Annotated in this window: 47 protein-coding genes, 2 tRNA genes, 1 rRNA gene, 1 pseudogene and 2 riboswitches; of the genes and pseudogenes, 6 read left to right on the top strand and 45 right to left on the bottom strand. The window is 39.3% G+C overall.

All coding sequences use genetic code 11. From position 1 onward, the window contains the following. Nucleotides 1-357 precede the first annotated feature (357 nt). The 12 genes from ptsG to ACWM35_RS23955 form a co-directional block, all read right to left on the bottom strand. The gene (gene ptsG / locus ACWM35_RS24010) at nucleotides 358-2,427 is read right to left on the bottom strand and encodes a glucose-specific PTS transporter subunit IIBC (protein ID WP_454821416.1); all 2,070 of its coding nucleotides are present in this window, start codon (nucleotides 2,425-2,427) and stop codon (nucleotides 358-360) included. 184 nt (nucleotides 2,428-2,611) lie between these two features. Next, nucleotides 2,612-3,454 (bottom strand): glucose PTS transporter transcription antiterminator GlcT, encoded by an 843-nt coding sequence (gene glcT, locus ACWM35_RS24005; protein WP_454821415.1) that lies wholly within the window; start codon nucleotides 3,452-3,454, stop codon nucleotides 2,612-2,614. Between the two features lie 104 nt (nucleotides 3,455-3,558). Continuing rightward, nucleotides 3,559-4,692 (bottom strand): ABC transporter permease, encoded by a 1,134-nt coding sequence (locus ACWM35_RS24000; protein ID WP_454821414.1) that lies wholly within the window; start codon nucleotides 4,690-4,692, stop codon nucleotides 3,559-3,561. Next, nucleotides 4,685-5,863 carry an ABC transporter permease gene (locus ACWM35_RS23995; protein ID WP_454821413.1) on the bottom strand — a complete coding sequence of 393 codons (1,179 nt, stop codon included), beginning with the start codon at nucleotides 5,861-5,863 and terminating at the stop codon, nucleotides 4,685-4,687. The genes ACWM35_RS24000 and ACWM35_RS23995 overlap by 8 nt, the downstream gene beginning before the upstream one ends. A gap of 11 nt (nucleotides 5,864-5,874) precedes the next feature. After that, on the bottom strand, nucleotides 5,875-6,810 hold the full coding sequence (locus ACWM35_RS23990; protein WP_454821412.1) for an ABC transporter ATP-binding protein: 936 nt from the start codon (nucleotides 6,808-6,810) through the stop codon (nucleotides 5,875-5,877). Between the two features lie 151 nt (nucleotides 6,811-6,961). Continuing rightward, entirely contained in the window at nucleotides 6,962-8,290 is a 1,329-nt protein-coding gene (locus ACWM35_RS23985; RefSeq protein ID WP_454821411.1) for an NCS2 family permease, read from the bottom strand. A 95-nt stretch (nucleotides 8,291-8,385) separates the two neighbouring features. Next, nucleotides 8,386-8,487, bottom strand: a riboswitch (purine riboswitch). Nucleotides 8,488-8,587: 100 nt separating this feature from the next. Beyond that, on the bottom strand, nucleotides 8,588-10,108 hold the full coding sequence (gene guaA / locus ACWM35_RS23980) for a glutamine-hydrolyzing GMP synthase (protein WP_454821419.1): 1,521 nt from the start codon (nucleotides 10,106-10,108) through the stop codon (nucleotides 8,588-8,590). Between the two features lie 135 nt (nucleotides 10,109-10,243). Continuing rightward, a riboswitch (purine riboswitch) is annotated at nucleotides 10,244-10,345 on the bottom strand. A gap of 35 nt (nucleotides 10,346-10,380) precedes the next feature. Further along, entirely contained in the window at nucleotides 10,381-12,582 is a 2,202-nt protein-coding gene (locus ACWM35_RS23975; protein ID WP_454821410.1) for a DUF4129 domain-containing transglutaminase family protein, read from the bottom strand. Then, nucleotides 12,579-13,793 (bottom strand): DUF58 domain-containing protein, encoded by a 1,215-nt coding sequence (locus tag ACWM35_RS23970; RefSeq protein ID WP_454821409.1) that lies wholly within the window; start codon nucleotides 13,791-13,793, stop codon nucleotides 12,579-12,581. The genes ACWM35_RS23975 and ACWM35_RS23970 overlap by 4 nt, the downstream gene beginning before the upstream one ends. A gap of 1 nt (nucleotide 13,794) precedes the next feature. Further along, on the bottom strand, nucleotides 13,795-14,751 hold the full coding sequence (locus ACWM35_RS23965) for an AAA family ATPase (RefSeq protein WP_454821408.1): 957 nt from the start codon (nucleotides 14,749-14,751) through the stop codon (nucleotides 13,795-13,797). A 454-nt stretch (nucleotides 14,752-15,205) separates the two neighbouring features. Continuing rightward, nucleotides 15,206-15,931, bottom strand: a complete 726-nt coding sequence (locus ACWM35_RS23960) for a 3-ketoacyl-ACP reductase (protein ID WP_454821407.1) — start codon at nucleotides 15,929-15,931, stop codon at nucleotides 15,206-15,208. Nucleotides 15,932-16,144: 213 nt separating this feature from the next. Then, complete coding sequence (locus ACWM35_RS23955) at nucleotides 16,145-17,596, bottom strand: DHA2 family efflux MFS transporter permease subunit (RefSeq protein ID WP_454821406.1); 1,452 nt, start codon at nucleotides 17,594-17,596, stop codon at nucleotides 16,145-16,147. 169 nt (nucleotides 17,597-17,765) lie between these two features. On the opposite strand from ACWM35_RS23955, the gene ACWM35_RS23950 reads away from it, so the two are divergent. Next, complete coding sequence (locus ACWM35_RS23950) at nucleotides 17,766-18,311, top strand: TetR-like C-terminal domain-containing protein (protein WP_454821405.1); 546 nt, start codon at nucleotides 17,766-17,768, stop codon at nucleotides 18,309-18,311. Nucleotides 18,312-18,378: 67 nt separating this feature from the next. Here the strand turns inward: ACWM35_RS23950 and ACWM35_RS23945 are convergent, their stop codons facing one another. From ACWM35_RS23945 to ACWM35_RS23905, 9 genes are all read right to left on the bottom strand, one after another. Further along, nucleotides 18,379-19,680 carry a D-arabinono-1,4-lactone oxidase gene (locus ACWM35_RS23945; protein WP_454821404.1) on the bottom strand — a complete coding sequence of 434 codons (1,302 nt, stop codon included), beginning with the start codon at nucleotides 19,678-19,680 and terminating at the stop codon, nucleotides 18,379-18,381. Beyond that, nucleotides 19,668-20,840, bottom strand: a complete 1,173-nt coding sequence (locus ACWM35_RS23940) for an amino acid deaminase/aldolase (protein ID WP_454821403.1) — start codon at nucleotides 20,838-20,840, stop codon at nucleotides 19,668-19,670. Before ACWM35_RS23940 ends, ACWM35_RS23945 begins: the two co-directional genes overlap by 13 nt. Nucleotides 20,841-21,126: 286 nt before the next feature. Next, a complete protein-coding gene (locus ACWM35_RS23935) occupies nucleotides 21,127-22,143 on the bottom strand; it encodes an oxidoreductase (protein WP_454821402.1) in 1,017 nt (338 codons plus the stop codon). A gap of 83 nt (nucleotides 22,144-22,226) precedes the next feature. Continuing rightward, on the bottom strand, nucleotides 22,227-23,138 hold the full coding sequence (locus ACWM35_RS23930; protein ID WP_454821401.1) for a PTS system mannose/fructose/sorbose family transporter subunit IID: 912 nt from the start codon (nucleotides 23,136-23,138) through the stop codon (nucleotides 22,227-22,229). An 18-nt stretch (nucleotides 23,139-23,156) separates the two neighbouring features. Continuing rightward, nucleotides 23,157-23,960, bottom strand: coding sequence for a PTS mannose/fructose/sorbose transporter subunit IIC (locus ACWM35_RS23925; RefSeq protein WP_454821418.1), 804 nt, complete (start codon nucleotides 23,958-23,960; stop codon nucleotides 23,157-23,159). A 34-nt stretch (nucleotides 23,961-23,994) separates the two neighbouring features. Beyond that, a complete protein-coding gene (locus tag ACWM35_RS23920) occupies nucleotides 23,995-24,969 on the bottom strand; it encodes a mannose/fructose/sorbose PTS transporter subunit IIA (protein WP_454821400.1) in 975 nt (324 codons plus the stop codon). A 403-nt stretch (nucleotides 24,970-25,372) separates the two neighbouring features. Then, nucleotides 25,373-25,747 carry a DUF956 family protein gene (locus ACWM35_RS23915; protein WP_454821399.1) on the bottom strand — a complete coding sequence of 125 codons (375 nt, stop codon included), beginning with the start codon at nucleotides 25,745-25,747 and terminating at the stop codon, nucleotides 25,373-25,375. A 259-nt stretch (nucleotides 25,748-26,006) separates the two neighbouring features. Then, complete coding sequence (locus ACWM35_RS23910) at nucleotides 26,007-27,812, bottom strand: sensor histidine kinase (RefSeq protein ID WP_454821398.1); 1,806 nt, start codon at nucleotides 27,810-27,812, stop codon at nucleotides 26,007-26,009. Then, nucleotides 27,809-28,522, bottom strand: a complete 714-nt coding sequence (locus ACWM35_RS23905) for a response regulator transcription factor (RefSeq protein ID WP_454821397.1) — start codon at nucleotides 28,520-28,522, stop codon at nucleotides 27,809-27,811. Before ACWM35_RS23905 ends, ACWM35_RS23910 begins: the two co-directional genes overlap by 4 nt. A 154-nt stretch (nucleotides 28,523-28,676) precedes the next feature. Here ACWM35_RS23905 and ACWM35_RS23900 point away from each other — a divergent pair, with 154 nt between their 5' ends. Beyond that, complete coding sequence (locus ACWM35_RS23900; RefSeq protein ID WP_454821396.1) at nucleotides 28,677-29,876, top strand: DUF418 domain-containing protein; 1,200 nt, start codon at nucleotides 28,677-28,679, stop codon at nucleotides 29,874-29,876. A gap of 403 nt (nucleotides 29,877-30,279) precedes the next feature. On the opposite strand, the gene ACWM35_RS23895 is transcribed toward ACWM35_RS23900, so the two are convergent. Further along, entirely contained in the window at nucleotides 30,280-30,744 is a 465-nt protein-coding gene (locus tag ACWM35_RS23895; RefSeq protein WP_454821417.1) for a VOC family protein, read from the bottom strand. A gap of 89 nt (nucleotides 30,745-30,833) precedes the next feature. Between ACWM35_RS23895 and ACWM35_RS23890 the strand changes: the two genes are divergently transcribed. Further along, nucleotides 30,834-31,739 (top strand): helix-turn-helix transcriptional regulator, encoded by a 906-nt coding sequence (locus ACWM35_RS23890; protein ID WP_454821395.1) that lies wholly within the window; start codon nucleotides 30,834-30,836, stop codon nucleotides 31,737-31,739. A gap of 214 nt (nucleotides 31,740-31,953) precedes the next feature. Here the strand turns inward: ACWM35_RS23890 and ACWM35_RS23885 are convergent, their stop codons facing one another. From ACWM35_RS23885 to groES, 10 genes and pseudogenes are all read right to left on the bottom strand, one after another. After that, the gene (locus ACWM35_RS23885) at nucleotides 31,954-32,523 is read right to left on the bottom strand and encodes an SF0329 family protein (protein WP_454821394.1); all 570 of its coding nucleotides are present in this window, start codon (nucleotides 32,521-32,523) and stop codon (nucleotides 31,954-31,956) included. A 360-nt stretch (nucleotides 32,524-32,883) separates the two neighbouring features. Then, a complete protein-coding gene (locus ACWM35_RS23880; RefSeq protein WP_454821393.1) occupies nucleotides 32,884-33,381 on the bottom strand; it encodes an Rrf2 family transcriptional regulator in 498 nt (165 codons plus the stop codon). Nucleotides 33,382-33,400: 19 nt separating this feature from the next. Further along, on the bottom strand, nucleotides 33,401-34,012 hold the full coding sequence (locus ACWM35_RS23875) for a succinate dehydrogenase cytochrome b558 subunit (protein ID WP_454821392.1): 612 nt from the start codon (nucleotides 34,010-34,012) through the stop codon (nucleotides 33,401-33,403). Between the two features lie 493 nt (nucleotides 34,013-34,505). Next, nucleotides 34,506-35,570: a GTP pyrophosphokinase gene (locus ACWM35_RS23870; RefSeq protein ID WP_454821391.1), complete on the bottom strand. Its 1,065-nt coding sequence runs from the start codon at nucleotides 35,568-35,570 to the stop codon at nucleotides 34,506-34,508. A 21-nt stretch (nucleotides 35,571-35,591) separates the two neighbouring features. After that, a pseudogene (locus ACWM35_RS23865) lies at nucleotides 35,592-35,654 on the bottom strand (XtrA/YqaO family protein); the annotation flags it as partial. A gap of 195 nt (nucleotides 35,655-35,849) precedes the next feature. Continuing rightward, a complete protein-coding gene (locus ACWM35_RS23860; RefSeq protein WP_454821390.1) occupies nucleotides 35,850-36,737 on the bottom strand; it encodes a glycerol kinase in 888 nt (295 codons plus the stop codon). A gap of 52 nt (nucleotides 36,738-36,789) precedes the next feature. After that, nucleotides 36,790-37,068 (bottom strand): hypothetical protein, encoded by a 279-nt coding sequence (locus tag ACWM35_RS23855; protein WP_454821389.1) that lies wholly within the window; start codon nucleotides 37,066-37,068, stop codon nucleotides 36,790-36,792. 36 nt (nucleotides 37,069-37,104) lie between these two features. Continuing rightward, entirely contained in the window at nucleotides 37,105-37,656 is a 552-nt protein-coding gene (locus ACWM35_RS23850) for a hypothetical protein (RefSeq protein ID WP_454821388.1), read from the bottom strand. A 353-nt stretch (nucleotides 37,657-38,009) separates the two neighbouring features. After that, nucleotides 38,010-39,647 (bottom strand): chaperonin GroEL, encoded by a 1,638-nt coding sequence (groL, locus tag ACWM35_RS23845; RefSeq protein WP_454821387.1) that lies wholly within the window; start codon nucleotides 39,645-39,647, stop codon nucleotides 38,010-38,012. 53 nt (nucleotides 39,648-39,700) lie between these two features. Continuing rightward, a complete protein-coding gene (groES, locus tag ACWM35_RS23840; RefSeq protein ID WP_454821386.1) occupies nucleotides 39,701-39,985 on the bottom strand; it encodes a co-chaperone GroES in 285 nt (94 codons plus the stop codon). A 258-nt stretch (nucleotides 39,986-40,243) separates the two neighbouring features. Here groES and ACWM35_RS23835 point away from each other — a divergent pair, with 258 nt between their 5' ends. After that, a complete protein-coding gene (locus ACWM35_RS23835; protein WP_454821385.1) occupies nucleotides 40,244-40,966 on the top strand; it encodes a CPBP family intramembrane glutamic endopeptidase in 723 nt (240 codons plus the stop codon). After that, nucleotides 40,963-41,166, top strand: a complete 204-nt coding sequence (locus tag ACWM35_RS23830; RefSeq protein WP_454821384.1) for a YdiK family protein — start codon at nucleotides 40,963-40,965, stop codon at nucleotides 41,164-41,166. Before ACWM35_RS23835 ends, ACWM35_RS23830 begins: the two co-directional genes overlap by 4 nt. 42 nt (nucleotides 41,167-41,208) lie before the next feature. Here ACWM35_RS23830 and ACWM35_RS23825 read toward each other — a convergent pair whose 3' ends face one another. The 6 genes from ACWM35_RS23825 to moaC all read right to left on the bottom strand — a co-directional run bounded on the left by ACWM35_RS23825 (nucleotide 41,209) and on the right by moaC (nucleotide 46,122). Beyond that, nucleotides 41,209-42,708 (bottom strand): MDR family MFS transporter, encoded by a 1,500-nt coding sequence (locus ACWM35_RS23825; protein ID WP_454821383.1) that lies wholly within the window; start codon nucleotides 42,706-42,708, stop codon nucleotides 41,209-41,211. A gap of 10 nt (nucleotides 42,709-42,718) precedes the next feature. Further along, nucleotides 42,719-43,426: a cytoplasmic protein gene (locus ACWM35_RS23820; RefSeq protein ID WP_454821382.1), complete on the bottom strand. Its 708-nt coding sequence runs from the start codon at nucleotides 43,424-43,426 to the stop codon at nucleotides 42,719-42,721. A 12-nt stretch (nucleotides 43,427-43,438) separates the two neighbouring features. Then, nucleotides 43,439-44,155, bottom strand: coding sequence for a cytoplasmic protein (locus ACWM35_RS23815; protein WP_454821381.1), 717 nt, complete (start codon nucleotides 44,153-44,155; stop codon nucleotides 43,439-43,441). Nucleotides 44,156-44,167: 12 nt separating this feature from the next. Then, nucleotides 44,168-44,791, bottom strand: a complete 624-nt coding sequence (locus ACWM35_RS23810; protein WP_454821380.1) for a YhbD family protein — start codon at nucleotides 44,789-44,791, stop codon at nucleotides 44,168-44,170. Nucleotides 44,792-44,949: 158 nt separating this feature from the next. After that, nucleotides 44,950-45,603: a redox-sensing transcriptional repressor Rex gene (locus ACWM35_RS23805; protein WP_454821379.1), complete on the bottom strand. Its 654-nt coding sequence runs from the start codon at nucleotides 45,601-45,603 to the stop codon at nucleotides 44,950-44,952. Nucleotides 45,604-45,624: 21 nt separating this feature from the next. Beyond that, entirely contained in the window at nucleotides 45,625-46,122 is a 498-nt protein-coding gene (gene moaC, locus ACWM35_RS23800; RefSeq protein WP_454821378.1) for a cyclic pyranopterin monophosphate synthase MoaC, read from the bottom strand. A 178-nt stretch (nucleotides 46,123-46,300) separates the two neighbouring features. Here moaC and ACWM35_RS23795 point away from each other — a divergent pair, with 178 nt between their 5' ends. Beyond that, a complete protein-coding gene (locus ACWM35_RS23795) occupies nucleotides 46,301-48,217 on the top strand; it encodes an ABC-F family ATP-binding cassette domain-containing protein (RefSeq protein WP_454821377.1) in 1,917 nt (638 codons plus the stop codon). Between the two features lie 542 nt (nucleotides 48,218-48,759). Here the strand turns inward: ACWM35_RS23795 and tsaD are convergent. The 7 genes from tsaD to rrf form a co-directional block, all read right to left on the bottom strand. Further along, nucleotides 48,760-49,785 carry a tRNA (adenosine(37)-N6)-threonylcarbamoyltransferase complex transferase subunit TsaD gene (gene tsaD / locus ACWM35_RS23790; protein WP_454821376.1) on the bottom strand — a complete coding sequence of 342 codons (1,026 nt, stop codon included), beginning with the start codon at nucleotides 49,783-49,785 and terminating at the stop codon, nucleotides 48,760-48,762. Then, nucleotides 49,782-50,231 carry a ribosomal protein S18-alanine N-acetyltransferase gene (rimI, locus tag ACWM35_RS23785; protein ID WP_454821375.1) on the bottom strand — a complete coding sequence of 150 codons (450 nt, stop codon included), beginning with the start codon at nucleotides 50,229-50,231 and terminating at the stop codon, nucleotides 49,782-49,784. The genes tsaD and rimI overlap by 4 nt, the downstream gene beginning before the upstream one ends. Nucleotides 50,232-50,243: 12 nt before the next feature. Continuing rightward, a complete protein-coding gene (gene tsaB, locus ACWM35_RS23780) occupies nucleotides 50,244-50,951 on the bottom strand; it encodes a tRNA (adenosine(37)-N6)-threonylcarbamoyltransferase complex dimerization subunit type 1 TsaB (RefSeq protein ID WP_454821374.1) in 708 nt (235 codons plus the stop codon). Further along, complete coding sequence (tsaE, locus tag ACWM35_RS23775) at nucleotides 50,932-51,405, bottom strand: tRNA (adenosine(37)-N6)-threonylcarbamoyltransferase complex ATPase subunit type 1 TsaE (RefSeq protein ID WP_454821373.1); 474 nt, start codon at nucleotides 51,403-51,405, stop codon at nucleotides 50,932-50,934. The genes tsaB and tsaE overlap by 20 nt, the downstream gene beginning before the upstream one ends. A 185-nt stretch (nucleotides 51,406-51,590) precedes the next feature. Beyond that, nucleotides 51,591-51,666 (bottom strand) — tRNA-Asp (locus ACWM35_RS23770). A gap of 22 nt (nucleotides 51,667-51,688) precedes the next feature. Continuing rightward, nucleotides 51,689-51,762: transfer RNA gene (locus ACWM35_RS23765), tRNA-Met, on the bottom strand. A 213-nt stretch (nucleotides 51,763-51,975) separates the two neighbouring features. Next, nucleotides 51,976-52,091, bottom strand: a 5S ribosomal RNA gene (rrf, locus tag ACWM35_RS23760). Nucleotides 52,092-52,101 lie beyond the last annotated feature (10 nt).

Genomic DNA, 52,101 nt, shown 5'->3' with positions numbered 1-52,101 from the left:
TCCTGAGCCAGGATCAAACTCTCCAAGAAAGTTGATATAGCTCATAAAGTTACGTTGGCTTAGTTTCTATAGTAGAAACTAAAATATTATTGTTTGTTGACGTTTTTGTTTGTTTAGTTTTCAAAGAACAATTTACTTCGTGAGTACTTCGCTCAGAAGCAACTCTATTAATATATCAGATCGTCGATTTCGTGTCAACATTTTTTTAAAATGTTTTTTAACATCTTCATGTTGTTAACTCGTCATTAACGACTGCTTTAATATAATAGCACCCTCTACGAACTCCGTCAACAAAAAATCAAAATTTATTTTTAATGCATAATAAAGCCGACCCTTCAGCGGATCGGCTTCATTATATTACTTCGAAATCTTAATGATTCCTTCTTGCTGCAAATTAACATGTCCTTGCTTTTCGATGACCACCTTCTCACCTTCGGCTAAGTTCGTGAAGACAATCGGAGAAATCGTAGATGTTGCGTGTTCTTTAATGTACTCTAAATCAACTTTCAATAACGGTTGACCTTGTTCTACAATTTCATTTTCAGAAACTAACGTATCGAAACCTTTGCCTTTTAAGTTAACTGTGTCAATTCCTACGTGGATAAGAATTTCACGACCAGTATCAGAAAGAATACCAATAGCATGTTTTGTTGGGAATAGGTTTACGATTTTCCCATTCACTGGAGATACAATGGTGCCTTCAGATGGGACAATGGCAAAGCCGTCACCCATCATTTTTCCTGCAAATACTTGGTCTGGCACCTCAGTAATGGACTTTAATTCACCTTTAATTGGTGCGACAAAACCTTCATCTTTCGTTGCACGAGTAGTTCGAAGTGCTTCTGGATTCACTTCTTCAATTTGCTGCTCCACACCTTTTTCAGGCGCCTTAACAGTTGTACGAGGTTTTTTACCTGCCATGATATCCTTCATTTGACCTTTGATTGTTTCTGAACGCGGGCCGAAAATCGCTTGAATATTGTTACCTACTTCCATCACACCCGCTGCTCCTAATTTTTTCAATTGATCCTTATCAACATAATCAATGTCATTAACAGAAACGCGAAGACGAGTAATACATGCATCTAAATGAGTAATATTATCTTTACCACCCATCGCCTCAAGGATGTCAGAAGCTAAGTCACCAGATCCAGCTCTACCGGTTGGTGCTTGGTTTTCTTCTTCCTCTAATTCACGTCCAGGAGTTTTTAAGTTAAATTTACGAATAGCAAAACGGAAACCGAAGTAGTAAACAACGGCAAACACAAGACCTACCGGAATAACAATCCAAGCATTGGTTTGCGGGTTAATTAATCCAAATAGGATATAGTCAATTAACCCACCGGAGAATGTCATCCCGATTTTCACATCTAAAATATGCATAATCATAAACGAGAATCCAGCAAAGATTGCGTGGATTCCGAAAAGAACAGGTGCTACGAAAAGGAATGAGAATTCGATTGGTTCAGTAATACCCGTTAAGAAAGAAGTTAGGGCTGCAGATGCCATTAATCCCCCAACAAATACTTTCTTTTCAGGTTTTGCTTCGTGATAAATCGCTAACGCTGCTGCTGGTAAACCAAACATCATGAATGGGAATTTACCTGTCATAAATGTTCCCGCTGTTAGATTTTGTACACCATCTTTAATTTGTTCCATGAAGATACGCTGATCACCACGAACAACATCACCAACAGCATTTGTGTAACTACCAAATTCATACCAGAATGGAGAATAGAAGATGTGATGCAATCCAAAAGGAATCAATGAACGTTCAATGATACCGAAAATGAGAGCGGAAATAGTTAAGTTTGCATGGACCATGTTTTGTGAGAATGCATTTAATCCATTCTGAATCGGCGGCCAAATAAAAAGCATCAATAGACCTAATAATAAAGCTGTTCCTGCTGTAATAATTGGTACAAACCGTTTACCAGCAAAGAATCCTAAATAGGACGGAAGTTCGATTTCATAGAACTTGTTATACAATGCTGCTGCGATAATTCCAACGATAATACCACCGAAAACCCCAGTTTGTAATGTTGGAATCCCTAACACATTCGCATAGTTCAAACCATTTACATCTTTAGCTTCAATTCCAAGGACCGTACCCATAGTTACATTCATGATTAAGTAACCGATAATCGCAGCGAGACCTGCTGTTCCTTCACCGCCAGCCAATCCGACTGCAACCCCTACTGCAAATAAGAGCGGAAGATTAGCAAAGACGATATCCCCTGCTTTTTGCATAACAGCTGCAATCATATCCACAGTGCTGTTATCTAGGAATGGTGCTAATTCTATCAGAGCAGGGTTTCGTAGCGCGGCTCCTAATGCAAGCAAAATACCTGCCGCCGGTAAAAGGGCAACCGGAAGCATTAGCGCCTTACCAACTTTTTGCAAGACACCAAAAGCTTTTTTAAACATATTATTTACCTCCAATATTTTTCAACTCATTAAGCGTTTTTATTTACTGTAAAAAGGCAAAAAAAAGGCATGAGTAAAAGTTCAATTGATCGGAAGTCTTGGGTATAGATTGTCCCAACAGCTTCAATTCAATTAATTTCACTCATGCCTGATAGAATCAGTAACACGTAAAAATTTATAAAGGCTATTTAAATTTCTTTTGAATTCGCTGTAAATGCATCGTTAAATAGACAGCCTCTGCATCGAAGACCTTCATTTTTAATGTTTGCTGCATCACTTTAATGAGTTTCCAGGAGAGATTATAGCAAAGAGGATACTCCTCTTTCAATAGAGAAGAGATTTTATCTGGTTCTTCTACTTTCTCCCCTTTGATGACTCTCTCAATGGTGAAGCGAAGGTGACGGACAAGCCTCATATAATCGATGCCTTCTTTGTCAATTTGGATTTCAAACTGTTTTTCTACCATTTCAACCAGCCTGCTAACCAATTGAGAATGCTGGTTCACATCAGAAAGATTTTTATTCGTAATGGAAGAATGTATGTGCAGAGCAATAAAACCAATTTCTCCAATCGGAAGGGCAAATCCTGTTTTCTGCTTAATCAGTTCAACAACATCTGACGCGATCTCATATTCATGTCGGTAAAGAGTTTTTGTCTCGACAAGAAATGGATTTTTCATTTCCAACCCCTGGGAAGCTCTTGTAATCGCAAACATTAAATGGTCGGTCAAAGCAACATGAATATGTTCGTTCAGCATAGAATGTGTTCTTTGTTTGATCAGGTCAATGGCTGAAATAATGACTTCAAGTAAATCGTTATCAATAAAGGGAAGTAACTTGATATAGCTTGCTTGCTCTTTTTCATTTTTTAAAACAAATAATTTATCGACAGAATCTGTGTCGATATACTCACCGTGTTTTCGGTTAAAGCCAATCCCTTTTCCAATTAACACAACTTCTTTGTAAGAAGGGTGCTCCGCGATTAAAACATTATTATTAAGAACCTTATCGATTAATAAATTTGCCATTTGCCGATTTCTCCATTTCGCCTAACCTACCAATAGTATCTTCAATGTTATAAGAGACAAAACAGGAAGTCAACGACAAAAACTGACACAATTTTATGACATTTTTATTTATAGGTAATTCCACGCAAACCAATGAAAAAGAACGCCACCGTAAATCCCGAAAGTGCCAATGTATCATAAAGAAGTGTTTTAACATGGAGACTTCCACTAATTATTTCTTTAAACCCGGACATCGCCCAGCTCTGAGGAACAGCTAAAGCTATTTTCTGCATCACTTCTGGAACAAATTCGATCGACCAATATACCCCGCCAAGCATACAGGTACTGACAATTAATACCGCACCAATAGCGCCAGCCTGTTGTTTTGTTTTCACTAGCCCGGCAATCATAAGACCAAATCCGACAACACATAAGATCACCAAAGAGGCAAACGGAATGAGATAGATTACATTTCCCCAATTCGTATCGTAAATGAACTTCATTGAAATCATTAATACTGCAAACTGAATCCAACCCATCAAAAAATAAGCAAACATGTAACCTAAGCTAATCTGCCACTTACTAGCCGGTGTTGTCATCAGTCTTCCCCACGTACCGCCAATCCGCTCATCAAGAATTGTAGAGGCGGCACCAGAAAGCCCAAACATCATGAACATAATCGCGAAACCAACAATCATTAAATTCATTTCCACAGGGCTTGTGTCTTTATCATCTTTTTGAACAATCCGCTTCTCTACCTTCACATTTTTACTTGCTGCTACCGCTTCGATTACGTCAGGAAAGGCATCAGAATTAACCTCTTTCGTCACCTGATAAGAGCGGATAATTAAATTAGCTGTCCCCTCTAAATGTGGAACTAAAGCAAGATAGTCATCCGTTTTGTTACGAAGAATTATTTCAAACAAGGGCTCGTGATTAACAATACGTTCATAGGAATTACTAGGAATCACCACAGCTGCAGCTGTTTTTTGTTTTGATACATTCTCATTGGCCTGTTGTTTATTTACTCTTTTCCATTCAAATTGATCATTCCGTGCCAAAAGATCGAAAACTTCCTGACTGATTTTCCCGTCCTGAACAACAACATTGACTACCGGCTTATTCTGTTCCGTTCCAACAGCAATACCACCGAAAATCAAACTAAATAGTAAAGGTAAGACTAACATTAAGGCTAATGCACCAGGAGATTTAAAAAACTCTTTCAAGTGTAGCGATGAAATGTTCCAAACTTTACGCATACTTCCTCCTCCTTTCAAGCGAAAGGCGAAATAACCCGATACAAATAAATAATAAACCTGATAGAATCGAAGTAACGATCTCTGGAATGACATCGGTAAATGTGGCACCTGACATTAGGTCTAAATATGTTTGCAAGGCAAGGCCATTTGGCAAAAACTTAGACGCGGTAACAGCCCAATCAGGGAATATATACAACGGCGCCATACTTCCCCCTAACGCTGCAAAAATTTGTGTTCCTAACATCCCTGCTACATTAAAGGATTTCTCTGACTTAATAAACGAAACTGCAACCATTCCCAAACCACATGCATTCACAACAAAAGCAAACGTCATTATGATAACGCCTAAGACAGAAGCTCCCCACTCCACTCCAAAAAGAAGCTTTGTGCCAATAATAATGATATACGCTTGGGCTAGGCAAATAAGCAGTAAACCAAGCATCTTTCCAAATAAATAGTGCGTGTAGGTTAAATTTGATAGCAGCAGCCGCTTGTAAACCTCTTGTTCTTTTTCTAGTATCATTGTTGCCGCCCCCTGAACGACCGTCATGAGTAAAAACATGACACCCATTCCAGCAGCATAATACTGAAAAGAAGTAACCGGTTTTGTTTTTGCATTGACAGTAGTTTCATGGAGGAGAGTCTGGTTGATTGGCTGTATGGAGGAGAGTTCTTGCCCTGTACCTGCTTGAACAGACTGTACTGCCATTGATTCAATTGGAATTGATTGGGCAAATTGCTCAATTACACTTGTAACAATGATTCCCTTAATCCCTGGGTCTGGTACAGATAGAAGCTGGACTTTTGTTTCATCGCCGGACATTAACGAAGTGGAGAAATCTTCACCGATAATAATTCCCACATCCAATTTATGATCTTTAATTCTCTTATTTAATGCTTGTTCTTGATAAAATTCTACCTTTATTTTATCGGCCAATTCTTGTTTAAATATCGTCTCAGATAAAATTTTTCCAAACTGACCATCATCTAAATTTACAATACCCAGGGTGAATTTCTCGACTTTGACATCTCCACCTTCCTTCAGCATATCGCCAAAGGCGGAGCCTAAAATGGCAATTAATAATAACGGCATCAGAATAAGTGTTAATAATGCCTTTTTATCGCGAACGGTTATCAATAAATCCTTCAAAGCAAGCCACCAGAATGTCATCATCCCCACCTCTAATCCCTTAAACTTCGACCGGTTAGATGTAAAAACACACTCTCTAAGTTCGGTTCAACGATTTCCACTGTGGACACCTTCGCACCAGTGTTCGTGACAGTTTGAATTAAATCACTGAGGATAAACTGAGGCTCTTTATGGTATACAATAAATTGTTTCTCTTGGATCTGGATGTCTTTCTCTAAAAACTTTCCTTTAAAAACATTTTTAATACTCGGACGTTCCTGATCCATCGTTAAGATAATTCTCGAGCGATCACCGATGGATTCCCTAAGTTCCCGTAATGTCCCACAGGCAATTAATTGACCGTGATCGATAATGCCGATCCGTTCACAAAGGTACTCGACTTCCTCCATATAATGACTGGTATAAATGATTGTCATTCCTTCATTGTTCAACCGCTTAACCGTTTCTAAAATATGATTTCTTGATTGCGGGTCAATACCGACCGTCGGCTCATCCATAATTAACATCTCTGGACGATGCAAAATCGCAGCACCGATATTCACTCGCCTTTTCATTCCGCCAGAGAAGGTCTCAACTTTATCCTTAGCCCGTTCCGAAAGGCCGATAATTTCAAGCACACCATCGACACTCTTCTCAAGCGCTTTTCCAGTTAAATTGTACATTCTTCCCCAAAACTTTAAGTTCTCCCTTGCGGATAAGGTCTCATAAAGCGCAATTTCCTGAGGGACTATACCAATCCACTTTTGGGCCTGCTTTGGACTTTTAATGACATCGATGTCTTTTATATGTATCGAACCTGATGTAGGAGAAAACAAACCAGTAATCATGTTAATTATCGTCGATTTACCAGCACCATTTGGCCCAAGCAAACTAAAGGATTCCCCTTTTTCAACAGAAAAGGATACACCACTTACCGCTTCAAAATCACCAAAGTTTTTTCGCAAATCTCGAACATTCACTAAATTCATGTTCAACACTCCTTCTTTCATACAGCTATAATCATACAGAAGAAGCTCCGCGAATTTTGTAATGTTTTGTAAAAAAACCAAATTTTTGTGAAATAATTCACATATCGGACACTAAAAAAAGAACTGTGAATAATCACAGTTCCCTTCATCCCTATTGTAGGAAAATAAAATACAGTAAAAAGATCACAAAGAAGAAGTACATAATTGGGTTAACATCTTTCGCGCGCCCTTTAACAATCATCGTAATGGGATAGAAGATAAAGCCAATGGCGATCCCTGTGGCAATACTGTAGGACAACGGCATCGCAATCATCGTTAAGAATGCTGGAACAGCAATTTCGAACTTTTTCCAATCAATTTTTCCTAAAGAAGAAACCATTAATACCCCAACTATAATTAACGCTGGTGCTGTAACAGGCGCAGTGACGACAGACAATAACGGGAAGAAAAAGATCGATAGAAGGAATAACCCTGCTGTAACCAATGAAGCAAATCCCGTTCTTGCTCCTGCAGCAACCCCCGCAGACGATTCAATATAAGATGTTGTTGTCGATGTTCCTAAAACCGCACCCACTGTTGTGGCAATGGAATCAGCAATTAACGCCCTGCCTGCACGCGGCAATTTATTATCCTTAATCATGCCAGCTTGATTCGCTACCGCTACTAGTGTTCCAGCATTGTCGAAGAAATCAACAAATAGGAAAGTAAGAATGATCCCGACCATGGCCGTTGTATAGAAAGAAGGATCCGCAAGCGAAGTAATCGCTGCCCCAAAGGTTGGTGTTAAACTTGGTACACTATCAACCACTTTCTCCGGTGCATCAATCAAATTAAAAATCATTCCAACAATTACGGTAATGACCATTCCGTAAAAAACAGATCCATTAATACCTCTAGTCATCATAATCACAGTCACAACGATTCCAAAAATCGCGAGTAACGTTGGACCTGCAGTTAAATCACCTAAACCAACAAGTGTTGCATCATTATTTACGATAATTCCAGCATTTTGTAAACCAACAAAAGTAATAAATAGGCCAATCCCTGCACCAACGGCATGCTTAAGTTCCATTGGAATCGCATTAATGATTTTTTCACGAAGACCTGTAAGTGTTAAGACGAAGAAAAATACTCCCGAGATAAATACGGCGCCCAATGCATGTTGCCATGGAATTCCACTTCCTAACACAACGGTGTAAGCAAAGAAAGCATTTAAACCCATTCCTGGCGCTAGGGCTAGCGGGTATTTCCCTAATAGTCCCATCACGATCGAGCCAATCGCTGCCGCTAAAGCTGTTGCTACAAACACGGCACCATAATCCATTCTTAACGCATCTGGTAAATCTTCTACACTTGATAGTGTCAACGTAAGCGGGTTGACCACCAATATATAAGCCATCGCTAAAAAGGTAGTAATACCACCTATAAACTCACGGCGATAATTTGTCCCTAATTCTTTAAACATAAAGTACTTTTGCACGTTCTTTCCCCCTATTATTCTAGTAATAAAAAACACTCCGATCGATTCTACCGGAGTGTGACTAGGGCATGTGTAAATCATTAGAGGGAAAGCCTCTGTATTTAACACTGCCTCGTAGTCAAGCCATTTACGGTGGCTCGGTAGAAACTTTTGGGCCATATTCCCAATATTATACGAGTATATTCGACATTCTTCTTAACACTTCTTCATTTTAACAACGATTCAGCCTTTTGTAAATATAAAAAAACGAACGTTTTAAAAAATATATTTTAAAACGTTCGTTTTTAGAACTATTTCTTATTCCCACTCAATCGTTGCTGGCGGCTTGCTCGTAATATCATAGACGACGCGATTGATATGAGGGACCTCATTCACAATCCGGGTCGAGATTACTTCAAGTACATTCCAAGGAATTCGCGCCCAGTCGGACGTCATCCCATCGATGGAAGTAACCGCACGGATCCCAATCGTATAATCGTACGTACGGGCATCGCCCATTACGCCGACGCTGCGAATATCCGGAAGTACGGTAAAATACTGCCAAATATCACGGTCAAGACCTGCTTTTTTGATTTCCTCACGGAGAATCCAATCTGATTCGCGGACAATTTCAAGCTTCTCCTCAGAAATCGCTCCAAGCACGCGGATACCAAGTCCTGGACCTGGGAATGGCTGGCGCCAAACGATATCATCAGGAATACCCAGCTCAGTACCAAGGGCACGGACTTCATCCTTAAACAAAGTATTTAACGGTTCGATTAACGTAAATTGCATGTCTTCAGGCAGACCGCCGACATTGTGATGTGACTTAATCGTTTGCGCAGTAGCAGTACCACTTTCAATAATATCTGTATAAAGGGTTCCTTGTGCTAAGAACTCGATCCCCTCAAGCTTTGCTGCCTCATCATCAAAAACGTAAATAAACTCGTTGCCAATAATTTTCCGTTTTTTCTCTGGATCAGAGACACCTTCTAATTTTGATAAGAAACGGTCTTTCGCATCGACTTTGATAACATTCATATGAAAGCCTTCAGAGAAAGTCTTCATGACACTTTCTGCTTCATTTTTACGAAGCAAACCGTGATCAACAAAAATACAGGTTAATTGATCTCCGATTGCCTTATGGATCAGAACAGCCACAACCGATGAGTCAACGCCGCCGCTAAGCGCACAAAGCACCTTCTTATCGCCAACCAGCTCACGAATCTTGATCATTTCCATCTCAATAAAGTTTTCCATCGACCAATCGCCCTTACAATCACAAACATGGAATACAAAATTTTTGAGCAGTTCATTTCCATATACAGAATGACGTACTTCTGGATGGAATTGAACAGCATAAAGGTTACGTTCTTTATTACTCATTGCCGCAATGGGACAGTGCGGGCTTGTTGCATCGACTGTAAATCCTTCTGGTGCTTCAACAACTAAGTCACCGTGGCTCATCCAAACAACCTGCTCTTCCGGCAAATCAGTGAATAATTTAGATGAGTGCTGGATGTTGATACCAGCCTTTCCATACTCGCGATTCTTTGCTTTTTCCACTTTTCCTTCGAAGTGAACGGTCATTAATTGCATGCCATAGCAAATTCCTAAGATCGGCAGACCCATTTCAAAAATTTCCTCATCACAACGGAAGGAATTTTCATCATAGACACTATTTGGACCACCGGAAAAAATAATTCCTTTTGGATTCATTTTACGAATTTCCTCTGCAGTAATTGTATGCGGATGAAGTTCGCTGTAGACGCCAAACTCACGAATTCGGCGTGTGATTAACTGGTTATATTGACTTCCAAAATCTAAAACAACAATCATGTCCTGTGTTCCTGTCAAAATGGCCACCTCTTTAGTAAAAGTAATAGTAGTATTTCCAATTAAAAACAAAAAAACTAGGATTCCCCCTCCAAATAAACCTAGGAAGGCAGAATTCTAGTTTTCTCATCATGACAACACCGAATATTCTACCTTCATAGTCAGGTCATTTGTGGTGACCCGGTAGAGACTCTCGAACCCTATTATCGAGGATATATGAAGAATAAATAGCTTATTAAATTCTAAGCTATTGTATCAGTAGGTAGATTTTCCGGTCAAGCAATTGTCTTTTTAATTAAATTTTCCCACAATTCCCGTGAATCCCCCCAGGTTCCTTTTGGAATCTGCTCATGATATAAATATTGCTCATATCGTGCTGTTAGCTTGGTCATTTCACGGGTCGAAAAGAAGGTATCAATATAGCGTGCATAACTACGGAGTGTTTGATTCTCTTTTCGCTTAATACCGTAGCGGTCTAATTGCTTTAATAAAATCAGATACGCTTCTCCAATGTTATCATCCTTTTTCTTCCAACGGAATCGCAGTAAATACAAATACGGAACCCATTTCCCCCGGATTCGATAAAGTAATCCTATTGCTCCTCCACCTACAGCAACGATTAACAGCATCTGTTTCCAATGATCTCTAAGAAATGATTTTATATCCAGCCAAATTCCTTCAAAATTAAAAGATTCCTTTGTTTCCGGTTTATCGTTTTTAGCTGCAGCGTCTTTCTGCTGTGGCTTTTGAACCGGCGGCGGAGTGGTATCTGGTGTCGTCTGACCTGAATTTTCATTAATAAAGTTGATGGAAACTTCATTGGTAAATCCCTTCGTTGGTTCAAAAGGAACCCAGCCTTGATTCGGAAAATACACTTCTACCCAGGAATGGGCATTGTTGTTGGTAATTTCGTAAATCGATTTGGCTGAATCTTTTTCACTGTATTCGATGAAGTCACCGCCCGTGTACCCCTTTACCCAGCGGGTTGGTATGCCGAGCGTTCTAAGCAGTACGGCCATTGAAGAAGAGAAATTATCACAATAACCCGTTTTGGTATCAAACAAAAATTGGTCAACGTAATCATCATTCTCTCCTGGAATCGCTACATTCTTTTGATCATACGTAAACTCAAAACTGCCAAAATACTTCTCCACTGCTCTTGCCTTATCAAACCAGTTCGTTTTACCTGCGGTGATTTGTTCTGCTAACTGCTTCACTCGTTCTGGTAATCCTTCTGGCAGTTGGGTATAGTTTTCAATAAATTCCTGCCCTACCTGCTCAGGATCCGCAAATGTTGTCTGCATTAAGTCACTGGCTTTATATTTTGGTACTTTGTGTTCCATCGTATAGGAATCAGGTGAAACAGACTCAGCAAAAGCATCCTGAATCGATATTTTTTCCTTCGTAGAATCAATCTCAAGACTATAGTTTTGCGAAAATTGAACCCTTTGAATTCCCGCCGGATAAATGAGATGAGGATAATCCATCTCTAAATACAAGGTTGCCGTTTCATCACGAGTTTCTACCGTTTTTGGAATCGAAAAAACAGGAATAAGATCATTACTGCCAATCGTGAAAGGTGTGGAACCAGACGGAATCCAGCCCTTCCCCGTGTATACATCCTTTGTCTCGACCTTCCAATAATTCTTTCCATTGGCTTCACTGCGGAATACGACACTGTCATCCCCAAGAAACGGGCCTCCTAACTTTTCATCATTCGAACCATAACCTATTCTGGATATCCCACTATTACCATCCTCGCCTCCTTTGTTCCCAGCTGCCTTAAGATAAGGTACTGGATCCGGCCAGATGGGCTCTAGTTTAGGAGCCGTGATTCCAATAAGAACACTTGCCGTAATCATCAACGCTAATGGCATCATCCATTTGCGGGTTACCGAAGTATCTTTGTTAACATTTTCCTTCATCAGGATACGGTAGTAGGTCAGCATTCCCATGACTACAAAGCCAACAACCACCGTCCGGATAATCGCTGTCTTCGAATTGTAAGCAGTAAAGGTATCAAGTACCGTAATATAAACAAGCGTAATTAGAAAGAATGTAAAAATCTTTTGCCGATTTAATAGCCAGAAATGGATTAAGTACACCATCAGCCATAGAAGAATAAAGAATATCAACGTTCGAAATCCATCGGATAAATCAAGCCAATTTCGTTCCCATACGAGGAGCAAATCCCCCTGTAAGTCGCCAAGAAATGAGCTCAGCCACTGAAATTGGAGGAAACCTTCCTCATAATAGAAGCGATTAATCGAAAAGAAAATAAACCAAAGCTTGATCATCCATTGCCAAAACCATCTGAGCTTAAAAAAAGCTGCAGTAAAAGAAAATAGTAAAAAGATAATAAAGGTTTCAATATTATCCGTAGTGGTAAGCTGTTCGAGCGGTCTTAACCACTCCCATACCAGCATAAAACCGAGTGCGTAAAGGAGAAAAGTAGAAAAATCCCTCTTCATTTTCATATCTTCACCCCCAAAAAGGCAGTGGAAAAGTCGCCTTCATGAACCATAACCACTCTAACCCCACGGGCATTGGCCAAGGCAATTAGCGAGCGTTCATTTTCTGTTGCTGCTTCTTTTTCACCTTTCACGAGGAAAAGTGCGATTTTCCCTTTACGCTGTCCAAGAAAGCTAGCTTTCTCAATTAATCGCTTTGTTAATTGAGAGGTGACGAGGAGGAAACCAACCGTATGTTGAACAAACAGCCCTTCTGTTTCTAACACTTTATCAAAAGAAGAAATGCTTTTTGCTTCAATTTTTGCAAGATGATAAAAAAGCTGCTGGAGATGTTGTTCCCCGCCCCTAATTGGAAACGCTGCTCTTTCATTGCTAATCGTCAATAACCCCGTTTGCGCTCCTTTTTTTAACACAGCACGCAGTAAGGACGCCGTAAAGGAAACCATGACCTCAAAGTGCCGGTCAGGAACACAATCCAACACGACGAAAACATCATGTGACTGGCGTTGTTCAAATTCCTTCGTCATGATTTCATTTCGTTTTGCGGTTGCTTTCCAGTTAATCCAAGAAAACCGATCTCCCGGCTGATAATCCCTAACCCCAATCGCCATCGAGGTATCCCGCTGCACCCGTTCCCTCGATGCCGTCATTCCTTGATCGAATTGGTTTTCAAACGGCCGATACAACAGCTCCGAATACGCTGGGTAGACGACAATTTTACTTTCTCTCTCGATGATTTTTTCCTTTTCATATAAACCAAGCGGGTCGCCAGTCTTAACGGAAAATCCCTGAAAAACATGCTCGCCACGCGGCAATTCCGCTATCACGTACTCGTAGGAAAACTCCTTTTTCAGTCCCGGGATCAATAGCGTCTTCGTTTTCCTATGCTGCTGCGAAAACGTTAAGCTAGCATCCAGTTGGTCTGCGATCAGTAAATAGAATAATGGAAAGGACGAACTCCGTTTGACTGTTACTGTTACTTTTAACGGTTCACCCGCATTGTAATCCGATTTTGGAATATCTCGGGAGATATCCAATCCACTTAAAGAATAGAATGATAAGGCAACACAATAGATAGCGAACGGTAAGAAGCTGTAAAATAAGAACCAGCTGACAAAGCCGCCTTGAAACATCGCATACGAAAACGTAAGGAGGATTAATAGAAGTAACACAATAAACTTCCATACCTTTTTGAATGGAATCCACAATCTTTTCATTTTACTTCACTAGCCTTTGCACAGGGACAGGTATTCGCGCAACAACCCGGTTGACGATATCTTCTGCTGTGACTCCTTCAAACTTAGCTTCTGACTTTAAAATAATCCGGTGAGCCAGAACAAATGGAGCTAAATATTGAATATCATCTGGAATGACATAATCCCGGTCAAACATATAGGCGTAGGCCTGCGCTGATTTCATCAAGGCAATCGATCCCCTTGGACTTGCCCCTAAATAGACCCCGGAATATCCCCTCGTCCGGTTCACAATGTCAACGATGTAGCGCTTAATACTGGCATCCACAAACACATTTTTAATATCCATTTGCAGTTCCCGCAGCTCTTCAAGACTGATCACGGGAGACAGGTCTTCAATGGGAGGAACCTTCTGCGCCCTGTTTAATACTTCTACTTCCTCATCAATATCCGGATAGCCCATTTTCATTTTTAATAAAAAGCGGTCAAGCTGTGCTTCAGGAAGCGGGTATGTACCTTCATACTCAATCGGGTTTTGTGTCGCCATAACAAAGAACGGCTTTTGAAGTTTATGGGTGACACCATCGATGGTGACACTCGCCTCCTCCATCCCTTCTAGCAGCGCGGACTGCGTCTTTGGCGAAGTCCGGTTGATTTCATCCGCAAGTATGATATTCCCCATCAGCGGGCCGGGCCGGAATTGGAATTCCATTTCTTTCGGATTATAGATGGATACACCCGTTACATCGGATGGTAATAAATCTGGCGTAAACTGGATTCTGCGAAAATTAGCATTCACCGATTTTGCCATCGCACGAACCATCATCGTTTTTCCGACACCTGGTACATCCTCTAATAAAACGTGGCCTTCTGCCAGCAAGGCTACGAGACTTAACTCAGCGACATTTCTTTTTCCAATCATAACCTTTTCGATGTTATGAATAATTCTTTCTATCGTTGGATTCATTTGATCACGGGTCACAGTGCAACCTCCTCATTCGGTATACCTTTTTATGGCATTCTATCTTAATTAATTCGTTTCTTTTCGAAAAAATCCTGTGTTTACAACAAACATTATTCAAGATTAGGAATTAGACGAAAGAAATCGGGTAAACGTTTCACCTGATGTGAGGGTGGTGGGGAATTTCTATTTGTGAGGGTGGTGTCACAGTTTTGACACGATTTTGGTCATAAATATAGAGAAACCGGGCATAAATTTTTATAAGCGAGCATATTTTATTAAATTCGAGCAGAAACATAATGTTATGTGTCATAAAGCCTTATCATGTAAAAAGAGAGTGTCTCAAAGCTTTTTGGGGCACCCTCTTTCATTAATTTTTTATTCAATTCGGCCATTTGATCACAGTCAGAACACTTTCCAAAGAAATGGTGACGAAAAAGACAGCCATAGAGCTGTCTTTTCTTACAATAGCTTATTAAAATGGGTTCGTTGCCAGCATACTCGCTGTTTTCACATAAATACGCGGATGTAATTTTAGCTGTGAAACAATAATTTCAGCAATATCTTCCGGCTGCATATATTTTTGATCATTGTTTTCAGCAATTAAGTTGGTTTTTACTGCAAGTTCAGTCGCAACAGTACTAGGTGTGAGTGTAGTAACTCGAATATTATTTCGGCGGACTTCCTGTGCCAATGATTCGGTTAAGCCGATTAAGCCGAACTTCGATGCACTGTAGGCACTAGAAGTAGCGGCACCATTTAGTCCATTTGTAGATGAAATATTGATAATATCTCCGCCATTTTTTTCAATTAGTTGCGGTAGAACGGCACGTGTCATATAGTAAGGACCCATTAAATTCACATCAATGATTCGCTTCCATTCCTGCGGATCCATCTCTAATAATGTGGCAAATTTGCCAATCCCAGCGTTATTAATCAGAATATCCGCCTCACCTAACTCGTCAGTCAAGCTTTTAACAGCCTGCTCTACCTCTTCTTGAGATGAGATATCCACAGAGGCATAAGCGGCTTTTATGCCTAGAGCTTCCACTTCTTTGACAACTTCCTTCAGATCTGCCTCTGTTCTCGCTAGTAACCCAACGTTGACTCCCTCATTCGCTAATGCAACAGCAACAGCTTTACCAATCCCTTTACCTGCACCCGTTACAAGCGCTACTTTTCCTTTTAATGTTTGTGCCATAGTTAACAGCCCCTTTCCAATCTCATTATAGTATTGTGGGGAGATATTTCTATCATTATGCTTAGGATAATGGAATGTATTTGAGGACTTAAATTCTGAAATGTACCCCCCACAACAAAAAACCACTTTCATATATTTTAGGAAGTGGTTTTTGCAGTTAGATAGACATTTTATGGACCTACTACGATTAAGATTTCTTATTTATAGCTTGACTTATTCTGTACCAGGAGTAGCTTCACCCTGACTCACTACCTGAATTGCTGCTGGTTTCAGCGGTGTAAATATGGTTATGATCAGTGCCACGATGGCTAGGATCATCATGAAGTAATAAGATTGACTGGAAGCGAAGGTGGAAGACAAGGCAGCAATTCCTTCTATCACACCTTGACGGGCAAGGTCCTTCCCATAATCAGTTGCTTGAGCTGTGTAGATGGTTACGACTACAGCTGTACCAATCGCTCCGGCAATTTGGCGAACGGTATTGTTAACCGCTGTTCCATGTGTCACCAGTTCCTTCGGCAAAGCACTCAAGCCGGCTGTGTTCAACGGCATGGTAATAAAGCTTAAACCAATCCTTAAGAAAATCGTTCGAATCATTAAAAAGGTAAAGGTAGTGGTTTCCGTTAAGTCCGTGACCACCCACATCGATGGAATCACGAAAAGTAAACCGATAATAAACAGTGGCTTCGCACCAAAGCGATCATACATTTTCCCTGTAACAGGTGATAAAACAGCATTGACCAAAGCACCCGGCAATAATAACAAACCTGCATCAAAGGCTGTAAATCCGCGGCCAGTTTGTAAATAGATGGGCAATAAAATCATGTCAGCATATAACATCATGGTGACAATAATATTTATGAGTGACGTCATCGTAAAAGTTTTATTTTGAAACACACGAACATCTAAGAACGGATCACTTGCGCGTAATTGACGCGTTGTGAATAATACTAACACGACGATCCCCACAATAATCGAAGTTAACACAAGCCCATCATCCCATCCATGACTGCCCGCGTTACTAAATCCATACAGTACAAGTCCAAAGCCAACAGTGGATAAAATTACACTCCACACATCTAAATCCGCTTTGGATCCTTCCGCTACATTAATTAGGTATTTAAAGGCTAACAAGATCACGATTCCGACAAGCGGAATTAAGCCTATAAATAACCAGCGCCAAGAGACATATTCAATGACAAATCCTGAAAGAGTAGGAGCAATGGCCGGAGCAAAGATCATCGCAAGCCCGATGAGCCCCATAGCACTTCCTCGGTTTTGGGGTGGGATGATAAACATGACGACACTCATCATCAGCGGCATAATAATCCCAGCGCCCGCCGCTTGAATCATTCGTCCGATTAAGAGAAGAGTGAAATTGGGTGCCATCGCACAAAAAATAGAACCAATTAACAGTAAAAGCATCGAACTTATAAATAATTGCCGTGTCGAGAAACGCTTCATTAAATAAGCCGTAACGGGAATCAATACCCCGTTTACTAACATAAATCCTGTTGCAAGCCATTGGACCGTTGTCGCATTGACATCAAAGACTTCCATAAAATTGCTTAAAGCAACGTTTAAAAGCGTTTGATTTAAAATCGACAAAAAGCCGCCTAGCAGCAACACAAACAATAATACTTTCTTATTAATTTGTTGAGCCATAGCTACGAAGTACCTCCCTTTACTTTATCAACATAATGACGATAAAATGAATTGTAACAGCAAATAAAAGAAGAAACCACCAACAACTTTGGACTAAGTGTAAACTAAACAACGGATTACGATAATTTGTCGTAGAAATAGTGGTAAAATCAACAATCGGGGTGTAAAAATGTCAACGAAAAAGGAAGATCCACGTGCCATTCGCTCAAAGCGTTTATTAAAGGAAGCTGTCATTTCAATTTTAAAGGAAAAACAAAATTTACAGGAATTAACTGTTCAAAGTGTAGCGGCAAAGGCAGAATTAAATCGCGCCACCTTTTATCTCCACTATGTCGATATGCGCGATTTATTAAGGCAGCTCGTTTACGATATTTTCGACGACCTGTCTATGAAATTGACCCCGCTATTACAGAAAGACTCTGTCCCCCGGGAGGAACAGCTGTTGGCATTTTTGGATTATTTTTATCAACATCGAAAATATTTATCGGTATTATTTGAAGAAAATGGTTTTCAAAAAAAGCTCCATTCCTTTATCGTCGAATTCGTCCAAGCTAGACGGGATTTACGTGAAATCGTAACAGAGGACGCCGTCTCAGAGGATATTATTGCCTCCTCCATTATAGGTATTTTAAAGTGGTGGATTCGCGATGGAAAGCACCATAGTTCCGAATATATCGCCCAACAAATATCACTTTGGATGTCTAGGAGGCATTAATTGTGAATAAACAAAAATGGCTATTCACCATAACCTGCAGGTCGATTATGGTGAACAGCCATTTACTTTATAGAAAAAGACTACCAAGATAGTCATTTAAAAATACCCCATCCGGATCTACTTCTTGACGGAGCAGCAGAAAGTCATCTAGCATTGGATATCGTTGTTGGATATCCGCTTTGTTCAGGGTATGCATTTTCCCCCAGTGCGGTCTTCCCTCGTATTCTTTTAAAATGGATTCGAAATAGCGAAAATACCCTTCGTGCTCCATCCCTTTATACATATGTAGGGCAATATACGCACTGTTTCTACCATGGGCAGGGCTTAGCCAAAAGTCATCCCCTTTTACAAAACGACACTCAATCGGGAAATTCACTTGAAAACCTTGTTTGGGGATTTCTTGATGAATTCTTTCAATGACTTCTCCTAAAAAATGATCGGGAATACTGTATTCCATCTCTTGGAATCGGACATTACGCGGCGTACAGAATAATTCGTGACTCGGGCCAACCAGTTTAGAATCACTGACTAGCTTTGACATTAAGGTACTTATTTTCGGCGAAGCCTTTGGGAATAACCGGCAAAATTCACTTACTAAAAATAGAGCCTTGTTTTCAAGCATATTCGTTTTCCATTGTTCAAATTTGAGAGACTGTGGTGGAAGATTGGTAGGATTCATGGTTTTGAGTTGGATGTTTTCACTGTACGGAAACAGATAAAACTCAACATGATCATGATCGTTTTTAATAGACTTTAAGTCTTGAAGCACATTCTTTAATAGTTCTTTTCTTACGTTTAATTCATGGGTTTGCGAAGGGACTACTCGTATTTTCACCTTTACGATAATCCCTAGCATTCCAAGGGACACACCCGCTGCATGAAAAAAATCGGAATGGTGATCCCGTGAACAAGTAAGCACCTCCCCATTGGCAAGGACCAAGGTGATTTCCTCTAGCTGGGAAGCAATAATTCCATAGTTTGCACCGGTACCGTGTGTTCCCGTCACAAAGGCACCTGCCACGGACTGAACATTGATATCCCCTAAGTTTTCCTGAGCATATCCATGTTTATATAGATTTTCACTAAGATCATATAGCCTCGTTCCTGCCCAAACTTCCGCAACCCTCTTTTGGTGATCAATATTGATGACACCCGATAGTTTGTCCAACGAGAGAAGAAGATGGTTACTTCTGATTAAAGGCGTAAAAGAATGCCGCGCCCCCATGACTCGAATCGATTTTTTAACAGAACGGGCATGGTGGACAATCTCAACGACTTCATCCATACTTTCTGGATAGTGGATTTCCTCGGGAGAAAAGGAAACAGAACTAGACCAATTGTGAATCGGTTCATTTTTTAATAAAAGCACTGATTATCACCTCGATACGTATTGTATTGATCCACGATTTGATTATCCTTGATGATATAGAGAAATGGGAAGCGTTCGGCGATTTCCCCAGCTTTAGCAGGGCGAAACAGAATAGCCTCTCCTATTTGCAGGGATTCATCCCCCTTATAAAGAATCGGGGTTTGTACCTCACCCGCCCCCTCTAACGGTAATAATTTTGCTCCCTGCGGGGAAAAAGGAACCGGTGATTTCTCATGCCCAACCGCACCTGACCCAATATAACCGCCACCGGCACAGGTATAAATGTGATCAGCCGCCTTTCTCACGATGGGCAAGGCGAATCCAATTGCTGGCTTATACGTAAAATCATGATAATAATCAAAGAGAACCGGTGCATAAAAAGCGGAACCCACCGTTATTTCGGTAACCCAGTTTTCTAAGCCTGTACTGTGAATACTTCCGGTCCCCCCGCCATTTACAAATCGGAGTTCCAAGCCCATTTTTCGTATGGCTTCCACGATTTTTTCCCGCCTGCTTGATATCGTCTTTATAGAATTATTTTTTAACCCGGATATAACAAGATTTTTGGCCCATTGCTGTGGAGTGTTATCTCCAACTCCGGCAATTTGTGCTTCGTATCCCATGATTCCATCTAGTGCTAGGTGAGGTGATTCTTTAATGTAGGAGATAAGGGGAATGATGTCTTCTGGACTTTTTAGTGGTGAGCGTCTCACTCCAAAGTGAAAACCGAAAAAGGAGGTACTCATATCAATATCAATGCATACTCTCACGGTGATTGAATGTTTTTTTGCGATACTCTCCAATAACTCGATTTGCGATAAATGATCGACCATAAAGGTGATTATTTTATTACTTTTTATATGTTTAATGGTCGATTCAATTCCCGCAACATCCATTGTTGGATAGCCTAGCAGAATGTCATCAAAACCAGATTCCGCTAGGTACGCTGCTTCATGGGGACTATAACCCATGATTCCGTGATAACAGGGATGACAGTTTAATATATATTGTAAAACTGGTACACTGCGAATGGATTTACTGGCAATTCGAATTCTCTTTCCATTCGCTTTTGAGGCTACAGCCTGTACATTCTGTTCAAAGGCCTCCCAATCCAAAAACGCGCATGGTAAGGAATTGTTTTTAAAAGCCTTTCGGTCCATTTTTTCACCTCCATTGCATCTTGAGAATATTTATTCGGGGTTTTGTGGGTAAATTCCTTTTTCAGGTAAAAAAGAGCTCCCGCATAGCTGTGTGTGTTGGCATTGGTCACACTTTTGTCACCACTTTGGTCATAAATATGGAAAATACGGTCATAAATTTGATTAATCGAGCATAAAATAATATTTTAGAGCATAAACGACCATCTTTGCGTCATAATCCCTAAACAGCCAAAAAAAGACTACTTCCACCCTATACGGAAGTAGTCTTTTCATTAGACTTTTGATACTATTTTAAATTTTTTACCCCTGTTTCTAATATTTCCATTTGCAGCAGGGTCTGTTCGTCTGTTATGGTCTTATCTTTACCGTTTATGATCGCTTCATATACATCATCATAGACTCTTCCATAATCACCATTTACCGATTTCACTGTTTCTTCGTGGACGGTACCCTCTTCATCGATATAGGTGATGACACCATAATGCTGGATGGTATCTATACCAAAATCTTTGTTATCAGGCATGTAAAATAACTTTAGATGCTCTTCCTGGCGATCCTTAGTTTCTTTCACAAAGCATCCCTTTTTGCCGTAAACGACGAAGCTTGGTCTTTCTTTAAGTCTAAAATAACTTGATTTTACAGATACTTTTAACTTGCCATAATATAGATCTAAATCAAAATAATCATTCAATCTTCCTTCACCCAATAATTGCCTTACATCATAATGGATATCATCGGGCTTTCCAAAATAACTGATGACCTGATCGAGTGTATGACAGCCATGTCCATATAAAAATGAATCATTAGGATTAAAGGAATGAACAGACTCCGGTACTTCGGGACGAAAATAGTCATAATGCATTTCTACTTCCAGCAAGTCCCCTAATTTCCCTTCTTCAATGACCTTTTGAACGGTTAAAAAATCACTGTCAAAACGTCTGTTTTGATACGTCTGAACAAGTAATCCTTTCTCTTTTGCGATAGCAAATATTTCTTTTGCCTGTTCTGAGGTTTCCATAAAAGGCTTTTCAACCAAACAGTGTTTATTATGCTCTAATACTAATTTTGCGTATTCATAATGACTATCATGTTTTGTGCAAAGCACAATGAGTTGAATGTCCTGGTCATTTAATAGTTCATCTAAATCAGATGTATAGTGTACTCCGGGAATCCGATCCCAACTTTCATTTTTAGGATTTCTTTGGTAAATGGTTTTTACCTTGATATTCTCCCTTTGCAGAACGAACGGCAGATGATATCTGTTCGTACTTTTCCCATTTCCAACATAACCGATTGTAAGCATAGCGGCCCCCTAAGTATTTATTTTATACGAAAAGCACCTCCTAATGATGGTTTATCATACCAGGAGGTGCTGCTCTATATTTATTACATTAGTTTCAATAAGTGGAATACAATACCAACTGCGAATAATCCAAGGATCATAACAATTGGAGAAACTTTCTTCTTAAGCAACCACATAGCAAGTAATGTGATAAGCAATCCAGCTAATCCAGGAATTAAGCTATCCAAGTTGCCTTGTAAAGTAGTAACTTTAACAGGCTCTAATGAAAGACCCGAAGCTTGCTGTTGTAAAGCTGTTTTAATACCTTCTGCTCCAGCAGGTAATTTATCCCACTCGATATACGCGCCTTCGGAGAGGTCAACCTCTGATACAACAGGCGTAAATCTTACTGATACCCAACGGTTAACTAATGAACCAAGGATGAACATACCCAGGATGGATGCACCTTTTGTAATATCTTGAAGTAATCCGCCAGATAAGTCGTCCGTAATTTTAGAACCAGCTTTGTAACCAAATTCTTGTGTATACCATGTGAAGCCCATACGAATAAGATTCCATAACACGAAGAAAATAATTGGCCCAAGGATGTTACCAGTTAAAGCAAGAGAAGCTCCTAACGCACCAAGGATTGGTCGAACCGTGAACCAGAAAACTGGATCCCCGATCCCTGCTAAAGGACCCATCATACCGACTTTAACCCCTTGAATGGCTGTGTCGTCAACCGGCGCACCATTTGCACGTTCTTCTTCAAGCGCTAACGTTACACCAATAATTGGTGAAGCTACATATGGGTGAGTATTAAAGAACTCTAAGTGACGCTTTAGTGCAGCAGAACGATCTTCTTTTGATTTATATAATCTTTTGATTGCGGGAATCATCGTATATGCCCAACCACCGTTTTGCATACGTTCATAGTTCCAAGAACCTTGAAGGAAAGTTGAACGCCACCAAACAGAAATACGATCTCTTTTTGATAATCTTAATTCATTTGCCATTTTTATGCCCCCTCCTTCTTAGTAACTATCGATAATATCGCCTAGTGGATCGCCAGTGTTGGAACCGCCGCCGCCATTACCTGAACCGCCTTGTTTAGAAAGCGCTAAGTAAATAAGGGCAAGTGCCACACCGATAGCACCTAGACCGATAAGTGTAATTTGTGAAACTGTCGCTAATACGAAACCAATTGCGAAGAATGGCCAAACTTCTTTTGTAGCCATCATGTTAATAACCATCGCATAACCAACAGCTACTACCATTCCCCCACCGATTGCTAAACCTTCTGTTAACCAAGTTGGCATAGAGACAAGTAATTCTCTAACCGGAGCCGCACCAATCGCTAAAATTAAGGCAGCTGGGATCGCAATACGTAACCCCTGCATGCAGATAGCAACGATTTGCCAAAATTCAACTTTTCTAATGTTTCCTTCTAGTGCTGCAGCATCCATAAAGTGCACGATTGCTGTTGCAAGCGTACGAACGATGATTGTTAATAATAAACCTGCAACTGCAAGCGGTACTGCAATCGCAATCGCAGATGCTACACCCTCTTTACCTTGTCCACTTAAAACTAAAATAATAGCAGAAGCAACTGATGCTAACGCAGCATCCGGTGCTACAGCAGCACCGATATTAGCCCAACCTAGAGCGATCAATTGAAGAGTACCACCTAAGATTAGACATGGTACTAAGTTTCCTGTAACTAAGCCTATTAACGTACAAGCAACTAGTGGTTGGTGGAATTGGAATTCATCCAAAATCCCTTCCACACCAGCTAAGAATGCTACGATAAAGACTAATATTATTTGAATCACATTCAAATCCATGGTTATTAATCCTCCGTTTTCTCTGGATTTATTTTTGTTTTTTTAACTCTTCTTGAGCCTTCTTGATAATTTCGTTCATGTCGCCTTTGGAATCGTTCGGAACTTTACGTACATCAAAGTTCAAACCAGCTTCTTTTAACTTAGCAAAAGCATCAATATCATCTTGGTTAAAAGCCAACACCTTATTCGGTTGAACTTTTCCAGGTGAGTGTGCCATCGAACCAACGTTGATCGTCTTCAATGGTACACCGCCTTCAACCGCTCTTAGCGCATCTTGCGGGTTTTCGAAAAGAAGTAATGCCTTCTGACCGCCAAAGTGTTGATCATCTTTTGCAAGTTCGATCATTTTATTAATCGGAACAACGTGTGCTTTAACACCTGGAGGTGCAGCCTGTTGGATTAATTTCTTACGAAGGTCATCCTTTGCCACTGCATCCGATACAACGATGATACGCGTAGGCTGTGTCGTTTTTGTCCAAGCAGTTGCAACTTGTCCGTGAAGCAAACGAGAATCAATACGTGCTAATACGTATTCGAAACTACCTGGAGCACCTGCATTAGACGGTTTAGCAGCTGCCGTAGAAGAAGCCGCTGGAGCTGGTTCTAATTCTTCCGGTTGTACTCTAACCCCTTCTTTTGCTGTCCCTAAAATATGCACGGCAATTTCACGCGCAGTGTTCATTGAGAACCGTGATGCAAAGGCTTCAATCACCATAGGTAAGTTCATACCAGCAACGATTGCCCATTTGTCCTTGTGTTCTTCAAACAAGCTGTTGGCTTGGTTGAAAGGAGTTCCACCCCAAAGATCGACTAAGAATAATACTTCGTCTTGGTTGTCGAAAGAGGCGATTGCATCTTTTATTTTTGCTTTTACATCATCAGGTCCTTCGCTCGGCATCAATGTAACAGCTTTTACATTTTCTTGTTTTCCAAAGATCATCTCTCCAGATTGCAAGATACCAGTGGCAAATTCACCGTGACTAGCAATGATAATTCCTACCATCTTTTTACCTCCTATTTTTATTGTTACAGTTAAAAAACACCGTAACTCTTAAATTTTTTCAAGCTCATCGTAAGCGATTACAGTTTCGACAAAAATACAAAAAAGGCATGAGCAAAAAGTTGACCAATGAAGATATGGGTATAGAATGCCCCTAATTCTTCAAATCAATCAATACTTTTCACTCATGCCTGATCGAATCAGTAACACGTAAAAAATAATGGCTATAATAATTTATTTTTGTAAACGCTGTAATAGAGTGTTAAACCCATCACTTTAATGAACTTCTAATAGGTATATTAGCATACCTGTTATTCCTCTATCAAGAGGGAAATTATTTTTTTCTGGTTCCAATTTTGGCATTGTAACAAAAAAGACAAGTTTTCAACCTGCCTTGTCTGATAATTTATTGCTTCTTTAATTTGCTCTTAAAGGCCCGTTTGATCACATCAAAGAAACTTAACGATTGGACCATACGATTCGGATCAACGTATTCACGGATCGTTCGCAAAACTTTTTTCGGATCTTTAGAAGAAAAGGTAAACGTTCCATTTCGCTTCGTTTTGATCGCATAACGGGGAATCCATTTCCCTTTGAACATGACGGAAGCAATCACGTTATCAACTTCTTCCCAAGGAATTTGAATAAACTTACGAGCATCACGGCTATTGAAAAATTCAAACCCTTTGTCTCCGATCATGATTTTCCCATATTCTGCGATTCCGATATGTGAAGTGGCTTCCATAACTAAATCCACTTTTGTATTGATTGACTGGACCATTTGATCTACTCCATTTCTATCTCATAGGCTGTGTGCAACTCATTATTAGATTTCCGCACTAATCAAATCAACTATCTTCTTTACACAGCCAGCTTTTTATAAATCATAATTATACTCATTTTATCACTTTAAGCAAAAAATACTTGTGACAAATTAGGGAGCATTCTCTTCAAATTGGAAATAGACCGATTAAACGGCCAACGAAATCAACCAATTATGTTAACATAAAGCATTTAATCTACTTTAGATTAATCTTTCTTTATTCACTAGAATTAGACTCTTTGGTTTCTTTACACCTTCTATCATTGACACTTTTTTCATCTAAAAGGAGAGAGATAACCACTGTAACCATGGTTCCTTTATTCTTTTCGGATTGGACAAGAATATCCCCTCCATGCAATTGAGCAATTCTCCTCGCAATGCTCATCCCTAGTCCGGATCCCTCCACACGTTCATCCGTATTTGTTCCTCGGTAGTAACGATTAAACAGATGTTTCCTTGTCTCCTCATCCATACCGATTCCATTATCTTGGATCATAATCTTAAGCTTTCCGTTTTCCCTATCTTCATTGAGGATAATCTTGATAGACGTTCCAGAAGGGTTATGAAGAATCGCATTGTAAATTAAGTTATCTATCATTCTCTCAAACCAACGTTTGGCGATTGGTAAAGACATTTCACCCTTTAGAGGCTGGAACGATAGTTGATAATTAACTAATGTCCGATCATCATGGAACTTCCTAACAATGTTTGTCATTAATTGATTCATTTCCAAGTACTGAAAATCCTCAAGCGATTCATCGTTCTTTAACTGGAAACTCAACGAGAAATCTTCAATAAGACTTAACATATAGGCACTTTTTTCACCAATCGTTTTTCCGATATCTTCAAGTTCTTGTTTTGACCAAACATACTGCCCGCTTTCTAATAATGTTCCATATCCTTGCATGGTCGTTAACGGGGTGCGGAGGTCATGAGAAATCCCTGTCATCCATTCTTCTCTCGATTTCTCTAGCTCCTCCCTTTCCTTCGTGGAGGATGCTAATTTCTCTGCCATATCATAAAACTCTTGAAAAACCTCTGCATATAATCGGTACTTTAAACGGACCTTGCCATTTTTTCGAAAAATGAGCTTCTTCTCTTTTTCTGTTAAAACCTCATGATATTTTCCGTTCCCCATACGACTTAGCCAGCCTGTAAAAATAAATAGCGGATTTCCATAGCGGAAGCCATTCCAAAAGGAAATGATAATGGTAATAACAAGAACGATGACACCTGTTGCCGCGAAGGCAATGGCAACGTCTTTAATGGAGTTAAGCTTGATTTCTTGTTTATTCTCATTTGGGGTATAGAGAACCCATAATATTTGTGTCTGTGGATTCTTATACAACGTTGTTTTGGTTACATAAGTGTCTGGAGCCATTTTTCGGACAAATATATCTAAGGGATACTCCTTATCAGACTCTAAAGGACTGCCAAAGGTTTGGACAAGTTGATCATTTTTATCATAAATCTCAATGAATCCTTCCATCGCCGCAAGTTTATTCTCAACTTCTCTCCTATTGGACTCCTGGACTATACCTTCTTCTCCATAGTCATCGACGACTTGATGAAGCAATCTTAGCGCTTGATCTTCATGCCCTAAAACAAATAAATAAGGTTCATCATACATAGTTTCTAAATAGAAATAGAGGGCATAGCCTTGGAGCTCATTTGTTTCCTGCATTTTATATAAGTCGTGCTGGCTATAATGAGTTGGAATGTTTTTTGGTACATTGCCTGAATCCATTACATCCCCTTTTTCATTAATGATTTGAACCCAGATCTTCTCTTTTGCAAACTCCTTATCCCATTCATCTATCATGACTAATTCGTCCAAGGAATTTCCTGTGTCCATTGAAATACTTTCAACTTTTGTCTGATAGTAATTATAGTTAGATTCATGTCTCACACTCCAAACCAAGGCTAGGAGCAAAATGAATAAGAACAGAATGATGATGGCAACGGCCAAGGAAATATACTGTATCGAGAAATGGAGAAATAGACGCCTTCTTAACCGTTTCATATGGCTTTTCCCTTCACTAATTTGTAGCCGAGCCCTCTAATCGTAAGTAAATATTGAGGATTACTTGGATCCTCTTCAATCCTCTCTCTTATTCTTCTAATATGAACGGAGACCGTGTTGTCATCCACAAAGTGCTCAAATCCCCATACTGCTTCTAATAGAGTTGCTTTAGAAAGCACGATATTTGGATGCTTGCAAAAATAGAGCAAAAGTAAATAGACCTGGGTAGGACACGGAACTGGTTTTCCATTTACAATTAACTCTCCAGCACTTTCGTCTAAAATAAATCGTCCGAAATCATATCGTTTCGTCGTGTTAGGTTCAGATTGAATAGTAGCAACAGGCATTCTTTTAAGATAGGCTTTGATCCTAGCAGCAATCTCAAGTGGATTAAAGGGTTTTGTTACATAATCATCCCCTCCCGTTGCAAAGCCAGTCAGCACATCAAGGTCTGAAACCTTTGCTGTTAAAAAGAGAATATATGCATTCGTTCGTTCCCGAATTTTTGGGCTAAGTTCAAAACCGCTGCAATCTGGCAGCATCACATCAAGAATAATAATATCGATGTTTATTTTCTCAATGATCGCAAGCGCTTGATCACCTGAATGAGCCGTATATATATGTTGAAATCCTTCCTTTTTTAACATCAATTCCAACATTTTCACAATCGCCTTTTCATCATCAACAAGTAAGATATTCTTTGTTTCCATGCATTTCCACCTCCACCCTATCGTAGCATAGCAACTTTACGAACAGTTGAACGAAATGGAAAAAATTAATCCAATTGTAAGGTTTTGTTCAATATGTTGAAAGCTGACATAAGTAGAATTAGAGAATGAAGATAGGGATATAGGAGGAGATAAGGTGAAACAAAGACTTGCCATCATAGATGGAATTAGAGGATTTAGTTTAATAGGGATTTTAATGGCCAATATGCTTATTTTTCAGTATGGGATGTTTGGGATGGATGAGCTGGACCATTTTAAGCTTTTTCCTGGTGATGAAGTAGCAAATATCTGGGTTAAGATCGTGGTCGAAGGCAGCTTTATGCCTATCTTTATGTTTTTGTTTGGATATTCCATGATAAAAATGAAGAACAAGCTAGAAGAAAATGGTGGAAAGGTAAAGCGGCATTTCGCACGTCGTTTTATCCTATTAATTGGACTCGGGTTCCTTCATTCTACATTTGTTTGGGAAGGAGATATTTTACTTTCCTATGGCTTCTTAGGCCTAATGATGATGATTTTCTTAAATCGAAAACCCAAAACACTCTTCATTTTGGCGGTTACTTTACTCGTATTAACCTCCTTCTTGGGGTTAGGATCGATGATGGAAACGCCAGAAGAAGCAGAGCGAATGGATTCATATGTTCAAAAGGCAAATCATATTTATGCAGATGGCAGCTATTCTGAGATTAAAGATTTTCGTATTAGCGGGGAAGATCCACTTGGTCTCCCTGACGGAGCTTATATTCTTATGATCCTATTTGCTCCATTCATGTTATGTCCGTTATTTTTGCTTGGAATGTATGCAGCTAAAAGGAACTATTTTTCCCAACCAGGGGAGGAACAAAAGCTGTATTTATGGTATGCAAGCCTGCTGATCCCGATCGGCTTACTGTTAAAGAGTATTCCATATATCCTGCCGAATTCCCCTTGGGCAGGTGTGGCAGAATTTTTGGGTGCACCATTATTAGCCATTGGTTATATTTTCGCTTTTGCCATACTTTATGCAAAGGGTGTTACCCCGGCTTTTCTAAAGCTTTTTGAAAATGTCGGCCGCCTTTCTATGAGCAACTATTTACTACAAAGCCTCATTTGTACGACTATTTTTTATGGCTATGGGTTAGGGTTATTTGGCCAAATCGGAGTATTAAAAGGAATCTTACTAACTGTTGCCATTTACAGTTTGCAAGTCGTTTTCAGCCACTTCTATTTAGAGATTTGGAAGGTTGGCCCTTTCGAAAAATTAATGAGAGTTGGCACGTATTTAACATGGAAAGGTAATACCAAAAAGAAAGCAAAACCAATTAGAGATTTCCAACAAGTAAAAGAACAAGCATAAAGATGAAACCACTTGACGAGGTTACCTCTTCTCGACAATTTTCTTAACTCCAGACAGATTAAAACACTAACCTGACAGGCACCAAAGCCTTTCTAATCAAACGATTAATTAAAACAGATTGAACTAATTAATCGTTTGATTAAAAGGAAAGGATGCCCCTTTGGAACACATCTCCCCTAGTTTTCCCGGGGAATTTTTTGTCGAAGAAACCTCTTCCGTGATCTCATTCATCAAGGTTAAAATCCTCCTCCGTCGGTCTCTCTTGTCCCCTTCCTACTGACTTGGTAGTAGATTTGTAAGGTTTGAATAAACCATAAGGAAGGACATCAAGCGTGGATGTCCTTTTTCCCTAAATGCAATGAAATCAAAATGGCCACTAATTGTAAGACCATTTTTTAGATATTTACTGTCTGTTGGAAAGGACATGATCAAGAAACTTATCTGCGTCACTATTAAACTTCCAGGAGACTCCAAACTTATCAACTAGCATTCCAAAGCATGAAGACCAAGGAGTATGGGATAACGGCATTGTTACCGTGCCACCAACGGAAAGTTTATGGAAATATTCCTCTAATTTTTGTTTATCATCCATGATGAGACTAATCAATATATTATTTCCATTCACCAACTCACCTGTTACCCTCTTCATTGATGGCAAAATATCCGACATCATTATTTTCCCACCTGCAAATTCTATAGAAGACTCCATGATCATATTTAACTCATTTTCTGGTAGTGGATAGTTTGGATCCTGTGGGATATCCTTAAACTTCACCTTCTTTACCTCGTATGCATTTAATGCCTCCGAATAAAATTCAATCACCTGTTCTGCCATTCCTTCAAAGTTTAAATAGGTTATAGCTGCCATCATACAATACCTCCTTCATGTGTTAACTGTAGTATAATTGGTGAAAGGTGACAGTAGTATGTCACCTTTTTTAAACGGGGGTTAAATTCATGCAAAAAATTGAGCGATTAATATCGATTATCATGATCTTGCTAAAAAAAGATGTTGTTTCTGCAAATGAATTCGCACAATTATTTAACGTTTCCAAACGAACGATTCTTCGTGATATGGAAACACTGAGCTTATCAAATATTCCCATCTATTCCATCAATGGAGTGAACGGCGGCTACCGTATGATGGATGAATACAAGGTTGATAAGCGTCTTTTAAGTAGTTCCGACTTAGAGAATATCCTAACGGCGCTCGGAGGATTGGAACAAATTCTAGTTAGCGAAGAAGTGGAAAAGACAATAAGAAAAATAGAAGCAATGGTTAGCCCGTTATCTTTAAAAAATTCCATTCATCTATCCTTTTATGATTGGGAGGGCCGGTCTGAGATCCTTCAAGTGTTAAAGAGGTGTCAAGAATCCATCGTAAAGAGAAGGTTGGTTTCATTTGACTATATCGATAAGGATGGTGTGAAAACAAAGAGAAAGGTCGAGCCCTATCAGCTTCATTTCAGCGAGTCAAGCTGGTATTTGAAAGGATTTTGTTTACATCGCCTTGGGTATAGGACATTTAAATTATCTAGAATCGAGCATCTTCAGATGGATGAAAAAACATTTAATCCAAGAGATGATCTATTAGAAAATGATGCTGGTTACCAACCGAAGCTAGTCGAGATCAAGGCACTGATTTCTCCCAGTATAAAAGATCAATTTATAGAACGCTATGGTCGAAAAAGTATTGAAGACTATAATTCTGAAGTTTTGTTAGCAACCATCTCTGTCCCTCAAAACAGTACAGGATTTCAATTTCTAGCAGGTTTCGGCACAAATCTAAAAATAGTTGAGCCGAAAACATATGTGGATGACTTTCGAAATTATTTATCTTCCATGATAAGGCAATACCCTTAAATCGGGTCTGGCATTGCCTCTCAGTAGGGTGTCACATTTTTGACACCATTTTGGTCATAAATTGCTTGAATCCGGTCATAAATTTTAATAATCGGGCATAAAAAACTAGATTCGAGCATAAACATAAATTTTCCGGTCATAAAGCACAAAACAGTATAAAAAGGACTACTTCCAATTATGTTCATCAAGAAGTAGTCCTTTTTTACATATGCTATTATAACGTACTAAGCCGTAGTTCATAAAAATACTGCACAATTGGATGCTTTAACTTCATCTTTTCTTTCATTTTTAATATTCGTCCTTTACCTATCCGTCTGTCCACCAAAGCTAGAATATTCAATAGGATATCATTGCTCTCTAGGCTTTCCTCTATCGAAGTGGATAAAAACTTATTAGCTACAACGATAAAATTTGATTTACTTAATGATGACTGCGCTGCCAAGAGCTCCTTTGCATATCCTGTTAATTTCCTACTCTTTGCAATTACTTGTAGACGATCCTCAGGAACTATCCCCTTGGTTTCTTTTCTTACGGCTTCGATTTCCTCATTGCTGATAGGAATTTGGATATCAGAATCATTCTTTATTTCCTGTTCCGTCTGATACCATTTGATTAAGGTAGTTACGTCACTCATATTGAGTACATTCTTCTTATCTACTGCAATATAACAAATTCCTGCTTTATCAGGTAAATAACGGTAGCTTGTTGCACGGTATTCAACCCTTCCATATAAAGCAGGACAGAGAAAACTCTCCAAATTTTGCTTCAATTTGCTCCAGGTCATGTAGTTCTCCTTAACTTTTATATTATATATCTTTGTAGAAGTTATCAGGTTGGGGATGGTATAGCATCACCCTGATTTGAAATGTAATCTTGGATCGACTGGTTTAGTTTATCATACCAATTGCTGCCCTTTGAAGATAGTAACTCCCAATAAGAAACATGATCGATAAGACTTTTATGTACGTGAGGTTCTTCAATCTTTGGTAAAAGTAATGTAGGTGTTTGTTCGGGGACAACGAATGTAACCTTAATTTTACATAATTTAAATATTCGAGCATAAACTTAATTTTTTTCATAAAGCCTAAACAACATAAAAAGGACTACCACATTTATTTTCAGGAAGTAGTCCTTCATTAAGCCCCTACCTCGACCCCTCATACTCCGTAAATAGGTATTCAACAATCTTGCACCTAACGGCTTCGTCTTCGATGTTGTGGTTTTTCATTGCAAGGGTAGCCATGTCTTGGATATTCACTTCTTTTAACTTGGTGAACATGCGATCCTCCGCTTCCCAAATGTTCTGGTGGACCTCACACATACCAGGTAAAGCCACCAACCCTCTTGTCTTGCTTCGGATATTGAAGCATTGGAACATGTGCGACCGTCCATTTATCGCAGCGTACACATCATAGAAACTTATCGTTTCGGGAACTTTAGAAAAGCTGATGCCCCCCTTCGTACCCAGTGAAGAATTAACGAGCCCCGCCTTACCTAATTGAGTGAAAATCTTAGCTAAATAGGAATGCTGAACCCCCAGCATGAATGCGAGCTGCTTGATTGGAACTCTTTCTTGGGAAGGTAACAGTGCCATTGTTATTAAACTGTGAAGCGCCGTTTCATAGGCTAACGAATTTCTCAACAAAACCCCTCCATACCTATCATAAAAATGCTACCATCGTTCGTAACGCAACAAACGACAAAACAAGGAACAATATGATCGTCGCGTAACTAGCCACTTTTTGCGATTTGGGAGATACAGTAATCCCCCAACTGACGAGAAACGACCAGATTCCATTAGAAAAATGAAATACAGCACTGATAACGCCGACAAGGTAAAAAACGAACATAGCGGAATTGGTAAGAATGTCATGCATCATGTCATAGTTAAGCTCGGTATTTCCTAGTGCGTATTGGATTCTCGTTTCCCACACATGCCAAACGATAAAAATCAGCGTGATGATACCAGTTATTCGCTGCAGGTAAAATAAATAATTACGGGCAAACCCATATGCCCTTACATTGTTTTCGGATTCAAAGGCAATATAGATACCTAACACCGCATGATACAAGATGGGAAGATAAATCAGCAAAAACTCTAAGACGAGTAAAAATGGTAAACTCTCCACGAGATGAACTGTCTTGTTAAACGCGTCAGGGCCTCTAGTAGCTTGATAATTTATCAAAAAATGAACCAGCAAATACCCTCCAATCGGCACAACCCCCACTAACGAATGAAGCTTCCGGTATCCAAAGCCATTCAACATCCCCATTTCCCTCACTCTCTACTCAAATTACGATAATTGATATCTAAATTATATGAATTGGATTTAGAAAAATTACCCACAGTGACAGCTCGAATTTAACTACAAAAAACCACTCCCTAATTTTTATAAGAAGTGGTTATTGCTATTTATATAAATTGTTTTCATGACTGCTTCACCCAATGGGCGAAAAAAACGCAGGACTTCTATGCCTTTTTTCTGAATGCTAATTAGCATCTTCTTTTTTATTAATTGTATTCAATACAATACAAACTAAGGCTGTAATAGCTTTGGGTGGAAAATAAACTTCACCGTATCGGTTAAATTACATCATGCCGCCGTAAGCTTTGAGTGTGCAATTTCGTTAACCCGAGGTGCGAAAAGTGCGGTAAATCAACGTTTTGGATATTACTGGTTGTTACATCTTTAACGTCGATTTACCGTTTTTTATCGAATTGCGTTAGCAAAATGTTAGCTTGTTAGTTTGTTTATACAATTAAGTTCATACAATTTTATTATAAAGATCAAATAACACTTTGGGTAACTCTGGGTTTTTTGAAAGCTTTCCAAAATTGAAATACTCTTGGACATACTGTAAATCTTCTTTTTCACAAGCTAATACAAAACATAAATAAAAAATTGAAATTCCACTCGTGACCGATTCCCATCGTTTATCAAGCATTGACAACCACTTTTCTCCAAGAGTTTTAATAATTTCTTTTCTTGATTCTAAGGATTCCTTCAATTTTTCGATAGTATCAATTCCAAAGAAACTTAGTTCGTTAATTCTTTTTGCAATATATCTCTCATCTGTATATTCAACGGTAATCGCCTTAGTTATAATCATAAAATGTTGCTCGATTTCATAAACTATTTTATCTTCCTGCAGAAATTCCTTTAATGATATATTATCTATAAATAAATTTAAATTTTGGGATTTAATTTGTTCTTTAACTTCAATTGTATACTTTTTTATTTCTTCTTTTATTCTTATAAATTCGATATCTGCTAATTCCAATAAACCTGCTATCCTGGAGAACTTTCTTCTCATATCAACAGGAATTTCAATTGCACTCTTATATCCAATATCATGTTCAATTTCTGCCCATGCATGTTGCAAAATAGATCTTATTTGAATTTCAAAATTAATCTCATTAAACCTTGAATACTCAGGTAGGGATGCTCTTGGCTCTGTTAATTTAATAATATAATGGAGTGATGAGTACCCAAAAGAGTCGAAATTTTTATTCCTTTTATCACATGAGTTATTTTTGTCTACATGAAACTGAGTTTTAACAATATTAGCAATTGTATCAACATCATCTTCAAAATATGTTATAACTCTTAGACCCAGAATATCAGTAATTTTATCTAAACCTGTATATTTATCTTCTTTACTATCAATTTTCTTAGATAAACTATTCCTGTCTTTTACCCTTGATTCAATACCATGAATAGTAATCCCGTTTTCCTTAATCAAGGAAAATATTAAATCTCTCAATTTTTTCTCGTATTCCAAGAATATTATTTTCTTTTGATCATATTCATTTAAAATTACTTCTTTCAAAACTCTTCCCCCCTCATCGAACTTAACCCTTTTCACTTTACATTGGTGCGTAACAATCTTTGTCTCTCCGTGAACAGGTAGTTCGGTGAGTCTGGCATTCCGTTACACAACAACAGCAAAATTTCCATTTTGCACCACCATTATATCAATCTCTAACTTCATTAATTTACCGTTTTTCACTGGATTGCGTTAGCAAAATGTTAGCATATTTTTTATGCTTGGAGGTTTTAGAATTTGTATACAATCCATCATTTAAATAATAAGCTAATGAGACAGCTCTCAATATGCTTGTATACCAAACTTAAGTAACTTCTTGGGTAATATATCATCTAAATTTTGGATATCAGCATCATTAATCTCTATTAAATTAAAGCCATATTTTTCATATATCCTTATTTTTTCTTTTTTTCTCACTTCATATTTCTCATCATTCTCTAGTCCCCAAAATTCTATGTATACTTTTCCCACTGGCAAATAAAAATCACAATATACATCTTCTTCAATCGGAAGTTTTCTCTCATAAGCATGAACTATTTCAGACATATATAACCAATTATCTATAAGCATTTCTGCCCTTGAACGAACATAGTGACCATCAGCACTTCTATGCTTTGCTTCAAACTTTTCTCGGAATCCTACATTAGAGTGGTTACTTTCGTTTTTCTCTTCTGGAGAGGATTCTCCTTGTATCTCTTTGAATGAACTTATAATACTCTTTTTAGTTAGAATATTTGGATTCCAACAAACATATGGAACTCCAGTCTTATCATATTCAAATTGCTTTCCACCCATTAGCTTGCCAAGTGGAGTGACTGTCCATCCCTTAACACCTTTTTGGACTAGACCTAATTCAGATAGTATGGGATTAATTCTAAACTTTGAAATTCCAAAGTGATTTCCTATGGCAGTGGAAGTTAATAAGTTTTTATTATTCTCTAACGAGTTAAAGATGGAGTCATTTTTAAAATCTTCGCTCCAAGCAATATAATTTCCATACTTTGGGTGGGATTTGACTATTCCTCCCTTATCTTTTCCCGCTTCTGTTAAAATCCAATTATCATCTTCTCTTTTGACTAATCCGAAATCTGCTAGTAATTTAAACACTTCCTTAACAGACATTTGGATTTCTTTTGAGAGTGCTGTTGTTGAAATGTATTTAGTTGTCACGACTCATACTCCTATCTTGTATTCACTTATGAGATTATTACAACAAGTCTAGTTACATTATCTTAAAGTGGTATTTCTTATCTATTCTCTTTGCAATTTCCTCCAAAAATGTATCCACTGTCATTTTTTCTACTTCTCTAGTATACCAAGCAAGTTTTGCACCCTTATCAATTCCGTTATATTCAACCTTTAATGGGATATATCCCCCCATTGTTTTAGTAAAATCAAATTTAATATAAAGTTCATCACCATTTGGACATTCAAGTAATACCTTGTAAATTGGATTTTTATATTCTGGTTCAAACTTTACTTTCTTTATTTTTGCTAACATCTTTATTCACCTACTAATCATCTTTTTAAACAGAACTCATTTTTTTGCTAGATTTATTACATGTTTATTTAAATACTCTTCTATCTGCATATATCTTAAAATTGGTGATTGTAAATTTTTAGTTTCACTCTTAGCGAAACTTCTTAATTCCATTAGACATTCTTTATACTTTTCATTAATAACAAACTCAAGATTCACTCCATATTTACCTAAAATCATTTCTTTTACTTTATTCAGTTGGTAAATTTGACTACTTTCAATTGTTGTTTTATTATCCTTTACAATCGGTGACCAAAGCATATAGTGTTTTTCATAGTTTGGTAGATACTTTTCAGCATATTCAATATCCTTACTGAATTTATCAACCAATTTCTGAATATTATTGTTCTTATTATCCTTTCCAACATATAATAATCCTGTTGTTAAATGTGTTGTAGATTCACAGACAAATGCCTCATTTGTTTTTAGATTCACCCCTACAAGGTCAATTTCACCTTGAACATCTTTCGTGTATAAATTCCTCTGAACAAAGTCACATTTTTTTATATGTTCTAGATAACTAGCAACAATTTCTTCACCAATATTCATATTTACCTCCATATTATCCCTGTAATTATTATACCAAAATTTGTTATGAAAAATCTTTACAACAAAAGACAGGTTATTGACGTTCATGACTATTAGTTATGTCTTCAACGTTATTAACCTCATTCTGTAAACAATAATCCCCCAAATGTGTTTCATAATTCGTCTTGGTCGTACTCTTGGTAAGTCTGTCATCCAAAAAGTCTTGATACGCAAATTTTAACAGCACAAAAAACCACTCCCTAAATTTTATAGGAAGTGGTTATTGCTATTGATATAAATTGTTTACATGACTACTTCTTAAAATGGGGGAAAAATAGCTATAACTATTTCTCAAATGTATGGCTTAGGAAGCCTTACATCATGCCGCCCATTCCACCCATACCGCCCATTCCGGACATGTCAGGCATTCCAGCACCAGCTGGTTCTGGCTTGTCAGCAACAACTGCTTCAGTTGTTAAGAACATAGCCGCTACAGATGCAGCGTTTTGAAGAGCTGAACGAGTAACCTTAGTTGGGTCAACGATACCAGCTTCGATCATGTTTACCCATTCGCCGTTAGCTGCGTTGAAACCTGTGCCGATTTCTTCGCGCTTTAAGCGGTCAACGATTACAGAGCCTTCAAGGCCAGCGTTGTGAGCGATTGTGCGTACAGGCTCTTCGATCGCACGTAATACGATGTTGATACCAGTTGCTACGTCGCCTTCTGCTTGAACTTCAGCCACTTTGCTGTATACGTTAAGAAGGGCTACACCACCACCGGATACGATACCTTCTTCAACAGCCGCACGAGTTGAGTTTAATGCGTCTTCGATACGAAGTTTGCGCTCTTTTAATTCTGTTTCAGTTGCAGCACCAACTTTGATGACTGCTACACCGCCAGCTAGTTTAGCTAAGCGCTCTTGTAATTTTTCACGGTCAAATTCAGAAGTCGTTTCTTCTAATTGAACGCGGATTTGGTTTACACGTGCTTGAATTGCAGCAGTGTCTCCAGCACCTTCAACGATTGTTGTATTTTCTTTCGTTACAACGATTTTCGCTGCGCGTCCTAAAGAAGTGATTTGAGTTGTTTTAAGGTCACGGCCAAGCTCTTCCGTTACCACTTCACCACCAGTTAAGGCAGCGATATCTTCAAGCATTGCTTTACGACGGTCACCAAAGCCAGGTGCCTTAACCGCAATCGCATTGAAAGTACCACGAAGTTTGTTCAAGATTAATGTAGCAAGTGCTTCGCCTTCTACATCTTCAGCAATCAATAATAATGGCTTGCCTTGTTGAACAACTTGCTCAAGAACCGGAAGAATTTCTTGAATGCTAGAGATCTTCTTGTCAGTGATTAAGATATATGGGTTTTCTAATACAGCTTCCATTTTATCTGAATCAGTTACCATGTAAGGAGATGCATATCCACGGTCGAATTGCATACCTTCTACTACATCTAATTCAGTTGTGAAGCCTTTAGATTCTTCTATTGTGATAACGCCATCGTTACCAACGCGCTCCATCGCTTCTGCGATTAATGCACCAACTTCTTCGTCAGCAGCAGAGATAGAAGCAACTTGTGCGATAGACGCTTTGTTTTCGATTGGTTTAGAAATAGCTTTTAATTCTTCAACCGCTACAGAAACAGCTTTTTCGATCCCTTTACGGATACCCATTGGGTTAGCACCAGCTGTAACGTTCTTTAAGCCTTCGCGAATCATCGCTTGAGCAAGAACCGTTGCAGTTGTTGTACCGTCACCAGCAACATCGTTTGTTTTGCTAGCAACTTCAGCAACAAGCTTAGCACCCATGTTTTCGAATGCATCTTCTAATTCAATTTCTTTCGCAATCGTTACACCATCATTTGTAATAAGTGGTGAACCGAATTTTTTTTCAAGAACCACGTTACGTCCTTTTGGTCCAAGCGTAACTTTAACTGCATTTGCTAGGGCATCAACCCCACGAAGCATTGCGCGGCGCGCGTCTTCACTAAACATAATTTCTTTAGCCATTGTTCAAAAAACCTCCTCGTATTTTTTAAACTAAGTATAATTGATTAAAATCCTTATTCTACAATCGCAAGGATATCGTTTTCACGTAAGATTAAGTATTCTTTGCCTTCGTACTTTACTTCTGTACCTGAGTATTTTGAGAAGATAATGCGACTTCCTTCAGAAACTTCAAGAGCAACACGTTCGCCATTTTCAAGGACACGTCCAGTTCCAACAGCAACTACTCTTCCTTCCTGAGGCTTTTCCTTCGCAGAGTCCGGTAAAACGATACCGCTTGCAGTTTTTTCTTCTGATTCGACAAGCTCAATGATAATGCGATCACCTAATGGTCTTAACAAATCAAACAACCTCCTCAAATATGTCTGTATTCTGAAATTATTAGCACTCTCTATTCATGAGTGCTAACACAATTATTATAATAATAAATGGTAAATTTTTTTGCAAGTCTGATGATGAATTTTTTTTACTTTTCTACAACCTTAAGAGTATTCGAGCAAATAGGAAATAATATACCTTAATTCTTCAAAATTGAAACAGGCAGGCTTTTATTAGTAGAATGGAATTAGTGCAAAATAAACCCTAAAGGAGATTTCATTTTGAAAAGGGAATATTGGATTATTTTAATAGTCTATATCGCAATGCAATTATCCAGCATCTTAGGAATTCCTGGGCTAACCTTTTTATTTAACTATTTAGGTCTCGACCAAGGTCTTGTCGTTCCCTATTGGTTGATATTTAGCTTCTCGATTGCTTTAATCATTGTGCTCTTCTTATTGCGAAAAGAACGCAAAGACTCTCGTGGGCTTGAAAGAGGCAGTTCATTTATGGTATCGGCTGTATGGGCCGTTGCTGGGGTATTTTTAGCTTTATTTTCTCAAAGTCTTGCAGGCAATATCGAACGATTGATTGGAGTGGAGATCGAGTCAGAAAACACCAAGCAAATCATTGGAATCATTGAATCCTTTCCACTTGCAATACTCGTCAGTTCTGTCATTGGACCCATTTTAGAAGAAATTGTTTTTAGAAAAATTATCTTTGGCTCACTACATAAACGCTTCAATTTCTTTATTTCAGCATTAATCAGTTCCGTGATATTTGCCTTAGCCCATATGGAGCCAGAACACATTCTCCTTTATTCTGCGATGGGCTTTACCTTTGCGTTTCTTTATGTGAAAACCAAGCATATCCTGGTGCCAATTTTTGCCCATGTTGCCATGAATACGATGGTTGTTCTCGTCCAATCTGTCTATAAAGAAGATATTGAAAGGTTAATGCGTGAGGCTGAAGCGATTCAAAACTTTATCGGAGGCTATCTATGAGACGTTCACCTTTGTTTTCCGGATTTATTTATTTCGTGCTCGGCAGCTTATTTACTTACTTTGCCATTCATGATGTTCAGCAAAACGGCTGGGGCTTTTTCAGCTATTTGCTCGTGTTGCTTGCCACATTTGATTTTGGTTCAGGCATTAAAATTTTTATTTTCTACTTTAAGTTCAAGGATAAAATTAAAAACAAATAGCGAAAAGCCTTTTCCCCCAGCATACGGGAAAAGGCTTTTCGCTTATTTTGAAACCTCTCGATTAATCACCATTCGTTCTTTCCCTAGTACAAAAATAAACAAAAACCCGAGCCCCGCGGGTACAAGAGCCCATGTAAAGGTTTGTACGATGGAGCTTGATAAAGCTTCTGTTATCTTCTCTAAAATTTGCGGCGGAATTTGACTTCTTGCTTCCTCCGATAATAATGACTGTGAATCCCCTTGTGCCATTGAACCCATACCGCCAAATGCTTCCGAAAGCTTGTCATTTAAACTGTTTCGTTGGATCATCCCAAAAATCGTAATCCCAATCGTCATCCCAAGCGAACGGATGAAATTACTGGTAGCCGTTGCCGACCCGCGCTGTTCCATGCCGAACGGATGAATCGCAGCCATGCTCAACACTGAAAAAGAAAAACCGACCCCTAAGCCAATGACCACCATGTAAATGGTTAAAACAGCTCTGCTAGTTTCAGGTGTAATCGTGCTTAATAATAGGAAGCCAGCGATTAAGATAATCGCTGAAATAAACATAATGTTTCGATAGCTCATCTTTGTTGTCAGGAATCCTCCGACTTGAGCGGTAATTACCGACCCAACCATCATTGGTAATAAAATCAGCCCTGAATTGGTTGCCGTTCCGCCATAAACGCCCTGTACAAAAATCGGTATATAAACGGTACCTGCCATAAACGCCGCACCATAGAATAGTCCAACCAGGGTGCTTCCGGCAAATAACTTATTTTTAAACATGACAAAGGAGATGATCGGATCACTTGCCTTCGTTTCAACATACAGAAAGATAATAAAAAGCAAAGCAAATCCCGCGAATAAGCTCATAATAATGCCAGAATCCCAGTCATATTTCTGACCGCCCAGCTCAAGTGCAAACATCAGACAGACAACAGCCCCGACTAACGTAACCGCTCCCCACCAATCGATGGACTGCTTTTTGTGAATCGGTGATTCTTTATAGGCAATGACAATGAAAATGAGCGAAATAATTCCCAGCGGCATGTTAATATAAAATATCCAGTGCCAGCTGATATGATCGGTAATAAACGCTCCAAGTAATGGCCCAAAAATACTCGACAATCCAAAAACCGCTCCAAACATTCCACCCATTTTACCTCGTTTTTCAGGTGGAAATAAGTCAAACATAATCGTAAAAGCAATGGGTACGAGCGCCCCGCCGCCAACACCTTGTATCGCTCGATATATACTTAACTGCGTGATATTTTCTGCAGTTCCACATAATGCTGACCCAACCATGAACAAGATTAATCCAAAAATAAAGAACCTTTTCCGTCCGTACATATCAGATAACTTCCCAAAAATCGGCATTCCAGCCATCTCCGCTACCATATAAGCGGAAACAACCCAGACAAAGCTTTCGAGGCCGCCAAGATCCCCGACAATCGTCCCCATCGCCGTTACAACAATCGTGTTATCCATTGAGGCCATCAGTATTCCTAGTAACAGGGCAGCAACCACCAAACCTAATTTACTCTCCTTCGTAACCATCCCATTCTCCTCATCTTTTATTCGATATTTTTACAATGGCTGATCCTTCTTGCGTAAAATCCTTGGTATATTCAACTAAATCGATATGGCAGCCATACCCTATCTTGACATTGTTGCCTCTGACAACTGCTGCTTTCGTATTTTCCAAAAAAATCTCATCACCCTCAATTACTTTTACAAAAAGGGAAGCATCATGATCCCCAAATGGGAGAAAGGCAGATTTTCTTTTTATGGTGATTTTCCCGCCACCGATTTCCTCTGCGATACTTTCACCAAAGCGGAGGACAATTTTTATCTTATCGGCGTTAAGCAGACCTTTTACCTCCATACCGCCATTTAGAACAAAGTTCTCATATTCCACATCTCCCTTAACCGAGAGGCTACCCTTAATATCAGCCTCATCCCCTGATAAGTCCTCACCGCTGTCGAGCGTGCCAAGAATCTTTATTTTCTTTAATTCTGACGTGCCGCCGATCATCATATTGCCCATGATCAACATATCATTTGCAGTCATATTCCCTTTGACTTCTGCTTCGCCAAACACTTTTACGGACCCCGTTTTAACATTTTCTAGTGCTTCACAAGTGCCATATACCTTAAGGACATCACAGTCCACATCGGTTATTATATTTCCGTCTCCCCTGATAGTGATTTTGTCATAATGCCCACCAGGATAATCCCCAGATCCATTGATCGTAAGATTTTGACCTTTACTCATTCCTTTCCCCCCTTACACTTCTCTGATTTCTTTCACGATTGCCGTTTTATCGATCGAAAACTCCCCAGAGTATTCCACGACATCAATCGTACAATTAGCACCGATCAAAACATGGTTTCCTCGGACTATTTCCGCCTTGGTGTTTTCAATTTCAATTCGATCGCCTTCAATCAATTCCGTCTCTAACTGGGTTGGCAGGATCGATTTAAATAGTCCCAATAGCGAAGCTTTTTGTTTAATCACAATCGTATGACCACCGATTTCTTTCGCTTTACAATCCCCAAAAAGTTTTATGTCGATTTTTTCCGCATTCAAAAGACCACTGATTGTAAATTGTGATTCCGCCTTAAACGTTTCTGCTTCGCAATCTCCTTCTACGGTTAACCGGCCATGGATACCTATTTCATCACTTTTAATTTTCCCGCCCACAGTTGCTTTTCCGGCTACTTTTAGTTTCTTAACATAGAGGCTATTCGCGATTTTAGCTGTTCCATCAACCTTTAGGGACTCACCCTCAAAATTCCCGTTAATTTTCCCGTTTCCGTTAATTTTGCCTGCTTGTGCAAATACATTCCCATTGACAACCCCAGAACCGTTGCAATCAAATTCCGTACATACTATATCGTTATTAACGGTCCCTTTTCCATTTAATTTCACTCGATCGAACTCTCCGCCGTTGGAAGACCCAAAACCATTGATCACCAAATCTCTCCTGATTTTCGAATCCATATTTCTGCTCCTTTATAGTAATTTCGCTTTTATTTCCTCCATACATGCCATCAACGAGAGGTGTGCAACCGTTTTGGTACCAGGTTCACATCGGAACCCCTCTGGATTGATTAACAATAGACAAGAAGATACCCCAAGCTTTCTCGTAATCACCACTTCACAATGTTTCTGCTTAATCTCCTGCCTGTTGGGGATTAATACTTGCAGCAGCATCTTCCCTTCATCCAAACTAATTTCGCCTGATTGAAGCAGCTTTTCTAATACATAAATCTCCAGCATCCTTGATAAATTAAAACGTGGTCCGCTTTTTTCGAGATCTAAATATAAATCCATTACAACTTGAGAAACAATGTTACGTTTTATGATTTCGCTTGACTCTAATGTTAAATTTGACAAATTGGGTGAAAACATATCTGCAAGTTCATCTAAGGACAAATTCTCTTTCATTGTTTGGATTTTTTCTATTCTTTCTAAAATTTTTGCTTTTGGAAAGAAGGTTTCCTGACCCGTAAACGTTGATTTCCGTACAAACCATTCTTCAGGAATAAGGTCTTTACGTTTCCAACGGTATAACTGTCCGTACGAAATTCCGGCCGCTTCTAATAAATCCTTTTTCGAAATTAACTCCTCGCTCATTTTGTAAAACTCCCTTCTAACAACAATGTAACATAACACTGTTACGTTGTAAAGTTGTGGAAATGAAAAAACTCTTCCCTTTTAGAGAAGAGCCTAAAGTCATCGTTATTTATCCCGCATTAACGGGCAGTAAAACCCCCACTGATTGAAGTTTCACTTTATTCCACTTCCTCAGCCGTTGGATAGTGCTTTAAGAAGTAGACGAGAGATTGCAGTTCTACCGCTAGATCAATGTGATGGACACGAATCGATGACGGGACATTTAATCTCGCTGGAGTAAAATTCAAGATTCCTTTCACATTTGCTTTTACCAGCCGGTCAGTTATCATTTGCGCGACCGGTGCAGGTACCGTCAGAATCGCCACCGGAATTTCCTCTTTCGCCAAATATTCATCCAAGTCATCCATATGGTAGACTGGGACATCGCCGATCGTCGTACCCATTTTTTCTGTGTCCACATCAAAGGCACAGGCAATTTTTGTATTATTATTTTTCAAAAAATTGTAATTAAGAAAAGCGGTTCCGAGGTTACCCACCCCAATCAACGCCACTTTTGTTAATTCATCCTGATCTAATGTTTTTCTGAAAAATGTAAGAAGATAATTCACATTGTAGCCGTAACCCTTTTTCCCTAAGGCACCAAAATAGGAAAAGTCCCGGCGAATGGTTGCAGAATCCACTTTCACGGCCTCACTTAATTCCGCCGAGGAAACCCTTTGTTTGCCGGAAGAATGAAGATTCTTTAGAAATCGATAATATAAGGGAAGTCGCTTTGCTGTCGCTTGTGGTATTTTCATCGTATCGTTACTCATAATCTCCACACCCTTTGTTCTTTATTTAACCGGTTCGGTTCTTAGGAAATCTCCGTTTTTCCCTCCGGTTTTTTCCACTAGATAAGTTGATCCAATCACCATACCCTTATCTACTGCTTTACACATATCATAAATGGTTAACGCACAGGCAGATGCCGCTGTTAGCGCTTCCATTTCAACACCTGTATTCCCTTTTGTTTTTACTGCTGCTTGAATATTTAGGCGATACGCTTCCGTCTGTTCCTGTTCCCAAGCAAAGGTTACATTGACACCCGTCAACGGAATCGGATGGCACATCGGAATGATATCCCATGTTTTTTTCGCTGCCAATACCGCGGCAACCTGCGCGACAGCAAGAACATCGCCTTTTTTCATTTCATTATTTGTGATTTTTTCATAGATTTCTTTACTAACAACAATGCTGGAATGAGCAAGCGCCGTCCGTGCTGTCTCTGGTTTATCACTAACATCAACCATCTTTGCTCTTCCTTCTTCGTTAAAATGCGTAAACTCTGCCATACAATTAATCCTCCAATAAAAAGATGATACACTATTTTTATCCATTTGTCTGTGAAACTTTGAACGAATTACGATAAATTATCTGTTTTTTCAGGAGAAACCTATGACCATATAGACCTTTATTGCCGCAACTGTAGGAATAAGGTACACTAATTTTAAGTAATAGAGGTGAATTTCAATGATATTATTACAAGTTAATCAATTACAGAAATATTATGGTGCTGACCTTATTTTATCGAATATAAAACTTGAATTACAAACCCGTGACCGTGTAGCCCTTGTTGGAAGGAACGGGGCGGGCAAGTCAACGCTATTAAAAATTATCGCCGGACACCTGTCCCATGATGGCGGAGAAATTATTAAACCGAAGGAAGTCACGATCGGTTATTTAGCACAGAATACGGGCCTAGAATCGAATTTGTCTATTTGGGACGAAATGTTGACGGTGTTCGAATCCCTTAGGTCCATGGAAAAATCACTAAGAAAGCTCGAAGAACGAATGTCAGACCCTTCCGCTTTCGAGGACAGTGGCAGCTATGAAAAGATCTTAAAGGAATACGACCAGCTTCAGATCCAGTTTAAAGATCAAGGCGGCTATCAATACGAGGCCGATATCCGCTCGATCTTACATGGTTTAAATTTCCCTGATAGTTCGGTGATGATTTCAAGTCTAAGTGGTGGTCAGAAAACACGTCTGGCGTTAGGGAAATTACTGTTAACCAAGCCGGATATTTTAATCCTCGATGAGCCGACGAACCATCTAGATATTGATACTCTTTCCTGGCTTGAGCAATACTTACAAGGTTATGATGGAGCCATCTTGATCGTATCCCATGACCGTTACTTTTTAGATAAAGTCGTTACACAGGTATATGAGGTTTCTCGTAAGCAAATTCAGAAATTCATCGGCAACTACAGCTCTTATCTGGATCAAAAGGCAGCCAATTATGAGCGGGATATGAAGCTTTTTGAGCGGCAGCAGCAGGAAGTCGCAGCCCTTCAAGACTTCATCCAGCGAAACCTTGCACGAGCCTCCACAACCAAAAGGGCTCAAAGCCGCCGTAAAAAACTCGACAAAATGGAACTTATGGATCGCCCGTTAGGTGACGAAAAATCGGCAACGTTCTCATTTGAAATCGAAAAGCAAAGCGGAAATGATGTTCTGACCGTTGACTCCCTTGCGATTGGCTATGATGGCGAGAAAATTTCAGATGATATTTCCTTCCGTGTCTACAGAGGCGATAGTATTGCTTTAGTAGGTCCGAATGGCATTGGCAAGTCGACATTATTAAAAACGATTATCAAAAAGCTCCCGGCCTTAAGTGGCAATGTCTTATATGGCACCAACCTCAATATTGGTTACTACGATCAGGAGCAGGCGGAGTTGACCTCCAATAAGCGTGTATTGAACGAACTTTGGGATGAGTATCCTTTAAAAAACGAAAAGGAAATCCGGACTGTATTAGGAAATTTCCTCTTCTCTGGTGACGATGTGTTAAAAATCGTTTCTACCTTAAGCGGTGGTGAAAAAGCCCGACTTGCACTCGCGAAGCTGATGTTGGAGAAAGCCAATGTCTTGATTTTGGACGAGCCTACTAACCATCTGGACCTTGATAGCAAGGAAGTACTCGAAAATGCGCTGATCGATTATCCTGGAACGATTTTATTCGTCTCTCATGACCGTTACTTCATTAATCGGATTGCGACAAAGGTTGTAGAATTAAGCGGTAACGGCAGCACGGAGTTCCTTGGAGACTACGATTATTATGTTGAAAAAACACTTGAGCAGGAAGAACTTCTAGCATTAGAGGCTGCTACGGTAAGCAAGAAAGCTAATGCAGAATCTCCTGAGAAAAATAGTTATCAACAGGATAAGGAAAGTAAAAAGCTTGAACGGCAGCGCAAACGGAAATTAGAAGAAATAGAGTTGCGGATTGAAGAGTTAGAGGAACAGATCCAAGGTTATGAGGAACAGCTTTGTGAGCCAGAGATTTTCCAAGATCACGAAAAGGTTTTAGAAATTAATTTAAAAAATGAAAAGGCAAAAGCTGAACTGGAACAGTTAATGGAGGACTGGGCTGAATTAGCTGAATAGATAGAAGTGCAGGGCTTGGAGAATTTATTCCAAGCTCTTTTTCCTGGATTTCGTATGTTTTTCGACAAAATTTACCGGAATTCGCTACAAATCGAGCTTGATTTTCGCTTTTCCACAAGGTTATTCACATATTAAATCTGATTTTTTCAGGCTAATTCACACTTTTCCACATTGTCCACAAAAAACCGCTCACTTATCCACATTATCAACAGAAATAACATTGGTTATCCACATTATTCATGCTATGCACAATTCTCAGAAAAAAGTTATCCACATAAAAATGTCGGAAAAACTTTATATACTATGTTTTACGTGACCAAATCTCATTTTTTATAATTACCCTTCACACTGATCATCACCAGCTTGGGCATTATCAACCCTTTATAATTACCATTCTCACCGATCCATCACCGGCTCGGGCATTATCAACCCTTTATAATTACCTTTCTTACCGATCCATCACCGACTCGGGCATTATCAACCATTTTTTCTAACTCAGTGCGGGCACATAGAGTCAAAAAAGCCCTTCTATTAAAGAAGGACTATACATTATACAATTCAATATCCAAACCAGGGTTGGCATTTAATGAAAGTTCCGCACGAATGCCTTTTTCAAACATGATACTGCCAGCTGCTGCAATCATTGCCGCGTTATCTGTACATAACGATAACGGCGGAATCACTAACTCAATTCCATCCTTTTCTGAAAAAGCCTGCTCCAACGCGGCCCTCAGCCCCTTATTCGCGGCAACTCCACCAGCGAGTAAAACCTGTTTTACACCATACTCTGCCGTTGCTCTCTCTGTTTTCTTCACTAATACTTCGATCACACTTTCTTGGAAGCTTGCTGCAAGATCTTCAGGTGCGATTGTTTCGCCTCGCTGCTCTGCATTGTGGACAGTGTTAATAACCGCTGATTTTAAGCCGCTAAAACTAAAATCATAGGAGCCTTCCTCCAGCCATGCTCTAGGCAAATTAAGAGTTGCACTGCCCTCAGCCGCTAAGCGATCAATATGCGGACCACCAGGATACGGCAGATTTAATGTCCTTGCTACCTTGTCATAGGCTTCACCAGCGGCGTCATCTCTCGTCTCTCCAATGACCTCAAAGTGGCCTTGTTCCTTCATATAGACAAGCTCAGTGTGTCCACCAGAAACCACCAAGGATAACAGGGGAAATTTCATTTCTGTCACCAATCTATTCGCATAAATATGACCCGCAATATGATGGACAGGGACAAGAGGAAGATTATGCGCAAATGCCAATGCTTTCGCAGCATTCACACCGATTAACAGCGCTCCTACTAAACCAGGACCTTCCGTTACGGCAATCGCATCTAAATCAGCAAACGTTAGACTCGCTTGATTTAATGCCTCTTCGATTACAAGCGTAATTTGTTCAACATGGTGCCGAGATGCGATCTCTGGAACAACTCCCCCAAAGCGCTTATGACTTTCAATTTGGGATGCTACGACATTCGCCGCTATTTCCCGTCCATTTTTTATGATGGCCACAGCCGTCTCATCACAGCTCGTTTCAATTCCTAATATCCATTGATCTTTTTTCATAAATTCACCCACATCACTAGCGCATCTTCCTGATTATCAGAATAATAATTTTTCCGAATGCCGCCATTTTGGAAACCTAATTTGCGATAAAGCGATTGTGCGACATGGTTTGTCACACGGACTTCAAGCGTCATGCTCCTAGCCCCCAAATCGACTGCTACTGTCATCATTTTTCGCAGCAGGGCTTCCCCTAGCTTCTTACCTCTATATTCAGGCAGAACGGCAACATTCGTTACATGCGCCTCATCAATGACAATCCAAGCCCCGCAATAGCCAATAATTTTTTCATTTTCTTCTAATACCAAATAAACTGCAAATTTATTATTGAAAATTTCGTTATAGAAAGCATCACGACTCCATGGTGTCGTAAATGAAGCATGTTCAACCTCAAGAATCTGATCGATATCCTCTTCCTTCATATAACGAAAAACAAAAGAATCTACCATATCTCTCGAATCCTATCCATTTAAAATTTTCCCCTTTGCCTCCAACCACTTCGCCTCGGCTTCTGCTAGGCGAATATAATTAGGAACAAACGAATGAATGTCTTCCTCTGGTTTATTCTTACCTAGAAAGGCAAGCTCTGAGGGGCGGGGATTATATTCTGTAATTGCTGCAAAAACAGCCTGAGAACCTAATATTTCTTCTATATTCTCTTGATGGAGTGGCAAATCATTGCCGACAAAGAGAATCGGCTTAGCCGTCTCCTTTAATTCAGCAGCCCAATCGACCAACATGAACAGCCTGTCTTCCTTAACCGTTTTGAATGCACCACTTTCATAGTGATATAAACCAGTGTAGACTTGTCCTCTTCTTGCATCAAATAGCGGTGAAACATAGCCATCAAAGTAACGGCCTGTTCCTGAAGCTAAGATTTCAAGACTGGAAACACCCACGAGCGGCAGCTTTAATGACCAAGCCAAGGTTTTTGCTATTGTCACACCAATTCTTACACCAGTATAAGACCCTGGTCCTTTTGCCACAACAATCTTTGTTAAATCTGCTGGCACCCTTTCACAATCCTTCATTAACGTCTGGATTGCCGGCATGATTCTTACTGAATGGTTCTTTTTTAGGTTTGTTATATATTCACCAAGAACCTGGTTCTCTTCTACAAGCGCTACCCCTAATGCATAATTGGAGGTATCAATGGCTAATATCGTCATTTGAAAAAATCTCCTTACATAATTGCTCATATCTTTTTCCCTTTGGAACAAGGACCATTCTTCGCTTATCATGTTCTTCATGATACAAATAAATCGTCAGCATTTCCGCTGGGAGCTGCTCTTCGATTAAATGAGCCCATTCCACCACCGTGACTCCATCACCTTCAAAGTACTCATCAAAGCCTAAATCTTCAAAAGCATCGGCAACACGATATACATCCATATGGTACAAAGGCAATCTGCCCCTATATTCTTTTATGATCGTAAAAGTAGGACTATTTACTATTTTCTTAATATCCAATCCCTTTGCCAGCCCTTTGGTAAAAGTAGTTTTACCTGCACCTAAATCTCCTTCTAATGCAAGAACATCTCCAGGCTGTAAAAACCTAGCTAGCCGCGCAGCAAACTCGGAGGTTTCATTTGGATCGGTTGTATTTAATTCAAATTGATTCATCCAATCACCTTTTTACTATAACATTACTTTCCATTAACCATTTTACCTTATTTATGTACAAAAAAACCTTAGGATGTCTCCTAAGGATGCATATTTACTATGTATTTTACCTAAAAAATTTATTTTCAGCAAAAAAGACATAAAAAAAACGAAACTTTGTTTCGTCATTCAATCAAACTATTAAATGGCGGTCCCGACCGGGATCGAACCGGCGATCTCCTGCGTGACAGGCAGGCATGTTAACCGCTACACCACGGGACCACTGTTTTTAAATAATGGATTATTGCGGGGACAGGATTTGAACCTGCGACCTTCGGGTTATGAGCCCGACGAGCTACCAGACTGCTCCACCCCGCGACAATAAAAAATATATAATTTTGATCATACCCTTAGTTTGAATGACCGCCCCGATTTCAGAAGGCTTATTCAAGTAGTGGCTCAATCGGTGCGCTGTAGATAATTCGAAGAAGTTTATTCGAACGTGCTCCACCCCGCGACAATATTATGTGTGTGTACTAAATTAGTATATGTAATTAAAAATAATTTATGCACACTTTTTAAAATAAAACAGCCTGGCAACGTCCTACTCTCACAGGGACAAAGTCCCAACTACCATCGGCGCTGAGAAGCTTAACTTCCGTGTTCGGTATGGGAACGGGTGTGACCTTCTCGCTATTGCTACCAGACTATTTTCTT

This window comes from Neobacillus sp. K501, assembly GCF_053749995.1.
Note: the sequence above shows the minus strand (reverse complement) of the source record. Positions and strands in the feature narration are given on the sequence as shown.

What these genes read in the sequence shown, in the direction of transcription:
- ptsG (WP_454821416.1), bottom strand. Translation starts at nt 2,427, where the DNA reads ATGTTTAAAAAAGCTTTTGGTGTCTTGCAAAAAGTTGGTAAGGCGCTA.
- glcT (WP_454821415.1), bottom strand. Translation starts at nt 3,454, where the DNA reads ATGGCAAATTTATTAATCGATAAGGTTCTTAATAATAATGTTTTAATC.
- ACWM35_RS24000 (WP_454821414.1), bottom strand. Translation starts at nt 4,692, where the DNA reads ATGCGTAAAGTTTGGAACATTTCATCGCTACACTTGAAAGAGTTTTTT.
- ACWM35_RS23995 (WP_454821413.1), bottom strand. Translation starts at nt 5,863, where the DNA reads ATGACATTCTGGTGGCTTGCTTTGAAGGATTTATTGATAACCGTTCGC.
- ACWM35_RS23990 (WP_454821412.1), bottom strand. Translation starts at nt 6,810, where the DNA reads ATGAATTTAGTGAATGTTCGAGATTTGCGAAAAAACTTTGGTGATTTT.
- guaA (WP_454821419.1), bottom strand. Translation starts at nt 10,108, where the DNA reads ATGATTGTTGTTTTAGATTTTGGAAGTCAATATAACCAGTTAATCACA.
- ACWM35_RS23975 (WP_454821410.1), bottom strand. Translation starts at nt 12,582, where the DNA reads ATGAAAATGAAGAGGGATTTTTCTACTTTTCTCCTTTACGCACTCGGT.
- ACWM35_RS23970 (WP_454821409.1), bottom strand. Translation starts at nt 13,793, where the DNA reads ATGAAAAGATTGTGGATTCCATTCAAAAAGGTATGGAAGTTTATTGTG.
- ACWM35_RS23960 (WP_454821407.1), bottom strand. Translation starts at nt 15,931, where the DNA reads ATGGCACAAACATTAAAAGGAAAAGTAGCGCTTGTAACGGGTGCAGGT.
- ACWM35_RS23955 (WP_454821406.1), bottom strand. Translation starts at nt 17,596, where the DNA reads ATGGCTCAACAAATTAATAAGAAAGTATTATTGTTTGTGTTGCTGCTA.
- ACWM35_RS23950 (WP_454821405.1), top strand. Translation starts at nt 17,766, where the DNA reads ATGTCAACGAAAAAGGAAGATCCACGTGCCATTCGCTCAAAGCGTTTA.
- ACWM35_RS23940 (WP_454821403.1), bottom strand. Translation starts at nt 20,840, where the DNA reads ATGGACCGAAAGGCTTTTAAAAACAATTCCTTACCATGCGCGTTTTTG.
- ACWM35_RS23935 (WP_454821402.1), bottom strand. Translation starts at nt 22,143, where the DNA reads ATGCTTACAATCGGTTATGTTGGAAATGGGAAAAGTACGAACAGATAT.
- ACWM35_RS23930 (WP_454821401.1), bottom strand. Translation starts at nt 23,138, where the DNA reads ATGGCAAATGAATTAAGATTATCAAAAAGAGATCGTATTTCTGTTTGG.
- ACWM35_RS23920 (WP_454821400.1), bottom strand. Translation starts at nt 24,969, where the DNA reads ATGGTAGGAATTATCATTGCTAGTCACGGTGAATTTGCCACTGGTATC.
- ACWM35_RS23915 (WP_454821399.1), bottom strand. Translation starts at nt 25,747, where the DNA reads ATGGTCCAGTCAATCAATACAAAAGTGGATTTAGTTATGGAAGCCACT.
- ACWM35_RS23910 (WP_454821398.1), bottom strand. Translation starts at nt 27,812, where the DNA reads ATGAAACGGTTAAGAAGGCGTCTATTTCTCCATTTCTCGATACAGTAT.
- ACWM35_RS23905 (WP_454821397.1), bottom strand. Translation starts at nt 28,522, where the DNA reads ATGGAAACAAAGAATATCTTACTTGTTGATGATGAAAAGGCGATTGTG.
- ACWM35_RS23895 (WP_454821417.1), bottom strand. Translation starts at nt 30,744, where the DNA reads ATGGCAGCTATAACCTATTTAAACTTTGAAGGAATGGCAGAACAGGTG.
- ACWM35_RS23890 (WP_454821395.1), top strand. Translation starts at nt 30,834, where the DNA reads ATGCAAAAAATTGAGCGATTAATATCGATTATCATGATCTTGCTAAAA.
- ACWM35_RS23885 (WP_454821394.1), bottom strand. Translation starts at nt 32,523, where the DNA reads ATGACCTGGAGCAAATTGAAGCAAAATTTGGAGAGTTTTCTCTGTCCT.
- ACWM35_RS23875 (WP_454821392.1), bottom strand. Translation starts at nt 34,012, where the DNA reads ATGGGGATGTTGAATGGCTTTGGATACCGGAAGCTTCATTCGTTAGTG.
- ACWM35_RS23855 (WP_454821389.1), bottom strand. Translation starts at nt 37,068, where the DNA reads ATGTTAGCAAAAATAAAGAAAGTAAAGTTTGAACCAGAATATAAAAAT.
- ACWM35_RS23850 (WP_454821388.1), bottom strand. Translation starts at nt 37,656, where the DNA reads ATGAATATTGGTGAAGAAATTGTTGCTAGTTATCTAGAACATATAAAA.
- groL (WP_454821387.1), bottom strand. Translation starts at nt 39,647, where the DNA reads ATGGCTAAAGAAATTATGTTTAGTGAAGACGCGCGCCGCGCAATGCTT.
- ACWM35_RS23830 (WP_454821384.1), top strand. Translation starts at nt 40,963, where the DNA reads ATGAGACGTTCACCTTTGTTTTCCGGATTTATTTATTTCGTGCTCGGC.
- ACWM35_RS23825 (WP_454821383.1), bottom strand. Translation starts at nt 42,708, where the DNA reads ATGGTTACGAAGGAGAGTAAATTAGGTTTGGTGGTTGCTGCCCTGTTA.
- ACWM35_RS23820 (WP_454821382.1), bottom strand. Translation starts at nt 43,426, where the DNA reads ATGAGTAAAGGTCAAAATCTTACGATCAATGGATCTGGGGATTATCCT.
- ACWM35_RS23815 (WP_454821381.1), bottom strand. Translation starts at nt 44,155, where the DNA reads ATGGATTCGAAAATCAGGAGAGATTTGGTGATCAATGGTTTTGGGTCT.
- ACWM35_RS23810 (WP_454821380.1), bottom strand. Translation starts at nt 44,791, where the DNA reads ATGAGCGAGGAGTTAATTTCGAAAAAGGATTTATTAGAAGCGGCCGGA.
- ACWM35_RS23805 (WP_454821379.1), bottom strand. Translation starts at nt 45,603, where the DNA reads ATGAGTAACGATACGATGAAAATACCACAAGCGACAGCAAAGCGACTT.
- moaC (WP_454821378.1), bottom strand. Translation starts at nt 46,122, where the DNA reads ATGGCAGAGTTTACGCATTTTAACGAAGAAGGAAGAGCAAAGATGGTT.
- ACWM35_RS23795 (WP_454821377.1), top strand. Translation starts at nt 46,301, where the DNA reads ATGATATTATTACAAGTTAATCAATTACAGAAATATTATGGTGCTGAC.
- tsaD (WP_454821376.1), bottom strand. Translation starts at nt 49,785, where the DNA reads ATGAAAAAAGATCAATGGATATTAGGAATTGAAACGAGCTGTGATGAG.
- rimI (WP_454821375.1), bottom strand. Translation starts at nt 50,231, where the DNA reads ATGGTAGATTCTTTTGTTTTTCGTTATATGAAGGAAGAGGATATCGAT.
- tsaB (WP_454821374.1), bottom strand. Translation starts at nt 50,951, where the DNA reads ATGACGATATTAGCCATTGATACCTCCAATTATGCATTAGGGGTAGCG.
- tsaE (WP_454821373.1), bottom strand. Translation starts at nt 51,405, where the DNA reads ATGAATCAATTTGAATTAAATACAACCGATCCAAATGAAACCTCCGAG.